The sequence below is a fragment of the Verrucomicrobiota bacterium genome (assembly GCA_016871675.1).
Lineage (GTDB): Bacteria > Verrucomicrobiota > Verrucomicrobiia > Limisphaerales > VHCN01 > VHCN01.
Genome location: VHCN01000018.1, coordinates 1 through 57,570 on the forward strand (window position 1 = coordinate 1; position 57,570 = coordinate 57,570).

At 66.1% G+C, this 57,570-nt stretch carries 47 protein-coding genes; 22 read left to right on the top strand and 25 right to left on the bottom strand.

Annotated features, from left to right (window positions below; genetic code table 11):
* The 3 genes from FJ386_05980 to FJ386_05990 form a co-directional block, all read right to left on the bottom strand.
* On the bottom strand, window positions 1–237 hold a 237-nt coding region (locus tag FJ386_05980), incomplete at its 3' end, for a type II secretion system protein (GenBank protein ID MBM3876252.1).
* Between the two features lie 36 nt (window positions 238–273).
* Entirely contained in the window at window positions 274–993 is a 720-nt protein-coding gene (rnc, locus tag FJ386_05985) for a ribonuclease III (protein ID MBM3876253.1), read from the bottom strand.
* A 35-nt stretch (window positions 994–1,028) separates the two neighbouring features.
* The gene (locus FJ386_05990; protein ID MBM3876254.1) at window positions 1,029–1,625 is read right to left on the bottom strand and encodes a hypothetical protein; all 597 of its coding nucleotides are present in this window, start codon (window positions 1,623–1,625) and stop codon (window positions 1,029–1,031) included.
* Between the two features lie 87 nt (window positions 1,626–1,712).
* On the opposite strand from FJ386_05990, the gene FJ386_05995 reads away from it, so the two are divergent.
* The gene (locus tag FJ386_05995; GenBank protein ID MBM3876255.1) at window positions 1,713–2,900 is read left to right on the top strand and encodes a M24 family metallopeptidase; all 1,188 of its coding nucleotides are present in this window, start codon (window positions 1,713–1,715) and stop codon (window positions 2,898–2,900) included.
* Window positions 2,901–2,924: 24 nt separating this feature from the next.
* Window positions 2,925–3,509, top strand: coding sequence for a hypothetical protein (locus tag FJ386_06000; protein ID MBM3876256.1), 585 nt, complete (start codon window positions 2,925–2,927; stop codon window positions 3,507–3,509).
* Between the two features lie 24 nt (window positions 3,510–3,533).
* On the opposite strand, the gene FJ386_06005 is transcribed toward FJ386_06000, so the two are convergent.
* Entirely contained in the window at window positions 3,534–4,040 is a 507-nt protein-coding gene (locus tag FJ386_06005) for a MarR family transcriptional regulator (protein MBM3876257.1), read from the bottom strand.
* A gap of 164 nt (window positions 4,041–4,204) precedes the next feature.
* On the opposite strand from FJ386_06005, the gene FJ386_06010 reads away from it, so the two are divergent.
* The 5 genes from FJ386_06010 to FJ386_06030 all read left to right on the top strand — a co-directional run bounded on the left by FJ386_06010 (window position 4,205) and on the right by FJ386_06030 (window position 12,370).
* The gene (locus tag FJ386_06010; GenBank protein MBM3876258.1) at window positions 4,205–6,532 is read left to right on the top strand and encodes a hypothetical protein; all 2,328 of its coding nucleotides are present in this window, start codon (window positions 4,205–4,207) and stop codon (window positions 6,530–6,532) included.
* A gap of 34 nt (window positions 6,533–6,566) precedes the next feature.
* On the top strand, window positions 6,567–8,189 hold the full coding sequence (locus FJ386_06015) for a pyrrolo-quinoline quinone (GenBank protein MBM3876259.1): 1,623 nt from the start codon (window positions 6,567–6,569) through the stop codon (window positions 8,187–8,189).
* Window positions 8,190–8,233: 44 nt separating this feature from the next.
* Window positions 8,234–9,313 carry an AMP-binding protein gene (locus FJ386_06020; GenBank protein ID MBM3876260.1) on the top strand — a complete coding sequence of 360 codons (1,080 nt, stop codon included), beginning with the start codon at window positions 8,234–8,236 and terminating at the stop codon, window positions 9,311–9,313.
* Window positions 9,314–9,664: 351 nt separating this feature from the next.
* Window positions 9,665–11,098 carry an aldehyde dehydrogenase gene (locus FJ386_06025; protein MBM3876261.1) on the top strand — a complete coding sequence of 478 codons (1,434 nt, stop codon included), beginning with the start codon at window positions 9,665–9,667 and terminating at the stop codon, window positions 11,096–11,098.
* Window positions 11,099–11,185: 87 nt separating this feature from the next.
* The gene (locus FJ386_06030; protein MBM3876262.1) at window positions 11,186–12,370 is read left to right on the top strand and encodes an iron-containing alcohol dehydrogenase; all 1,185 of its coding nucleotides are present in this window, start codon (window positions 11,186–11,188) and stop codon (window positions 12,368–12,370) included.
* 33 nt (window positions 12,371–12,403) lie between these two features.
* Here FJ386_06030 and FJ386_06035 read toward each other — a convergent pair whose 3' ends face one another.
* The 3 genes from FJ386_06035 to FJ386_06045 are packed head-to-tail and all read right to left on the bottom strand — an operon-like array spanning window position 12,404 to window position 14,957.
* Window positions 12,404–13,369 (bottom strand): glycosyltransferase family 2 protein, encoded by a 966-nt coding sequence (locus FJ386_06035; protein MBM3876263.1) that lies wholly within the window; start codon window positions 13,367–13,369, stop codon window positions 12,404–12,406.
* The gene (locus tag FJ386_06040; protein ID MBM3876264.1) at window positions 13,174–14,346 is read right to left on the bottom strand and encodes a glycosyltransferase family 4 protein; all 1,173 of its coding nucleotides are present in this window, start codon (window positions 14,344–14,346) and stop codon (window positions 13,174–13,176) included. Before FJ386_06040 ends, FJ386_06035 begins: the two co-directional genes overlap by 196 nt.
* Window positions 14,253–14,957, bottom strand: a complete 705-nt coding sequence (locus FJ386_06045) for a class I SAM-dependent methyltransferase (protein ID MBM3876265.1) — start codon at window positions 14,955–14,957, stop codon at window positions 14,253–14,255. The genes FJ386_06040 and FJ386_06045 overlap by 94 nt, the downstream gene beginning before the upstream one ends.
* 119 nt (window positions 14,958–15,076) lie before the next feature.
* Between FJ386_06045 and FJ386_06050 the strand changes: the two genes are divergently transcribed.
* Window positions 15,077–15,940, top strand: a complete 864-nt coding sequence (locus FJ386_06050) for a hypothetical protein (GenBank protein ID MBM3876266.1) — start codon at window positions 15,077–15,079, stop codon at window positions 15,938–15,940.
* Between the two features lie 15 nt (window positions 15,941–15,955).
* On the opposite strand, the gene FJ386_06055 is transcribed toward FJ386_06050, so the two are convergent.
* Both FJ386_06055 and FJ386_06060 read right to left on the bottom strand, forming a co-directional pair.
* Complete coding sequence (locus FJ386_06055; GenBank protein ID MBM3876267.1) at window positions 15,956–17,428, bottom strand: DUF1501 domain-containing protein; 1,473 nt, start codon at window positions 17,426–17,428, stop codon at window positions 15,956–15,958.
* Window positions 17,429–17,438: 10 nt separating this feature from the next.
* The gene (locus tag FJ386_06060; protein MBM3876268.1) at window positions 17,439–20,570 is read right to left on the bottom strand and encodes a DUF1553 domain-containing protein; all 3,132 of its coding nucleotides are present in this window, start codon (window positions 20,568–20,570) and stop codon (window positions 17,439–17,441) included.
* Between the two features lie 216 nt (window positions 20,571–20,786).
* Here FJ386_06060 and FJ386_06065 point away from each other — a divergent pair, with 216 nt between their 5' ends.
* Window positions 20,787–22,229: a serine protease gene (locus FJ386_06065; GenBank protein ID MBM3876269.1), complete on the top strand. Its 1,443-nt coding sequence runs from the start codon at window positions 20,787–20,789 to the stop codon at window positions 22,227–22,229.
* Window positions 22,230–22,276: 47 nt separating this feature from the next.
* Window positions 22,277–23,803 carry a hypothetical protein gene (locus FJ386_06070; protein MBM3876270.1) on the top strand — a complete coding sequence of 509 codons (1,527 nt, stop codon included), beginning with the start codon at window positions 22,277–22,279 and terminating at the stop codon, window positions 23,801–23,803.
* Between the two features lie 36 nt (window positions 23,804–23,839).
* On the opposite strand, the gene FJ386_06075 is transcribed toward FJ386_06070, so the two are convergent.
* From FJ386_06075 to FJ386_06090, 4 genes are all read right to left on the bottom strand, one after another.
* Window positions 23,840–27,115 carry an efflux RND transporter permease subunit gene (locus FJ386_06075; protein ID MBM3876271.1) on the bottom strand — a complete coding sequence of 1,092 codons (3,276 nt, stop codon included), beginning with the start codon at window positions 27,113–27,115 and terminating at the stop codon, window positions 23,840–23,842.
* A gap of 11 nt (window positions 27,116–27,126) precedes the next feature.
* The gene (locus FJ386_06080) at window positions 27,127–28,392 is read right to left on the bottom strand and encodes an efflux RND transporter periplasmic adaptor subunit (GenBank protein MBM3876272.1); all 1,266 of its coding nucleotides are present in this window, start codon (window positions 28,390–28,392) and stop codon (window positions 27,127–27,129) included.
* A 284-nt stretch (window positions 28,393–28,676) separates the two neighbouring features.
* Complete coding sequence (locus FJ386_06085; protein ID MBM3876273.1) at window positions 28,677–29,462, bottom strand: class I SAM-dependent methyltransferase; 786 nt, start codon at window positions 29,460–29,462, stop codon at window positions 28,677–28,679.
* Window positions 29,463–29,529: 67 nt separating this feature from the next.
* Window positions 29,530–30,753 (bottom strand): hybrid sensor histidine kinase/response regulator, encoded by a 1,224-nt coding sequence (locus FJ386_06090; protein ID MBM3876274.1) that lies wholly within the window; start codon window positions 30,751–30,753, stop codon window positions 29,530–29,532.
* On the opposite strand from FJ386_06090, the gene FJ386_06095 reads away from it, so the two are divergent.
* The 4 genes from FJ386_06095 (at window position 30,739) to FJ386_06110 (ending at window position 34,298) form a co-directional block, all read left to right on the top strand.
* Complete coding sequence (locus FJ386_06095) at window positions 30,739–31,698, top strand: formylglycine-generating enzyme family protein (GenBank protein ID MBM3876275.1); 960 nt, start codon at window positions 30,739–30,741, stop codon at window positions 31,696–31,698. The genes FJ386_06090 and FJ386_06095 overlap by 15 nt on opposite strands.
* A 26-nt stretch (window positions 31,699–31,724) precedes the next feature.
* A complete protein-coding gene (locus FJ386_06100) occupies window positions 31,725–32,324 on the top strand; it encodes a hypothetical protein (GenBank protein MBM3876276.1) in 600 nt (199 codons plus the stop codon).
* Window positions 32,321–33,412, top strand: a complete 1,092-nt coding sequence (locus tag FJ386_06105) for an ABC transporter ATP-binding protein (GenBank protein ID MBM3876277.1) — start codon at window positions 32,321–32,323, stop codon at window positions 33,410–33,412. Before FJ386_06100 ends, FJ386_06105 begins: the two co-directional genes overlap by 4 nt.
* Window positions 33,413–33,533: 121 nt before the next feature.
* Window positions 33,534–34,298, top strand: coding sequence for a type II secretion system protein (locus FJ386_06110; protein ID MBM3876278.1), 765 nt, complete (start codon window positions 33,534–33,536; stop codon window positions 34,296–34,298).
* A 391-nt stretch (window positions 34,299–34,689) separates the two neighbouring features.
* On the opposite strand, the gene FJ386_06115 is transcribed toward FJ386_06110, so the two are convergent.
* The 10 genes from FJ386_06115 to FJ386_06160 form a co-directional block, all read right to left on the bottom strand.
* Window positions 34,690–35,562: an aldehyde dehydrogenase gene (locus FJ386_06115; protein ID MBM3876279.1), complete on the bottom strand. Its 873-nt coding sequence runs from the start codon at window positions 35,560–35,562 to the stop codon at window positions 34,690–34,692.
* A gap of 71 nt (window positions 35,563–35,633) precedes the next feature.
* On the bottom strand, window positions 35,634–35,816 hold the full coding sequence (locus FJ386_06120; GenBank protein ID MBM3876280.1) for a hypothetical protein: 183 nt from the start codon (window positions 35,814–35,816) through the stop codon (window positions 35,634–35,636).
* A 154-nt stretch (window positions 35,817–35,970) separates the two neighbouring features.
* Window positions 35,971–37,836, bottom strand: coding sequence for a tetratricopeptide repeat protein (locus FJ386_06125; GenBank protein ID MBM3876281.1), 1,866 nt, complete (start codon window positions 37,834–37,836; stop codon window positions 35,971–35,973).
* A gap of 75 nt (window positions 37,837–37,911) precedes the next feature.
* Window positions 37,912–39,288, bottom strand: a complete 1,377-nt coding sequence (locus tag FJ386_06130; protein MBM3876282.1) for a 3-isopropylmalate dehydratase — start codon at window positions 39,286–39,288, stop codon at window positions 37,912–37,914.
* A 106-nt stretch (window positions 39,289–39,394) separates the two neighbouring features.
* A complete protein-coding gene (locus FJ386_06135; protein MBM3876283.1) occupies window positions 39,395–40,570 on the bottom strand; it encodes an aminotransferase class I/II-fold pyridoxal phosphate-dependent enzyme in 1,176 nt (391 codons plus the stop codon).
* Between the two features lie 65 nt (window positions 40,571–40,635).
* Entirely contained in the window at window positions 40,636–41,721 is a 1,086-nt protein-coding gene (locus FJ386_06140; GenBank protein ID MBM3876284.1) for a galactose mutarotase, read from the bottom strand.
* Between the two features lie 169 nt (window positions 41,722–41,890).
* On the bottom strand, window positions 41,891–42,889 hold the full coding sequence (locus FJ386_06145) for an ABC transporter permease (protein ID MBM3876285.1): 999 nt from the start codon (window positions 42,887–42,889) through the stop codon (window positions 41,891–41,893).
* 109 nt (window positions 42,890–42,998) lie between these two features.
* The gene (locus FJ386_06150; GenBank protein MBM3876286.1) at window positions 42,999–44,492 is read right to left on the bottom strand and encodes a sugar ABC transporter ATP-binding protein; all 1,494 of its coding nucleotides are present in this window, start codon (window positions 44,490–44,492) and stop codon (window positions 42,999–43,001) included.
* A gap of 1 nt (window position 44,493) precedes the next feature.
* The gene (locus tag FJ386_06155; GenBank protein ID MBM3876287.1) at window positions 44,494–45,552 is read right to left on the bottom strand and encodes a substrate-binding domain-containing protein; all 1,059 of its coding nucleotides are present in this window, start codon (window positions 45,550–45,552) and stop codon (window positions 44,494–44,496) included.
* Between the two features lie 68 nt (window positions 45,553–45,620).
* Window positions 45,621–46,391, bottom strand: coding sequence for a 3-oxoacyl-ACP reductase FabG (locus FJ386_06160; protein ID MBM3876288.1), 771 nt, complete (start codon window positions 46,389–46,391; stop codon window positions 45,621–45,623).
* Between the two features lie 116 nt (window positions 46,392–46,507).
* On the opposite strand from FJ386_06160, the gene FJ386_06165 reads away from it, so the two are divergent.
* Both FJ386_06165 and FJ386_06170 read left to right on the top strand, forming a co-directional pair.
* Window positions 46,508–48,019 (top strand): hypothetical protein, encoded by a 1,512-nt coding sequence (locus tag FJ386_06165; protein ID MBM3876289.1) that lies wholly within the window; start codon window positions 46,508–46,510, stop codon window positions 48,017–48,019.
* Between the two features lie 55 nt (window positions 48,020–48,074).
* Window positions 48,075–48,686 (top strand): hypothetical protein, encoded by a 612-nt coding sequence (locus FJ386_06170; GenBank protein MBM3876290.1) that lies wholly within the window; start codon window positions 48,075–48,077, stop codon window positions 48,684–48,686.
* A 6-nt stretch (window positions 48,687–48,692) separates the two neighbouring features.
* Here the strand turns inward: FJ386_06170 and guaA are convergent, their stop codons facing one another.
* Window positions 48,693–50,234, bottom strand: coding sequence for a glutamine-hydrolyzing GMP synthase (guaA, locus tag FJ386_06175; GenBank protein ID MBM3876291.1), 1,542 nt, complete (start codon window positions 50,232–50,234; stop codon window positions 48,693–48,695).
* Window positions 50,235–50,450: 216 nt separating this feature from the next.
* Here guaA and FJ386_06180 point away from each other — a divergent pair, with 216 nt between their 5' ends.
* From FJ386_06180 to FJ386_06200, 5 genes are all read left to right on the top strand, one after another.
* The gene (locus FJ386_06180; GenBank protein ID MBM3876292.1) at window positions 50,451–51,401 is read left to right on the top strand and encodes a thiamine pyrophosphate-dependent dehydrogenase E1 component subunit alpha; all 951 of its coding nucleotides are present in this window, start codon (window positions 50,451–50,453) and stop codon (window positions 51,399–51,401) included.
* A gap of 31 nt (window positions 51,402–51,432) precedes the next feature.
* Window positions 51,433–52,398 (top strand): alpha-ketoacid dehydrogenase subunit beta, encoded by a 966-nt coding sequence (locus FJ386_06185; GenBank protein MBM3876293.1) that lies wholly within the window; start codon window positions 51,433–51,435, stop codon window positions 52,396–52,398.
* A 103-nt stretch (window positions 52,399–52,501) separates the two neighbouring features.
* Window positions 52,502–53,677, top strand: coding sequence for a 2-oxo acid dehydrogenase subunit E2 (locus FJ386_06190; GenBank protein MBM3876294.1), 1,176 nt, complete (start codon window positions 52,502–52,504; stop codon window positions 53,675–53,677).
* Between the two features lie 74 nt (window positions 53,678–53,751).
* Window positions 53,752–54,135, top strand: a complete 384-nt coding sequence (locus FJ386_06195; GenBank protein MBM3876295.1) for a DUF3568 family protein — start codon at window positions 53,752–53,754, stop codon at window positions 54,133–54,135.
* Window positions 54,136–54,203: 68 nt separating this feature from the next.
* On the top strand, window positions 54,204–55,628 hold the full coding sequence (locus tag FJ386_06200) for a sulfatase (protein ID MBM3876296.1): 1,425 nt from the start codon (window positions 54,204–54,206) through the stop codon (window positions 55,626–55,628).
* Between the two features lie 54 nt (window positions 55,629–55,682).
* Here FJ386_06200 and FJ386_06205 read toward each other — a convergent pair whose 3' ends face one another.
* Window positions 55,683–57,062 carry a glycosyltransferase family 4 protein gene (locus FJ386_06205; protein MBM3876297.1) on the bottom strand — a complete coding sequence of 460 codons (1,380 nt, stop codon included), beginning with the start codon at window positions 57,060–57,062 and terminating at the stop codon, window positions 55,683–55,685.
* Window positions 57,063–57,212: 150 nt separating this feature from the next.
* Here FJ386_06205 and FJ386_06210 point away from each other — a divergent pair.
* The coding region (locus FJ386_06210) for an SDR family NAD(P)-dependent oxidoreductase (protein ID MBM3876298.1) at window positions 57,213–57,570 on the top strand (358 nt) is incomplete at its 3' end.

Consider the following 57,570-nt stretch of genomic DNA (forward strand, 5'->3'; position numbering starts at 1 on the left):
CGGGTCGCTGTTGGAGCCGACGCGCGCCATGCGGCCGGGGACGCTCACGCCGTCGTTGGCATCGGCGTAAAGATGCCCGGCGAGCGCGATTTGCCGCTGGTTGGACATGCACGTCGTGGCGCGCGCCGCGCGTTTGCCCTTGCCGAGCACAGGCAGCAACATCCCCGAAAGCGTGGCGATGATGGCGATCACCACAAGGAGTTCGATGAGCGTGAAGCCGTGGCGCGAAGGTCGCATCAGATGGCAGGGTTGATGGGCGCGGGCCGCCGGTGATCAATCGAGCACGGGGTCGTTCAGTCGTTCGGACCCGTCGCGAAGCGTCTTGAGCGCGTCGAGTGCGGCCGCCGTCTCGGCGAGTTTCTTGCTCCGGCCGCGGCCGCGGCCGAGTTGGATGCTTCGATGCCAGACACTGCACTCGAACACGCGGTCGTGGTCCGGCCCTTCGGCAGACTCGGTGCGATACACGGGCGGTTCGTGGGAGCCGGGCTGGAGGAGTTCCTGAAGTTCGCCCTTGGGGTTGTCGATGGTGGGCAAACCGCCGAGCTGGCCCCAACTGTCCTGCAATTGCTCCAACAGCACGTTCCGCGCAGTTTCGAAATCAGAGTCAAGATACACGGCGCCGATGAGCGCCTCGAAGGTGTCGGCGAGAATCCGCGGCCGGTCGCGGCCGCCGTTGGCGTCCTCGCTCCGGCCCAAAATCAGGTGTTGGCCGAGGCCGAGTAGCAGCGCGAGGCTCGCAAGGGAACGCTCGTTGACCATCTGCGCGCGGGCCTTGGTCAGCGGGCCTTCTTCGAGCCGCGGAAATTTCCGGTAAAGCTCCGACGTGAGCGCAAGGCCGATGACGGAGTCTCCGAGGAATTCAAGCCGCTGGTTGTGCGGGGAGGCGCCGTCGCGCTCGTGCGCGACCGAGGGATGCGTGAGCGCCAGCTTGAGCAACTCCTGGTCGCGGAAGTGATGGCCGAGGCTGGACTGAAGGGCTTCGAGGTCGGGCACGGGCGGGCGGGTGCGGGTGTTGGAGCGGCGTCGGTTCAGGCGGGCGAAACGGCCGCGGCGGGCGTGGCTTCGGGCGACTCGGGGACCGCCGCCGTCACCTCCGCGGGAACGGGCGCGGCCGGTTCGTCGCGCTGTGCCATGAGGCTTGCGACCTGGCGCTGGACGTCTTGCAACTGGTCGAGGTGAAGATTCGGATCGGGGATGGTGAACAAGTCGCCGGATTTCGGGTGCTCGTAGTGGAAGACGCGCTGTCCGTTTTCATGCGACTGGGCCGTGACTTTGAGCAGCCGCTTGCGCTCGAGCATGACGGCGAGAATGTAGCAGACGGCGCGGTGCTGCGGATCGTTTTGCGTGGTGAGTTTGCGCAACAGGGTCTCCGCAGTCTCGCGCCGGATCGGATCCGGCGCCGCGGCTGGCGGCGCCTCGTAGATGCCCTGCCAGTGGGAGATGAAGCCCTTGCGGTCGGCCGCGCCCTGGCTGAACTGCCGCGTCCAGCACGGCTCGCAAATGTCCTGCCGCCGATACTCGCTCTGCGCGTCGTAAAGCAGCGTGTGGTAAGGCTGGGCGTCGGCAAACGGCAGCTCGCAGGCCTGGCAGGCGTGGGCGCGGGCTTGGAGATTCCAGTCGTTCATCAGGCTTGTGTCGCGCGCGGACGCGCTTAGGATGCGGACATTATTGCGATCGGCCTCCCGCGCGCAATCCCATTCAGGCCCGTCCGGATGCGGCCAGCCATCCGACCGCTGCGGAGCCGGGACGTTCGAAGCTCGCGCCCGGCCGAGGTTCACGCGTCACAACCCGACGCCCCAACGATGAAGTCCGAACTCGCCCGCAAGCTCTCGCAAGTCCGCTCACTGCTGCGGCTTCATCGGGCTGGAGCCGCGCTGATCGGTTTGCAACCCAACTTCTCGTGGCTCGCGTGCGGCGGCGAGGCGCACATCCCGTTGAACAGCGACCGCTCGTTCGGCCAGTTGATCGTCACACCGCGCGGGTTTTTCGTCTTCGCGAACCGCATCGAGATGCAGTGCCTTCTCGACGAAGTCGTGGCCGGCCTCGGCGCAATGCCGCTGCTCGCGGAATGGCACGACAACGCGGGCGCACTCAAGTTGCTCCGAAGCGTGGCCGATCCGCGGGAAATGATCTCGGATTGCGGCGAGTGGGGCACGCGCGCGCGTCCGGAACTATTCGCGCCGCTGCGCTGGTCGTTGCAGGACGCGGAAGTGAAACGCTACCGTGCGGTCGGGCGCGACGCCGAGGCCGCGATGAACGAGGCATGCCGCGCCTTGCAGCCGGGCCGCACGGAGTTCCAAATCGCGGGCGAGTTCGCCGCGCGTTGCTGGGACCGGAGCCTCACGCCCATCGTCGTGCTCGTTGCGACTGACGAGCGCATCCGCATGTATCGCCATCCCCGGCCGACGGCGAAGCGGCTGCGGCGACACGCGATGTTGATTCTCTGCGCGCGCCGACACGGGCTGATCGTGGCGCTCACGCGCATCGTGCACTTCGGCCGGCTGCCGGCGGACCTGCGGCGGCGCCACGACGCGGTCTGCGCCGTCGATGCGGCGCTGCACCTCGCCACACGAGTGGGAGCGCACGTCCGCGAGGTTTTCCGGCGCGGAGTCGAGGCTTACGCGGAACAGGGCTTCGCAGACGAGTGGCACCTGCACCACCAGGGCGGACCGTGCGGTTACCAAGGGCGTGATTATCTCGGGGGGCCGTCGGTCACGGGTGAAGTGCTCGTCAACCAGCCTTTCGCCTGGAATCCCTCGATCACCGGCACGAAGAGCGAGGACACGATACTCGCGACCCCAAACGGGCCCGTGGTCGTCACAGCCGCGCAAGATTGGCCGATGGTCCCGGTCTCCACGGGCGGCAAGTCGTGGACGCGCCCGGACATCCTGGTGCGATAACGCATCGAACCTCCATCGACGCGGATGAGCCTCGCCAGTTTCATCTCGAAGATCACAGGGATCGTCTGCCTGCGCGACCGGCTGCCCCATCCGCGCGGCGCGATCACGCTTGAACTGAAGGGCTACTCGCAGGTGGATGACTTCAGTTGCGGTGCCGTGGCCGGCTGGACGGTCGTGGAGGCGTTTGATGCGAGGCGGAGTTTCCGCAAATTCTACGACGACGCGGCGCCGCACCCGAAGCGCGGCGTCTCCACGCCGCGGTTGGCGCGCGCGTTGCGCGAGCACGGGCTGGGCGTGATCCAGTTACGACACCGGATTTCGTTTGGACGGCTGCGGCGCGCGATTGATGCGGGCTTCCCGGTCGTGTGCTGCGTGGACCACGACAAGCGCGACGGCGACCAGCACTGGCTCGTGGCGTATGGCTACCAGTCGCGGCCGGCGCGGGTGTTTGTGGCGGGGAATGGCTGGCTTCACCTTCTTGGCTCAAGCCTCGTCGGCGAGCACGTGCTTTCACGCCGCCGCTTCGAGAGGATGCGCGTTACAGGCGCGCTCGTCTGCCACAGCTACGCCCGGGATGGCGCGGAGTTGGGCCTGCCTCAAACACGCTGACACCGCCCGCCACGCGGACGCGGATCAATTCCCCCGGCGCGGCGAACATATGGCGGCAACCCGGCAGGCGTCGGCCACGACCGCAAGGCGCGCGAGAAAACTCTCCCGTTCGGACACGGGCAGCACGGAAAGCACTTGAGCCTGCAACTCGATGGCGATGCTGCGGAGTTGCTCGTATTTTCTGCGGCCCGCGGGCTTGGCGCGGAGCCGGTAGGCGCGCTTGTCCGTCTCGTGCGGCTTGCGATCCACCCAGCCGGCCTGCTGCATGCGCGACACAAGCGACGCGATGGTGTTGGGGTCGCTGGACATCGCGCGCGTCAGGTCGCCCTGCGTCATGCCCTTGGCGTCGCCCTCGATGAGGCAGCGCAGCGCGGTGAACTGGTCAGGCGTGGCGCCGGTGTGGTGGATTCGGCGGCGGAAGGCCTGGTTGAGCCCATACCAGGCGCGGCGAAGCAGCGGCGGAATCCGCCGGCGTTCGGGTGAGTCGATGGGCAGGGCATCCACGGATGCTGAATAGTCGCGGTCAGGCATAAGTCAACAAGTGCAGGCGCGATGATACGTGTAGGTAGTAACTGGTTGCAATCCTTTTGCCGCGGCCTGATAGTCCGCCGCAGCCGGCCGGGAAAAAAGTTGTCAGCCTGCGGTGGTTTGGACAGCCTGCCGGTTCGCTGCGCCACCTACGAACCGAATCCCACATGAACAGGACCTTGCCGCCCGCCCTCGCCGCCGCTGGATTGATCATCGCCGGGGCCCTCGGCCCGGCCCGGTGCGAAGCGCAGGCCGCGCGAGGCTGGCTCGCATGGCGCGGGCCAAACCAGAACGGAACTTCCGCCGAGAAAAATCTCCCCGCCTCCATCGACCCGAAGAAGCCGCTGTGGACGGCGGACTTCCCCGGCCAGTCCGCGCCGGTCATCGCGAATGGCAGGCTCTACATCATGGGCTACCTCGGCGAGGGTGCCGAGTTGCAGGAGGGGGTCGCGTGCTTTGACGCGGAGACGGGACGGAAGCTGTGGGAGAAGCGGCACACGGACTTTCTCAGCGACACCATCTATCTCCGCTACGCGACGAGCAGCCCGGCGGTGGACCCGGAGACCGGCAATGTCTACTCGCTCGGCACGCAGGGGATACTCGCGGCGCACACGGCCGACGGCAGGGACCTGTGGAGCTACTCGATGATGGAGTCGTTCGGCCGGCTCACCTTTCCGAACAGCCGCACGGCGTCGCCGGTGATTGATCGCGACCTTGTCATCGTGCGCGGCATCACCTCGAACTGGGGCAATCAAGGCGCGGCGGGCGACCGGCTCTACGGCTTCGACAAAAAGACCGGCCAGGTCGTGTGGGCTTCGTGGTCCGGCGAGCGGCCGAAGGACAACTCCTTCTCGCACCCGTATCTCACATGGTTCCGCGGCAAGCGCGTTTATGTCACGGCCACGGGCGATGGAAACGTCTTCTGCGCCAACGCCCGCACCGGCGAGCCGCTGTGGCGCGTGCCGCTGTTCGCCTCGGGCATCAACGCCACGGTGCTGGTGCACAATGACGACAAGGTCGTGGCCATCTACGGCACGCCTTACGAACCCGGCCAGATGGTTTGCGTGAAGATTCCCGACGTCGAGCCGGCTTCCGCGACGAATGCGCCCGTGGTCGTCGAACGGCAGACCGTCCAGCTTTGGGCGACCGACAAGATCAGCACATCCACGAGTCACCCGATCCTCGTCGGCGACCGCATCTACGTGGTTGCGGAAAAGGGCGACCTCTTCTGCGTGGACGTGAACACGGGCAGGATTTTCTGGAGCCTCAAACTCGGCATCGAGCAACGCAACGCCGGGCTGGTTCACGCCGACGGAAAACTCTATGTGCCGATGCTTGACGACCCCGCGAGCAAGGCGGCGGGAGATTCCGAGGCGGGCACCACGGGCGCGTTCTACATCATCCAGCCGTCGGACAAGGAGGGGAAGATCCTCTCGCACGTGCCGCTCGACGGCCGGTGCTTCGGCACGCCGTCGGTCTTCAACGGCAAGATTTACATGCAGACGACGCGCAAACTTTACTGCTTCGGCAAGACGGGAAACAACCCCGGCCTCGCACCCGAGCCCCCGCCCGAGAAGTGGCCGGTTCCAGGCCCCGCCACGCAATTGCAGGCGGTTCCCGCCGAGGTCGTGTTGCATCCCGGTGAGACGGCGGCCTTTCGCGTCCGATCGCTCGACAGGAACGGCTTCGTTGTGCAGGACAACCTCGACCCGAAGTCCGTGAGCTGGACCAATTACATCCCGCCGACCGCGCGCGTGCGGTCACTGATGAAAGGTTCGTTCAACGCCGCAGGGCAACTCGTCGCCGGGAAAGATGTCACACCGAGCGCCGGCGCCTTCATGGGCACCCTGGGCAACCTCCACGGAACCATCCGCGGCCGCGTGCTGCCCGGGCTCCCGATCCGTGAGGACTTCGAGACGTTTGCCCTCATCGAAAAACACGAGACCGAGGAAGGCGTGAACTTCGCGTATCCACCGCTGCCGTGGATTGGACCGCGATTCAAGTTCGAGGTCCGGCAGGCCGGCGACACGAAGGCCCTCGTCAAGGCCATCGACAACAAGTTTTTCCAGCGTGCGACGGTCTTTCTCGGCGAGCCGACCATGAAGAACTACACCGTGCAGACCGAAGTGATGAGCGAAGGCCGGCCGCGCAAGATGTCGGAGGTCGGCCAGGTCAACCAGCGCTATCTCATTTTGCTCAAGGGCAACTCGCAGGAAATGGAGATCAACTCCAACCAGGAACGCCTCAAGGTCGCCACGTCCTTCGCGTGGAAACCGAACCAGTGGTATGTGCTCAAGTCGCGCGTGGACTTGAAGCCCGACGGTTCCGGCATCGTCCGCGCCAAGGCCTGGCCTCGCGGCGAGCCCGAGCCCGCGGCGTGGACGCTCGAAGTCCCGCACAAGATCGCGCACACCAGCGGCTGCCCCGGGCTCTACGGATTCGCACCGCAGGACATGCGCGTGTTCATCGACAACATCAGCGTCACCGCCAACTAGGTTCGGGGCGTCCACCACTCCGCATTCACCAGCCATGAAATCATCCGCACTCATCATCGCCACACTCGTGTTCGTCGCGGGAGCCAGCGCACAGGATTGGACCCAATGGGGCGGCTCGCAGCATCGCAACATGTATTCGCCCGCAAAGGGCCTGCCCGGAATCTTCGACCCCGGCAAGATGAAGAAGAACAGCGACGACGTGGACCTCGCCGGGGCGAAGAACGTCAAGTGGGTCGCCAAGCTCGGTTCGCAGACCTACGGCAACGTCACCGTCGCCAACGGCCGGGTTTACATCGGCACCAACAACGATTCGCCACGCGATCCGCGGCACCTCGGCGACCGGTCCGTCCTCTATTGCCTCGACGAGAAGACCGGCGCTCTCATCTGGCAACTCGTCTGCCCCAAGCTCAAGTCCGGCAAGGTCAACGACTGGGAACGCCTTGGCATTCTCTCTTCCTCCACCGTCGAGGGAGACCGCATCTACGTCGTCACCAGCCGGTGCGAAGTCCTCTGCCTCGACGTGCAGGGACTCGCCAACGGCAACGACGGCCCTTACAAGGACGAGGCGAAGTATGCGGTGCTCGACACCGTCGGCGCCGACGGCAAACCCCTCGCGCCCGTCGAACCCGGACCGAAGGACGCGGACATCATCTGGCGATACGACATGATGGATGACCTTGGCGTCTTCCCGCACAACGCCTCGAACTGCAACATCCTTATCATCGGGGACATCATTTACGTTTGCACTTCCAACGGTCAGGACTGGTCGCACGTCAACATCCCCGCGCCGCTCTCCCCAAGCTTCGTCGCGCTCAACAAGAAGACCGGTGAACTTGTCGGCGAAGACGACGCAGGCATCAGCAAGCGCATCTTCCACGGGCAATGGAGCTCGCCCTCGACCGGCAGGGTCAACGGCCGCGACCTCGTCTTCTACGGCGGCGGCGACGGCTGGTGCTACGCGTTCGATGCCAGGCCCGTGAAGCAGGGCGAAACAAGCTTCCTCAAGACCGTTTGGAAGTTCGACTGCAACCCCCCCGAATACAAGACCGACAAGGACGGCAAGCCGTGGAAGTATCCCGCCGCCGAGGGCCCGAGCGAGATCATCGCCACACCGGTCTTCTACAAGAACCGCGTCTACATCGCCACGGGGCAGGACCCGGAGCATGGCGAAGGCGTCGGCCACCTCGTCTGTCTGGACGCCACGCAGACCGGCGAAATCAAGAAGCCGGTCTGGAGCTTCAAGGGCATCAAGCGGAGCATGTCCTCTGTGTCCATCGATCCCGCCACGGGGTTGCTCTTCGTGGGCGACTTCTCCGGCTTCGTCTATTGCCTCGACGCGGAGACCGGCCAGCATCACTGGACCTACGACATGAAGGCCCATCTTTGGGGCAGCACGCTCGTGGCCGATGGCAAGGTTTACATCGGCGATGAAGACGGCGACTTCGTGGTGCTCGCCGCGAACAAGGGCGTGCCTGTGCCCGCAAAGTCCCAGAAGAAGGGCGGCCCAGCCATCATGGCTCAAGTCATCAGCCAGACCAACCTCCTCGCGCCCATTTACTCCACGCCCATCGTCGCGAACGGCGTCATTTACCTTTCGACCCAATCCCACTTGTTTGCCCTCCACGACTCCGCCAAGGCCAACGCGCCCAAGCCGTAGTCGCGCACCGCTGCCGCATTTCTCCAAACCCGCACTCGCACCTCATGGCAACAACCGACTCCAACAACCTCATCCACCAGGCCCAGGCCCAACTCGACTCCCACCTCCGCGACATCCTTGCATGGCATTTCAGCCCCGACACCGGTTGCCCCTACTGGCTCGACTGGGCGAAGAAGAACTTCGACCCCCGCCACGAAGTGAAGTGCATGGCCGACATGCTCAAGTTCCCGCACTTCCAGGACGAGGCACTGCGTGACCTCGAGCCCGAGGTGTGGGTGCCCGCAGCCTTCAAGGGCAAGCCTTACAACATTTTCGAAACCGGCGGCACCACCGGCATGCCCAAGCAGCGCATCGGCTGGAACGACTACAAGACCGACTACGAGGAATTCAGCGGGAAGGTCAACGACGAGCATTTCCCGCGCGGCAAGGCGTGGATCATGGTCGGCCCCACCGGCCCGCGCCGGCTTCGCCTCGCCATCGAGCACCTCGCCAACTTCCGCGGCAGCTCGTGCTACTTCGTGGACCTCGACCCGCGCTTCGTGAAGCTCGTGCTCGCGAACAAGCAGTTCGACGTCGCCAAGCAATACATGGCCCACGTCGTCAATCAGGCCGTCACCATCATGAAGCACCGCAAGATCAGCGGCCTCTTCACAACGCCCAAGCTCCTCGAGGCACTCGCCGAGCAGGTGAATCTCTTCGAGCTTGGCATCCGCGGTGTCTTCTGCGGCGGCACCTCCATGTCGCCGCAATACGTCCGCTTCCTCATCGAGGAAGTGCTCGAGAACAAGATCGGTTTCTACCCGACCTACGGCAACACGCTCATGGGCCTCGCCGCCAGCGTGCCCATCACGAAGGAGGACAACTACTCCGTCACCTACTACGCGCCGCAGCCGCGCGCTTCGCTGCGCATCGTGAATCCCAAGCAGACCGGCCAGACCGTCGGCTACGGCGAATGGGGACGCGTGGAGCTCACCACGCTCACGAAGGAGTTCTTCATGCCGCGCTTCCTCGAGCGCGACGAGGCCATCCGCCGCCAACCGCGCGCGCCGTATGCGTGGGACGGTGTCGGCGACGTGCGGCCCTTTGGCGCGATGGAGAAGACCATTGTTGAGGGCGTTTACTGAAATGCCCTTCCACATCAATCGACTCGCAAGACCTGAAGAACGACGCCGGCTACATCGACGTCGTGCTGGAAAACGACCAGCTCCTCCGCGACTACCTGCAATTCCTCGAAGTCAGGGCGTGCCCGCGCGTGCCCACAGGCTCTCCGATCCGGCCCATCCTTCCGACAGCGCCGGCGAGTTCCCCATCAACTTCGCCGAAATCTCCGCCATGACCATCCGCGCCGCGTAGAGCAACCCACGGCACACAGCCCGTCATCGCGACCTGCCCAGCGCGGGAGAACGGCCCAAGGGAGACCACCTCGGATTCAGCAACCCATTCCAAATCACGCACCAACAATCCGACAACAAATCATGACACCCGTCCCCCACATCCCCGCGCTCCGCTTCGGCCGCGCATACGAGAGCCTCGACAAGATCAACGTCCACGACCATCGCACCGGCGAGGTCAGGGCCACCGTCAGCCAGGTCAACAGCGGCATCGTCCGCAAGGACCTCGCGAAAACCCCCACCGCCCGCGCCGCGCTGAAGCGACTCACCACCGCCGAGTTGCTCGACATCTGCGCGCGCGCCGGCGAGCAATTCCTCGAATCCACGCTCCCCCTCGGCGACGGCCACACCCAATCGCCGCAGCAATACCTGGAGACGCTTTCCGCCACGAGCGGACTGACGCACGTCATGGTCCGGCGAAACATGCAGAAGATTTTCCATTCGCTCGCGAACATGAAGACCGTGCTCAACGGCCTCACGCGCGGGCTCGACCGGCACATCCTCGACCGGGGCCACGGCGAGCAGTCCGGCACGCCGTGCAGTTACTACGCCACCACGCAGGCGCTCGGCCTCGTGATGCCGAGCAACTCGCCCGCGGTCAACTCGCTCTGGCTTCCGAGCATCGCGCTCAAGATTCCCGTCGTCCTCAAGCCCGGCCGCGACGAGCCATGGACCCCCTTCCGCCTCCTTCAAGCGTTCATCACCGCCGGCGCGCCCGCGGCGGCGTTCGGCTTCTATCCCACCGACCACGAGGGAGCCGCGACAATCCTCAACGGTTGCGGCCGCGCCCTTGTCTTCGGCGACAAGACGACGATGGCGCATTACACGAACAACCCCGCCATCCAGCTCCACGGCCCCGGCTACAGCAAGATCCTCATCGGCGACGACCAGATCGAGCGCTGGCCCGAGTTCCTCGACGTGATCGTGACCAGCATCATGGAAAACGGCGGCCGCAGTTGCATCAACGCCTCCGCCATCCTCGTCCCAAGATACTCCGCCGAAATCGCCGACGCCCTCGCGCAACGCGTTGGCCCCATCGCCCCTTCCCGCGCCGACGACGAACACGCGCGCCTCTCCGCCTTCGCAAATCCCCGGATGGCCGATGCAATTGACGCGCAGGTCGAAGCCGACTTGAGAATCCCCGGTGCCACCGACGTGACCTCGAAGCACCGCAATGGCGCGCGCAAGGTCGAGTTCGAGGGCGGCACCTATCTGCGCCCGACGATCGTGCACTGCGACTCCTTCGCGCACCCGCTGGCGAACCGCGAGTTCATGTTCCCCTTTGCCAGCGTCACGCAAGTGCCACAATCCGAAATGCTCGCGCGCATCGGCCCGTCACTCTCCGTGAGCGCGATCACCAAGGATCCCGCGTTTACCGCGCAACTCCTCGACTCGCCGCACATCGAGCGGCTCAACCTCGGCCCCGTGTCGACGTTGAAAGTCTCGTGGGACCAGCCGCACGAGGGGAACATGTTCGAGTTCCTCTACAAGCGCCGCAGCATCGAGCGCGGGTGGTGAGAATCCCGCGGAGTGTCGCGCCACTTTCGCGCCGCTTGCGGGTTGAAACTTGAACAATTTAAACTCGCCGCCCGTCACTCAACGCGCATGACACCCTTCGACCACCAGCCGCGCACGCGCCTCATCTTCGGCACCGGCTGCGTGGATCGCGCCGGCGAACTGGCCCGCGAACTCGGTGCGCGCAAGGTCCTCCTCGTCACGGACAGCGGCCTGGTCGCCGCAGGCCACGCGGGCCACGTCCGGGGCGCGATCGAGAAAGCCGGCCTCGGTGTCGCGGTATTCGACAAGGCACTGGAAAACCCCACCGCCCGCTGCGTGGACCAGTGCGCGGCCGTCGCCAGGGACGCGGGCATCGACACGATCATCGGCCTCGGCGGCGGGAGCGCGATGGACACCGCGAAGGGCTGCAATTTCATCCTCACCAACGGCGGCCGGATGCACGACTACTGGGGCCACGGCAAGGCTTCGAAGCCGATGCTGCCGCTCATCGCCATCCCGACCACCGCAGGCACGGGCAGCGAGATGCAGTGTTACGCGCTCATCGCCGACGAGCACACGCACCAGAAGATGGCCTGTGGCGACCCGAAGGCCGCGGCGCGCATCGCCCTCCTCGACCCGTCGCTCACGGTGTCGATGCCCCGGCGCGTCACCGCGTGCACGGGCATCGACGCGATCGCGCACGCCGTCGAGACCGTCGTGACGACGAAACGCAACCCGCTCTCGCTCATGTACTCGCACGAGGCGTTCAAACTCTGCGCCAGCAGCTTTCCACGCGTGATGAAAAACCCAAGGGACATCGAGGCCCGCGGGCGCATGCTTCTCGGCGCCGCCTTCGCGGGCACGGCGATCGAGAATTCCATGCTCGGCATCGCTCACTCCCTCGCCAATCCGCTCACTGCGCACTTCGGCATCGTCCACGGGCAGGCCGTCGGGATGCTGCTTCCGCTCGTGGTGCGCTTCAACGCGAAGGAACCCGCCGCGCTCCATGCCTACGCCGAGCTCGCCTCCTCCGTGGAACTCGCACGCGTGTCCGATGGGCTCGCCTCCGCGCTCGAATCCCTCATCTCGCGCCTCGAATCCCTGCTCAATCTCGCCGGGATGCCGCGCTCGCTCGGCGATTGCGGCGTGGACGCTTCCAAGGTGAAACTCCTCGCCGCGGAGGCCCAGCGCCAGTGGACCGCGCAATTCAATCCCCGCGCGGCGACCCTCGAGGACTTTGTCGGCCTCTACGAGGCGGCGTTCGAGCGGAGAAGCGACGGCGACCTGGTGTAGCCTCGAGCCGGTGCCGACCAGTGCGGCGCGATTTCAGCGCGGGCCGTTGGTATCGCGGATTTCGGTCATTTCCCGCAGCAGCCGATACTTCAACGCCACTTCCGCCGCGGAAAACTTCGCGATGCGCCAGCCCTGCGCGCCGTCGAGAAATCCGCGCTTGAGCACGTAGCCGCGAAACCACCGGAACGCCGCGTGCGTTGACGACGCGAGCCGGCCGCACGACTTGCCGGCCTCGAACTGCGTCTCGGCCCACAGCCGCGCATACTTTTCGCAGCGCGCCCAATGGTCCGCGGCGTCGCGGAACGAGTGATGATACAAGTCGCCCGCGAGCGGGAGCGCCGGGCCGTCGAGTTCGAGGCGCTCGTGGACTTTCCCGCCGGCGAACCGCGCGCGGTCGCGGCGGAACAGCCGCACGAGCCGGTCCGGATACCAGTCGCCGTGGCGGATCCACCTGCCCTCATAAAGAACGCACCGCGGCATCTCATAGCCGCAGACGCCCGCCGGCGGTTCGTTGCGCCGGATGGCTCCGACCTCCTCGCGAAGCAGGGGCGAAAGCTCCTCGTCCGCGTCGATGCTGAACACCCACTCGTTCGCCGCGAGCGACAGCACCATGTTCTTCTGGCCGACATAGCCGAGCCACGCCTGCCGCTCGAACCGCGCGCCACACTCGCGCGCGATGCGCTCCGTGCCATCCGTGCTGCCCGAGTCGAGCACCACGATTTCATCCGCAAGGTCCGCGCAACTCCGCAGGCAGCGCGGGAGATTCTGCTCCTCGTTGAGCGTGATGAGGCAGAAGGAGACTTTCATGCGCGCTTCTCCCGAGTCGCGAGTTCGAGGATGGCAAGTGTTTCCGCGACGTTTCGATCGAGGCCGAGTGCGCCGACGTCCGGGCATGATGCCGGCGCATCCCGTCCGCTCCAATGCATGATGGCGCGCACCAGCGCGGGGATGTCGTCCGGCGTGGGCAGCACCGTGCCATTCACCCCCTCTCGGATCCATTCCGCCGCGCCATTTTGGGAGCAGGTGACAACGGGCAATCCAGCCGCGAGAGCCTCCGCGCAGACATTCGCTGATGGCTCGTAAACGGGCACGAACGCGAACAGATCCGCGGCTGCAAATGCGTGCTCCACGTCGGTCATCGAGCTGGCGAAAATGACGGTGGGCGGACTGCCCGCCGGCGGTGTTCCCTTGCCGACGACGAGGAGCCTTGTCGTGGCGGGCAATGACCGCATCGCCTCGATCAAGTAACGCAGTCCCTTCCGCTCCCACCCCGAGCCGACAAAGAGCAGCAGGAACTCGTCGTCATTCACGCCGAAGCGCGCGCGCGTTTCGGCGCGTTTGCCGCTGCGAAATCGCTCCACGTCCACGCCGTTCCGCACGAGGTGGATTCGTTCCGAGGGAAACTTGAAGTGCTCGAGTATCTCCCGTTTCACCATCTCGGAGTTGACGATGATGCGCCGGGTGTTGGCCGGGTCAAAGGTCTGCGCCTCGATTGCCATCATGTTTCGATGGAACGCGCCCCGGCCGATGAACGGCCGCTTCCACCACGGAGCAAACTGGCGCCGTCGCTCGAGCCACACGCGGTGCACGCCGTCGCCGGCGCGATACACGTCCTGCTTGAGCGTGCGTTCGAGGCTGAACACGCAGTCGAACGATTCGCGCGCCATGGCGTCCTCCACAGCATGGGCAAACCGCGCCGGCTTCTCCGCACGCGAACCGCTTACGGGCACCCGATGAAGCGTCACGCCCCCGGCCGCGCCGTCCCACGACTCGGCAAACAGGTGCGGCTCATGTCCCGCCGAGGCCAGCGCGGTCAGGAGGCGCTGCACATACAACTCCGCGCCGCCCGTCGCGGAAAACTGCCTCCGGATCAGCGCGAGCTTCATTCGTGGTTCTTCCCGGCGCCGGGCGTTCGGGGCGAGCAGTTCCAGATCAGATCGAGCGCGAACAGCGCGCGAATCCGGAAGGGCAGCCATGGAAACACCGGGATGCCCGTGCTGCCGCCGCCGAGCAGGTGGCCGGAGACGGGGTGAATCGCAATCCGGTCGAAGTGCGTCGCGAGCTCCTTGCGGAGCAGCGCGTGCGAATACGAGCGCAAATGTGACGGGTCGGTCTCGAAAGGACTGCCGAGCGCGAACTTAATCCGGTTGCGCAGCCGGAACGCGTTGGGCACCGATCCGATGTGCCGGCCGCCCGGACGCAGCACGCGCGCAATTTCCCCGAGCGCCTTCTGCGGAAATCGCACGTGCTCCATCACCTCGGAGAACACGACCACATCGAACGAAGCGTCCGCGAACGGCAGCGGTTCCACATCGACATCCACCCACCGGCCCTTGAGCCCGAGGCGCTGTTCGAACAACTCGAGCGCGTTCCGGTCCACGTCCACGCCCGTGACGCGATTCCCCGCGGCGAAGTGCTGGGTGAGATTGCCCGCGCGGCAGCCGACCTCGAGCACGTCGCCTCCCGTGCCGACCAGCCGCACAATCGTGTCACGCCGCGCCGCGCCGCCGTAGAAGTAATCGTATTTGCCGCGGCTCTGGTGCGCCTCGTAAAAGGCCGCGACCTGCTCCTTCGGGCTCTGCTGCATGGCGTGATGATTCAACAAGGACCGTGCCGAGGGAAGCCAAACGTCCGCGAAACGGGCCGGCGCGAAACCGCTTTGACCGCTGCCTCCGGTCTGCGATGGTTCGCGCGGTTCACGACGAAATGCCAGCCAGCATCGACCACGAAACGAAGTGGAACGCTGCCGCGTTCGTGGCCGCGATCCTGCCGCTGTTCGCTAGCGCCGCGCTCGCCCAGGGCCAGCCACCCCCGGCTCCCGGCGGCGTGCGCCCAAAGTTGTCGGACGGCGTGTTGTTCATCCCCGCGGGTTTCAAGCCCGGCAACGACGGCGGATTCGAACTCACGCTGCACCTGCACGGCGCCCCGGCCACGGTTGAGAAAAACTTCGTCGCGGCGAAGCGACCCGGTGTGCTCGCCAACGTGACGCTGCCCGGGCTCTCCTCGGTTTACACGGAGCGGTTCAAGGACACGAATGCGTTCTGGCGCGTATTGCGCGACACCGAGTCGGCCGTGAAATCGGCGGCGACAAACCCGGCGGCGCGCGTGGGCCACGTCACGGTCACTTCGTTCAGCGCCGGCTTCGGCGGCGTGCGCGAGATGTTGAAGGATCCCGCCATCTTCGCGCGCATCGATGCAATCGTGATGGCGGACTCGGTTTACGCCGGCTTCACCGGTGACGCCGCGGAGCGAAAGGTGAACCCGGCGAACATGGAGGGATTCGTCCGCTTCGCGCGCGACGCCGCGGAAGGGCGCAAGCAGCTCATCATCTCCCACACGCAACTGCACACGCCGACCTACGCAAGCACGGTCGAGACCGCCGACTACATCGTCGCGCAACTCGGTGGCAAGCGGGAGTTCCTCGATGGCGAAGACTGGCCGGGCGGGCTTCGGTTGCGGTCTCGGTTTGCAAAGGGGTGCCTGGAAATCCTCGGCTTCGCGGGTGACACGGGCGAACACCACATGCAACACCTGCGCCAGCTCGCGGTGTTCCTCGAACGGTTGAAGTGATCCGGCAACGGATCGTCACGCCAGCACGGGCTTCACGATTTGGGCCTCGTGTTCCACGCCGGTGAGGCGGTGATCGAGGCCTTGGAACTTGAACGTGAGCCGGCGATGGTCCACGCCCATCAGGTGCAGGATGGTGCCGTTGAGGTCGCGCAAGTGAACGGGGTTCTCGACGATGTTGTAGCTGAAGTCGTCCGTCTCGCCATAGACCACGCCGCCTTTCACGCCGCCGCCGGCCATCCACATGCAGAAGTTCCGCGGATGATGGTCGCGGCCGTATTGGTCTTTCTTGAGCGTGCCCTGCGAATACACGGTGCGCCCGAACTCGCCGCCCCACACGACGAGCGTGTCCTTCAACAGACCGCGCTCCTTCAAATCCGTGAGCAGCGCGTAGCACGGCTGGTCACTGTCGTTGCACTGGCTCTTGATGTCCTTCGGCAGGTTGCCGTGCTGGTCCCAGCCGCGGTGGAGGACCTGCACCACGCGAACGTCGCGCTCGGCAAGCCGCCGCGCGAGCAGCGCCGCGTGGGCAAAGGTGCCGGGTTTCGTCACCTCGGGGCCGTAGCGTTCGAGGATGGGCTTGGGCTCCTTCGAGAGGTCCACAAGCTCGGGCACGCTCGTCTGCATCCGGAAGGCCATCTCGTATTGCGCGATGCGCGTGAGCGTCTCGGGGTCGTTGTAGCGGTCGTGGTTCAACTGGTTGAGCTTGCCGAGGCCGTCGAGCAGCGCGCGGCGGTTCGCCGGTTCGACACCGGGCGGGTTTTGGACGAAGAGCACCGGGTCGCCGCCGCTGCGGAGCGCGACGCCGTTGTGGCGCGTGGGCAGGAAGCCGCTGTTCCACATGCGCGTGAAAAGCGCCTGCGCCGCCGCGCCGCTGGACCAGCTCGGCGTGAGCACGACGAAGCTGGGCAGGTCGTTGTTTTCGCTGCCGAGCCCGTAGCTGAGCCAAGAGCCGAGGCTCGCGCGGCCGGGCACCTCGCTGCCGGTCATCACGAAGGTGCACGCCGGGTCGTGGTTGATCGCCTCCGTGTGGATGCTGCGGAGGACAGCAAGATCGTCGGCGACCTTCGCCGTCCACGGGAGCAGCTCGCTGACCCACGTGCCGCATTGGCCATGTTGCGCGAACTTGAACATCGAGGGCGCGACCGGCAGGCGCGCCTGGCCGCTGGTCATCGTGGTGATGCGCTGGCCCATGCGGATCGAATCGGGCAAGTCCTTGTCGAAGTTCGCCTCGAGCTTGGGCTTGTAATCCCACATGTCGATCTGCGACGGCCCGCCGTTCATGTGCAGGTAAATCAACCGCCTGGCCTTCGGCGCAATGTGCGGCAAACCGGCGAGCGCGGGATGGACACGGGCGATGCCGTTCTTCTTCGTGGCTGCGGCGAGCGGTGATTCCATCGTCGCGAGCGCGATGGCGCCTGCGCTCAGTCCCGCGCTGCGGAAGAACTGACGGCGCGTGTGATGGGCGAGGTAGTCGTTGAGAGGGCTCATGGGAAAGTGTTCAGTTCTTTGTCACGGCTTCGTCCAGATTCAACAGCATGTTCGCCACGAGCGTGTAGGCGGCGAGCTCGGCGGGGTCGAGCGCCTCGTCGGGCTTGGAGTCGCCGAAGGTGATGAGCTTCTTCGCCGCGTCGGGGCTTGCCTTGTAGCTCGCAAGCTGGCCGAAAAAGGTGTCGTAGAGCACGGCGAGCTCGGCCTTCGTCGGCGCGCGCGAGGTCGCGAAACGGAACGCCCACGCGATGCGGTCGCCCGTGGTCGCGCCGCCTTCCTTCATCATCCGCTGGCCGAACGCCCGCGCAGCCTCGACGTATTGGATGTCGTTCAGCAAGTTCAGGGCCTGAAGCGGCGTGTTGCTGCGCTCGCGTCGCACACAGAACTGCTCGCGGCTCGGCGCGTCGAAGGTCGTCATCGCCGGCGGCGGCGCGGTGCGCTTGTAGAAGGTGTAGAGGCTGCGGCGATACAAGGCGTCGCCCGTGTCGCGTTTGTAGGTCTTGGTGTTGCTGCCCGAGTAGGCGACGGGCTCCCAGATGTTGTCGGGCTGATAGGGGCGCACGCCCTTGCCGCCCATCGTGGGCACGAGCAGGCCGCTCACGTAGAGCGCGGTGTCGCGGATGACCTCGGCGTCGAGGCGGAAGCGCGGGCCGCGTCCGTAGAGCAGGTTCTCCGGGTCGGCGGCGAGCAGCTTTGGCGTGGCTTTCGAATCCTGCCGGTAAGTCGCGGACATCACGAGCATCTTCACGAAGCGCTTCGTGTCCCACGACTGCTCTCGGAACGTCACCGCAAGCCAGTCAAGCAGTTCCGGATGGGACGGCGGCATGCCCTGCGCGCCGAAGTCGTTCGCGGTTTTCACGAGGCCCGTGCCGAAAAACTGCTGCCAGACGCGGTTCACGGTCACGCGCGCGGTCAGCGGATGCTCCGGCGACACGAGCCACCTGGCGAAGGCGAGGCGGTTCGTCGTGTCAGCCTTCGGCAGCGGCGGCAGGAAGGCCGGCGTGTTTGGAACCACGCGCTCGCCGGGCTTGTTGTATTGGCCGCGAACCATGATGAAACTCTCGCGCGGCTTTTCGAGGTCCTTCCAGATGAAGGTTGCGGGGATGGCCTTGTCGAACTCCTCGCGCGCCTTGGCGACGGGATCCTTCTCCTTGTGCAGCGTGGCAAAGGCGGGCTTCGTCGCGTTGCAGACGAACTCGAAATAATAGTCGCGAAGGCGCTGATTCTCCGCGGGCTTCCGGTCCTCGGGCTTTACGGAGCGGAAGAGCCGCTTCACGTCATCGGGCACGTTGTTGAGCGCCTTGCCCTGGTTTTCCTTCAGCCACACGGCGAGCGACTCGGTCGGGTCCTTGCGCGGGTCGGTCTCGGCCACGACGCCGAGCTTGTCCCACGTGACCGTGCCGCCGAACTGGGTGAACGCGACGCCGTCAATCTTCGTGCCCGCCGCGAGCGAGAGTTTCGACGCGGGGAATTCGAGGCGCACCCACTCGCCTGACTTAGGCAATGCGCCGAGCGGTTGCTTCTCGGGCGTGCCTTTCCTGCCGTATTCGATCGCGTCCGGGTCGCCCCACACGACGCGGTGCGACCACGTGGTCGTGTGGAACTGCACCATGATCGCCTTCGGCGGATTCGCCGGATCGAGGAATGCGTGCACGTAGAACGTGCCGCCCGCGGGCACGCTGAACGGCGCCGTGATGCCATTGAAGAAATCCTGCGCGAGCCCGGTCGCGGTGCGCTGGATGGCGCGGTTCCCGGCGAAAACCCTGGCGTCTTTCCCCGTCACCCACGTCAGCGCGGGCGTATCGGGATTGAGGCCCGGCTTCGCGCCGGCGGGGAAGTCGTCGTCCACCCACACCGCCTCGATGCGCTTCACCGGCGTGGCGGACGTGACGGACGCGGGGTCGGTGTAAGTGACCTTTGCGAGCGCGGCCTTGATGCGTTGGTCGATTGCGCCGAGCTGCGCGTCGAAGTCGTCGAGCTTCTTCTGCTGCTCGGGTGACGTGAGCTTGAGGATCGGCGCGGTGAGCAGGATGTTGCCGTCCATCGCGGGATCCGCGCTGCTGTGGAAGAACGAGTAGAGGGAGTAAAAGTCGCGCGAGGTGATGGGGTCGAACTTGTGGTCGTGGCAGACGGCGCAGCCCGCGGTCAGGCCCATCCACACCGCGGCGGTGGTCTCGGCGCGGTCCACGGCGTATCGGAAGATGAACTCCTCATTGATGCTGCCGCCCTCGCTGGTGGTGACATTGCACCGGTTGAAGCCCGTGGCGACGAGCTGCTCCTGCGTGGGATTCGGCAGCAAGTCGCCCGCAAGCTGCCAGACCGTGAACTGGTCGAACGGCAGGTTGTCGTTGAAGGCTTTCACCACCCAGTCGCGATACGGCCAGATGGATCGTTCGTTGTCGAGGTGCAGCCCGTGCGTGTCGCCGTAGCGCGCGGCGTCGAGCCAGTAACGCGCCATGTGCTCGCCGTAGCGTGGCGACTTGAGCAGGCGGTCCACGACGCGCTCGTAGGCGTCGGGTGATTTGTCGGCGAGGAACGCGTCCACCTCGGCGGGCGTGGGCGGAAAGCCTGTGAGATCGAACGTCACGCGGCGGATGAGAATCTCGCGGCTGGCCTCGGGCGAATTGCCGGGGCCTTTCTCGGCGAGCTTGGCGGCGATGAAGTTGTCGATCGGGCTTTGAACCTTGAACTTTGCACTTTGCACTTTCGGCACCGCCGGCATCACCGGCGCGGTGAACGACCAGTGGCCTTTGAAAGTCGCGCCCTCCTCGATCCACTGCTTGAGCAACGCGATTTGGTGCGGCGAGAGTTTCTTGTGCGACTCGGCGGGCGGCATCAGGTCGTCCGGGTCCTTCGTCGTGATGCGGTGCCAGAGCCCGGACTGCTTGAGATTCCGCGGCGTGATCGCGGGCTTGACGTCGCGATTGGCGAGCGCGCTGTCCTGCGTGTCGAGGCGGAGCTTGGCCTTCCGCTTCTTCTCATCCGGGCCGTGGCAGGCGTAGCAGTTGTCCGACAGGATGGGGCGGATGTCGCGGTTGTAGTCCACCTTGCGCGCCGCGGCAGCCGGGGCGCGGGTGGAGCCGGGTGCGGCCAGCAGCACGAGCAGGACGACGCGGACGATTCGAGTCTCAAGTCTCGTCATAAAGGCAACCACTTTGACCCCGCGGATTCTCGCGTCATTCAAGACGACGCCATTCCGGCGAACGAACGGAGTGCGGTCGCCTCGAACCGTAGCCGCACCGTCGATTCTTCCGCAAGCGCGAGGTGATGCCCGGACGAGTCCCAGCTTCCGGCCAAAGTGCTTGACCCTCGCAAACCGCACCCACATCTTCGCCGCGTGAATTTCATTTCCCGATGCGTGTCCGCCTTCGTTGTCGCGCTGTTGCCCGGCGTCCACCCGCTCGCGGCCGAGGAACCGGAGCGGTCGGTCGTGCAGATCATCACCTTCAGCCAGACGCCGTCGTGGGATGCGCCGTGGCGCTTCGACAGCGTGCGGCGCGGGACGGGGACGGGCTTCGTGATCCGCGGCCGGCGCATCGTGACCAACGCGCACGTGGTGAGCTGGGCGCGGCAGATTCTCATCCGCAAGCATCAGGACCCGCGGCCGTATCTCGCGCGAGTGGCGTTCATCGGGCATGATTGCGACCTCGCGGTGCTCGAGGTGGACGGCGCGGATTTCTTCAGCGGACTCGAGGCGCTGGAAGTCGGCGAGTTGCCCAAGGTCCGCTCAACGGTGGTCACCTATGGCTACCCGGCCGGCGGCGAGCAAATCTCCTACACACGCGGCGTGGTGTCGCGCATCGAGGTGCAGCCTTACGTGCACGGGGGCAACCGCTCGTTCCTCGCCGTGCAAACCGACGCCGCGATCAACCCCGGCAACAGCGGCGGCCCGGTGATTCAAGAGGACAAGGTCGTCGGCGTCGCGTTCCAAGGCACGCCCGGACTCGAAAACGCCGGCTTCTTCATCCCGCCGCCGGTGATCCAGCATTTCCTCAAGGACATCGAGGACGGCAAGTATCACGGGTTTCCGTCCACGGGCGCGCGCTTCGTTCCGATGCAGAACCCGGCGTATCGCCGCTTCCTCAAACTTCCGGACAACGCCGTGGGCGCGCGCGTGGACAACCTCTTCGACACGACCGACGCGGCGAAGGCGTTGCGGCTCGACGACGTGGTGCTGCAAGTCGGCGGCTACACCATCGGCAGCGACAGCACGGTGCTCTACCAGGGAAATCGCGTGCAGATGGCCGTGGCGTTCCAGGGTGCGCAGCACGGCGACGCCGTGCCGGTGAAAGTCTGGCGCGCCGGAAGCGAACTCACGCTGTCGGTGCCGATGCAAGTCAGCACGAACGACACGCGCACCGGCAACCAACACGACACGCCGCCGCGCTACTTCGTCTACGGCGGGCTTGTCTTCACGCCGCTGAGCCTCGACTACCTGAAAACCTTCGGCCGCAATTGGAGCGACGCCGCAAGCTCCGAGTTGATCTATAACCTGATGTATCGCCGCTTCGAATCGCCCGGCTCCTCGCGGCCCGAGCCCATCGTGCTCACCCAAGTCCTCCAGCATCCGGCCAACGCCAACTTCCGCGTGCCCGGCCGCGCGCTCGTGGACCGCATCAACGGCATCCAGGTCGACCGGCTCGAGGACGTCATCCGCGCGCTCGAGTCCGCGAAGGGCACCCAGCACGTGTTCGAGTTCATGCCCAAGAACACGCTCGAGTGCCTCAGCCGCGAGGAGGCCGAGAAAGCCAACGCCGACATCCTCAAGACCTACAGCATCATGAAGGACCGGAGGTTGTGAACGACGACCGCTCGTCGAGAAACCCCGCGACGCATTTGAAACGAGAAATGAACACCCCATGCCCAGCTTCGAAAGTCCGGGCCGGAAGCCGCCGCGCCTTCCTCGCCATCGCGTCTTGGGCCCTCGCCGCTCACGGGTCACTGGTTGCAGGCCATTCCCAATCCGCGCCGAAGTGGGACGCCAGCCTCGTCACGCTCGAAGCCACGCACCAGCAACACGACCACTTCCAGCCGTGGCAGCGCCGCTCGCGCACCGTCCAGAAGTCCGCGCTCGTCGTCGGCCCCCGCGAGTTGCTCACCACCGCCGAGGAACTCAACGACCTCACCGTGCTGCGCCTCCAAAAGAACGGCCGCGGCAAATGGGTCGCCGGCAAGCTCGAGTGGATTGATTACCACGCCAACCTCGCCGTGCTCTCGTGCGACGACGCCGGCTTCTGGCAGGGCCTCAAGCCCGCCGAGCTCGCGCCCAAGCCCGTGCGCGAAAACCTCCAGCTCATCCGCTGGAAAAACGGCACGCTTGAAACTCGAAAGGCCGAGTTCAACCAGTTCAACGTGGACGACGGCCGGCTCACCTTCATCAACCACCTGCAGATGGACGTCGGCACGGAAATGAACGCCGTCGGCTGGGCCGAGCCGCTCGTTTCCGGCCGCAAGGTCACCGGCATCGCCAGCGCGCAGACCGGCAACAACGTGCGCGTCATTCCCGCGAGCTTCATCGCGCCCATCCTCGACGCGCGGCGCAAAGGCGGCTTCCGTGGCCTGGGCTACTTCCCGTTCGTGTGGCAGCCGACCGAGAACCCCGAGGTTCACAAACACCTCAAGCTCGACGGCGAGTCCCGCGGCGTGGTCGTCATCGAGGTGCCGCCCGTCGCCGGCGACGAACCCGTGCTGCAACCGCGCGACCTCATCCTGCAAGTCGAGGGGTTCGACGTGGACTTGCAGGGCTTCTACGTGGACCCCGACTGCGGCCCGCTGATGATCGAGAACCTCGCAACCCGGCGGAAGTTCGCCGGCGACGAGGTCCGCATGAAAATCTGGCGCGACGGCAAACTGCTCGACGTGAAGTATCGCCTCCCGCGCGTCGAGTATTCGCACAAGCTCCTGCCCGAACACCTCTTCGACCAGGCGCCCGAGTATCTCATCGCCGGCGGGCTCGTGTTCCAGCCGCTCTCAAACGCCTACCTCCGCGGCTTCGGCGCGGACTGGAAACGCGTCGCGCCATTTCGCCTGAACTACTTCAACAAGGAAAACCCGACCAAGGAGCGCCCCTCACTCGTGTTCCTCTCGCTCGTGCTGCCCGACCCCTACAACCTCGGCTACACCGACGGCCGCTTCCTCGTGGTGGACACCGTGAACGCCCGGAAAGTGAGCAAAGTCGCCGACGTGCAGGAGGCGCTCAAGTTCCCGCAGGACGGCTATCACGTGATCGAGTTCATGCGGAGCGACGGTCTGCGCCGCATGGTGCTCGACGCCGCCGGGATGAAAGCCGCCACCGACCGCGTGCTCCGGCTCTACCAGATTCCCGCCGCCGAGAGCATCCTCAAGCCCGCGGGCAGCGTGGCGCTGGCGCGGTAGTGGCCGGTCACGGGAAGAATCGGAAGCAGATCAAGCTCAAGGCGTGCTTGTCGCCGCGCCGCTTCCCAAGTCCGCCTGGCGCTTCACCACGGGTTCCAGCCGCTCCGGGACGGCGGGCGCGGGTTCGTGCCTGGCGCGCGGTTCCGCGCCGCCTTCACCGTGGCCGCTGGCTTTGCGCGCGAGTTTCTTCCATTGAAACAATCCGCCGATGTCGTCGAGCAGCGAGTAGGCGACGGGTGTGACGAGCAGCGTGAGCAGCAGGCAGAGGGACTGTCCACCGATCACCACCACGGCGACCGCGCGGCGTTCCTCGGCGCCGGGACCCGTGCCGACGGCGAGCGGAAGCATGCCGGCCACGAGCGTGAGCGTGGTCATCAGGATGGGCCGCAGCCGGTCGCGATTGGCGAGCAGGATGGCTTGCAATCGCTCCATGCCCTGCCGGCGGAGGTTGTTCATGTGGTCGATCTGGAGGATGGCGTTCTTCTTCACCACGCCGAAGAGCACGAGCAGGCCGAGCGCAGAGTAGAGGTTGAGCGAGTTGTCGCTGATCCACAGCGAGAAGAGCGCGAACGGCAGCGACAGCGGCAGCGAGAGCAGGATGGTGAACGGGTGGACGAGGCTCTCGTATTGCGACGCGAGGATCATATACATGAAGATGACCGAGAGCAGGAATGCCCACAGGAATTCGCGGAAGGTGTTCTCGAGCTCGCGCCCGCGGCCGGAGACTTTCGTCGTGTAAGTCGGCGGCAGGTTCATCTCATGGAAGGTCTTGTTGAGCGCGTCGAGGCGGTCGCGCAAGGCGTAGCCCGGCGCGATGCCCGCGCGCAGGCTCACCTGCCGCTGGCGGTCGAGGCGGTCGATGCGCGACGCGGTCGTGCCGGGCACGATGCGCACGAGGTTGTCGAGCCGCGCAAGTCCGCCATCGTGGCGGGGAACGTAGAGGCGTGAGATCGTGCTGGCGTCGTTGCGGCCGCCGTCCTTCACGCGCAGTTGCACGTCGTAATCGTCGCCCACGCTCAGGTCGCGGAAGCGCGACACGCGGTCGTCGCCGCCGACCATGATGCGCAGCGCGCTCGCGATGTCCTGCACGTCCACGCCGAGCGCCGCGGCGCGTGCGCGGTCGATCTCCACGCGCAGTTCGGGCTTGTCGAGCTTGAGCGTGGTGTCGGCGTCCACGATGCCGAGGTCCGCGGACTTCTTGCGCAGTTCCTCCGCGTAGACGGCGAGGGATTCGAGCTCGGGGCCGAGGATGTTGAAGTCAATCTCGTAGCTCGGCCCGCCGAGGCTGATCGAGCTGGAGCCGGCGCGGACGGAAATGCGCACGCCGGGAATCGCCCGGAGCCGCTTGCGCGCTTCCTGCGCCACGTCGCGCTGCGAGTAGTTGCCCTTGAAGGCATCCATCGGGCTGGACGAAAACAGCCGGCGCCAGTGGAACGTGCGCTCCTTGTGCGGCACGAGGCGGCAGTAGAGGCGGGCGTAATTCGGCCCGCCCATGCGGCTGGAGCCGGTGCTCGCGAGGACGAGCTTGATTTGCGGCATCTGGCTCACGATGGCCTCGGCGGCGCGCGTGACCTCGTCCATCGCGGCGAGACTCGTGCCTTCCCGGGCGGTGAAGCTGATCTCGAGTTCCCCTTCGTCGGTGTTGCCCGGCGTGAATTCCTGCTTGAGCACCTTGTAGAGCGGGAAGCTCGTCGCCATCACGCCCGCGGCGAGCACGACGACGATCCAGCGTTGCCGCATGGAGAAGCCCAGCACCGCCATGTAGGCGCGATCAATCCATGAGTAGAAGCCGCCCCGCGACTTCGGCCCGCCGTGCCGGCCCGCCTTCACCCTGCCGAGGCTGAACAGCCGCGCGCTCATCGTGGGCGTGAGCGTGAAGCTCACCAGCAGGCTCACAAGAACCGCCACCGCCGCCGTGATGCCGAACTGGAACAGGAACCGCCCCGCGATGCTGGACATGAACGACACCGGCACGAAAATCACCACGAGGCTCAGCGTCGTCGCGAGCACCGCGAGCCCGATTTCCTTGGTTGCCTCGCGCGCGGCGGTGAAGGAGTCCATCCCCTTCTCCTCGACGAAGCGGAAGATGTTCTCGAGCACGACGATGGCGTCATCAATGACGATGCCGACCATGAGCACCAGCGCGAGCATCGTCACGCTGTTGAGCGTGAAGTTCATCGCCCACATCATGCCGAAGGTCGAGATGACCGACGCCGGGATGGCGATGGCGGCGATGATCGTCGCGCGCCAGCTTCGCATGAACGCAAACACCACGAGGCTCGCGAGCAGGCTGCCGAGGATCAAGTGCGCCTTGATCTCGTGCAGCGCCTCGTAAATGTAGCGCGACTGGTCCTCGATCACCTCGAAGCGCACGTCGGCCGGCAGTTGCGACGCCACGTAGGGCAGCTTTGTCTTCACGCCCTCGATCACGTTCACGGCGTTCGCGTCGGACTGGCGTCGGATCTCGAGCGAGACGGATTCCTGCCCGTTGAGGCGCGACATGGAACGCTGCTCCTTGGTGCCGTCCTCCGCCCAGCCGACGTCGCGCACGCGGACGGGCGAACCGTTGCGCGTGGCGATGACGATGTCGTTGAACTCCGCCGGGTCGGTGACGCGGCCGACGGTGCGGAGCGTCTGCTCGCGCACGGGGTCGGTGACGTTGCCGCCGGGGATGTTGACGTTCTGGCGCGCGATGGCGTTCCGGACGTCGGTGACCGGTATCTGGTAGGCCGCGAGCCGGTCGGCATCGATCCACACGCTGATGGCCCGGTGCAATCCGCCTCGGACCTCGACTTCACCGACGCCGAGCACGCGCTCGAGATGGACTTTTGCAATCTTCTCCGCGAGCTCCGTGAGTTCGCGGCGCGAGCGCGGGCCGGTGAGCGCGAGCGACATCACCGGCGAGCGGTCGGAGTCAAACTTCGACACCATCGGCGGGTCAACGTCGCGCGGGAGTTCGTCGCCGAGCAGCGCGATGCGATTGCGGACGTCCTCCGTGGCTTCGGCGACTTTGCGGCGCAGGTCGAAGTTGATGATGATGAAGGCGGTCCCGACCGACGAAATGCTGCGAAGCTCCGTGATGCCCTCGACTGTGTTGACCTGTTCCTCGATGGGCTGCGCGACCAGCGTCTCCATTTCCGTCGGCGACGCGCCGGGCACGCGCATCGCAATCCACACCGTCGGGATGTCCACCGGCGGCGTGCGGTCCACGCCGAGATGGAAGTAGCCCGCCACGCCGACGACGACGAGCGCCATCACGATCATCGTCGCGAAGACGGGCCGCTTGATGCAGATCTCGGCGAGTTTTTGCATGGACTAACGCTTCACGGGCCGGCGGTCTTCTTCTCCCGGCCCGGTCCGGATGGCGGAGCCCCGGAGTCGGGCGTCACGGCTGCGCCGTTCTGCAGGTTGCCCGGGTCGAGCACGACCAGGTCGCCGGGCTTCAATCCGCCCGGCACCTCGATGAACTCGCCGTTCCTCCGGCCGGTGAGGATGTTCTTCTCCGCGGCCTTGCCGTCCTTGATGAGGAAGACCTTCTCGATGCCGGCGAACACGACCAGCGCGTTGCGCGGGATGGTGACGGCGGGGGATTTCTCCTCGACGACGATCTCGACGCGCGCGAACGCGCCCGGCCGGAGCCGCCCGAGGCTCGGCACGTCCGCCTCGGCGAGCAACATGCGGCTTTGCTCGACGATGGACGGGCTCAAGCGCTTGAGCACGCCGGAGTAAAGGTTTGTGTCGCCGTCCACCGTGAGGCGGACGGGTTGCCCGGCGCGCACGCGCGGGGCCTCCCGCTCGGGCACCTCGATGCGGAGCCGGAGCGGATCCATCCGCACGAGAGTCGCCACCGGCGAACCGGCGTTGAGGAATTCGCCGACGCTCGCGCGGCGTTCCTTCACCACGCCGTCGAACGGCGCGGTGAGCGTCGCGTCGGCGTGTTGCTGCCGCGCGATCTCGACCTCGACGCGCCGCTGCCGAAGCTGCGCGACGCGGGTGCGGATTTCCTCGCGCGCATCCTGCAACCGCGTCGCGGCGATCTCGTAGGCGGACATCGCCGCTTCCAAGTCCTGCTCCGGGAGAATCTTCGCCTTGAAAAGTCCGTCCGCGCGGTCGCGGGACTTGCGGGCGTCCTCGACGGCGGCGCGGTTCTGCTTCACGAGGCTGGTTTGCTCGGCGTCCACGCGGTCGTCGTCGCCGTCGAGCGGGAGCCCAAGCCGCGCGCGCGCCTGGGCGAGCAGCGAATCGGCCTGCTTGAGCCGAAGCTCGTAGTCGCGCGGGTCAATGCGGGCGATGATGTCGCCCTGCTTCACGGTGCTGCCCAGGTCGACGGTGAGGCTCTGCACGACGCCGGGCACTTTCACGCTCAGCGTGGCCTGGTCCTGCGCGGCGAGCGTGGCGACGACGGACACGACGCGTTCCATCGGGTGCATGCCGACGAGGGCCGTCTTCACAGCCCGGGCAGGCGCGGGCGGGGCGGTGACGACCTCGGGTGACTTCTGCTTCCCTTGCGCGAACGCGGCGCGCTCGCACCCCGCGAGCAGCGAGGCGCAAAGCGCGAGAGCGCAGAGCCCGGCAACCGGCGGAACCACCGGGCTTCGCCGGCGCCGGCGCGTTGCAGGATCGGTCGGATGGGATGTTGCGTTGATGCACTTCACTGTGCAAGGGATGTGCGGTGGAGACAACCGAATTCATCCCCGCGCGGCTGCCCGCGCCGGCTCACGGGAATTCGAATCCTGCGGCAGCGGCGCGGTTGGGTCGGTCTCACGGCAGGCGGCGCGCGTGAAACTCATCGAGGCGCGAATCACGCTGCTGTGTGGTGAGGGAGCAACGCACGCACTGCCGGGGCGACGGTAGCCGGGTGCGTCGGTGGCTGCTACTTCTTCCGAAAGACGATCACGTGCTGCCACGGGAGCGACTTGTTGGTCTCGACCCATTCGAGCGGGTGCACGGCCATCTCCTTGCGGACCTGCGCCTCGCTCATCTTGTGGACGAGCTTGATCGGCACGTCGGGATCCTCGAGCCGGAATTCCACGAAGACGATGCGGCCGCCGGGTTTGAGCGACTTGATGAGGGCCTGCGTCATCTCGAACGGGTGATCGAATTCGTGATACACGTCCACCATCAACGCCACGTCCACGCTCGCAGGCGGCAACTTGGGGTCGGTCGTGGTGCCGAGGTGGCCGGAGACGTTGGTGACCTTGCGCTCGGCCATCTTCTTCGCGAGCAGGTCGAGCATCTCCTGCTGGATTTCCACGCCGATGACTTTTCCCCTGGGTCCGACCTTTTCCGCCGCGCGCCAGCTGTAATAGCCGGTGCCGCAGCCGATGTCGGCGACGACGTCGCCGGGCTTGAGCGCGAGCGCGGTCATGAGCAGGTCGGGGCGCTCCTCCTTCTCGCGCTCGGGGCGCTCGAGCCACTCGGCGCCGTGGTGGGTCATGAAGTGCGCAATTTCCCGGCCGAGGAAATACTTGCCGATGCCGTCGCGTGTGCGGCGTCCGGTGACGTAGCCGGGATGACCGGGCGGAAGCGGGGCGGCGGCGGCGGGCTCGGCGGCGGGCTTGGCTGGTTGCGTCTGCGCGAAGGGGGTCGTGGCAAGCAACGCCGCAACGAAGGTGTGCACGACGCGGGCGCGAGCCCTGCAGAGGAAGTCGGTGAGCATCGGGGAGAGGATGTCCGCGCCGCGCCGCTTGTTCAAGACTTCCGCGCCCTCCCCGGTCACGCCGGATTCAAACCGCGGCGACTGAACTCTCCTCGCCCTCGGGAATCAGCGGCGCGGCGAGCTTGGTGGACATGTTCGACGGCAGGTTGATGCTGAACAGGGCACCCCAATCGCCCGAGGGCGATTCGAGGTCGATGGTTCCGTTCGCTGCGCGCACGATGGCACTGGCAAGGTAGAGCCCGGCGCCGGTGTGCGGCGGCCCCTTGGTGGTGAAGAAGGACTCGTAAATGCGCGGCTTGAGGTCCTCCGGGACGCCGGGCCCGTTGTCGGCGATGCGGATAAACTGCCGTTCTTCGCTCTGCTCGACTCGGATCAGGACGTGGGCCTTTTCGAGGTCGGACGGCGCTTCGAGCGCATTGTTGAGCAGGTAGAGGAAGGCTTTGCCCAGCTCACTGGGCATGCCGCGCCACTGGCATGTGGGGTCGAATTCCGTCGTAATGAGCACGTTGTATCGGCGCAGTTGAGACGCCATCAGGTGGATGAGGTCCTGCACAAACTCCGCGAGGTAGATCACGCGCGGCGTGCGACTCGGCGCGCCGACGAGCATGAGCCGCCGGAGCTTTTCGTTCACGCGGCGGAAGTCCGCGTCCACGAGGCTCAACCGGTCGCGCACTTCCTCGGGCACGCGTTCGATCACGGAAATCCGCTGCACGCCGAGGATCGCGCCGGTCAACGGCGGCTGCACTTCCTGAAGCAGTTCGCCCGCGAGCCGGCCGAAGTGGGAGTGCCAGTGCGACGCGAGGATGCCCGGCTGCGAATCGGCGATGCGCTGCCGCAGGGCGGCGGCTTCGGCTTCGAGTTGCGCGGGCGCGGCCTGCGCGATCGCGAGGGTGTTCTGGAGTTGCGCGATGGTGAGCGCGACGCGCAGCCGCACGTTGAATTCGCCGTGGTCCAGCGGCTTGGTCACGTAGTCGAGTCCGCCGACCTCGATGCCGCGCGCGCGGTCTTCCTGCTGCACGTTGGCCGTGAGGAACAGCACCGGGATGTGCTTGGTGCGGTCCTGAAACTTCACCTGCCGGCACAGCTCGTAGCCGTCCATGCCCGGCATCGTGACGTCGGAGATGATCACGTCCACCAGTTCGCGGTTCAGGAAGTCGATCGCCGCCTGGCCGGTCTGCGCGGTGAAGGCGTCCATGCCGGCGTTGCGCAGCGCCAGGCGCAGGTGCTTGAGCGCGTCGGGCGTGTCGTCCACGGCGAGCACGCGCGGCTTGTTGGAATGCGCTTGGGCCATCGGAAGTGTGCCGGGAGTTTAAGACGGGTTGCGCGAAACGCAAGCACGCCGCAGTTTTCACTCGCCGCCCCGCCCGCGGTTCGCAAACTTCAGCCGATGGCCAGCCTGTCCTCCTTCCGGCCGGTGTTCGCCGCGCTCATGCTCGCGGCTTCGCCCGTCGCGTGCAAACGCTCCGGCGGCGACTCGAAGGCCACCGCGCCGGAAGCGAAGCCATCGACGTCGAAGCCCGCCGCATCCGGCTTCAAGGCCACCAAGGCACAGCCCTTCGTCAACACGCTCGGGATGAAGTTCGTCCCTGTCGCCGGCACGTCGGTGCTCGTGAGCATCTGGGAAACGCGCGTGCAGGACTACATGGCTTTCGTCGAGAGCAAGGGCCCGCGCGACTGGTCGGGCACGGGCTGGCTCGCGCGCACGAATCACCCGGCCACCAACGTGTCGTGGGAGGAAGCCGCGGCCTTCTGCCGATGGCTCACCGAGAAGGAACGCAAGGACGGCCGCATCGGCGCGAAGGACCGCTACCGGCTCACGTCCGACAAGGAGTGGGACGCCGCGATCGGGCCGGACCGTTTCCCGTGGGGAAAGTCGTGGCCGAAGCGCGCCGACTTGAAGTCGCTGCCCGGCTACAAACCCGAGACCGGCGACAACACCGCGCCCGTCGGGAGCTTCGCCGAAAACGCGCACGGCCTGCACGACCTCGGCGGCAACGCCTTCGAGTGGGTGCAGGATTGGTATGTGAAGGACATGAACCCGAAGGAAATCCGGATGGAAGACAAGCGCCTCAACGAGGACGGCGGCGGCCGCAAATACAAGGTGCTGCGCGGCGCGCCGTGGGTTTTCTGGGACACCACGAGCCTGCTTTCGGCGAACCGCTTTCCCAACGTCCCCGACGCGCGAGGCGGGCTTTACGGTTTCCGCTGTGTGCTGGCACCCGGCGAAGGGAAGTGAGAGACTTCGCGTGAACGGCATCACTCATGAGCGCACCCTTGAATGGCCGATGTGATCAATGCGGCGGCAACATCGAGTTCGATGCGCCAGACACCGGCGCCATCGCCGCGTGCCCGCTTTGCGGGAAGGACACCTTCCTCCAACCAGCCGAACCCGCCGGCACGAGCGACGCAGACGAGCCTCCTTCCTCCACCACCGCACCCCGCAAGTCCCGCCGCGCACGAGTCCTTGCCGTGGTCGTCATCGCGCTCATTGCCATCGGCGGAACCGCGGCCGCGTTCTTCGCGAAACGCGCGAAGCACTCCGCGGGCACGGAAGATCCGCCCGCCGGGAAACCAGTCCGCTCGAATCCGGCGGGTTCCGCTTCGAAGCCAGATGACGACCCGCCGAAGGACGTGACACCCGTCGTGGCGAACTTCCAAGCCGGACTGAGCGCGAAGTCCATCCAACGCGGGCGCGAGGTCTTCCTGAGCAGTTGCACCGAGTGCCACCGGCTCTACGACCCCGCGTTTTACAGCGCGACCGCGTGGGCCAACACGCTCGGCAGCATGCGCGGCAAGGCCAAGCTCAACGGCGCGCAATACGACGACTTGCAGACGTTCGTGAAAACCCTCCGCAGCCCGTGAACCCGGACGCGCCCGCGGTCTGCGCCGTCTCCCTCGTCCGGCGATTTCAGTCCGTCACCGCCCTCGACGGCGTCTCGCTCGAAGTCCGGCGCGGCGAGTTCTTCGCGCTGCTCGGCCCGTCGGGCTGCGGCAAGACCACGCTCCTGCGCATCATCGCCGGCCTCGACCAGCCCGACTCCGGCTCGCTGCAGATTGCCGGAGCCGAGGCGCTCCAACTCCCGGCACACCGCCGGCCCGTCAACACCGTCTTCCAAAGTTACGCACTCTTCCCGCACCTGAACGTGCGCGACAACATCGCCTTCGGCCTCCGAATGAAAAAAGTCGCGCGCCCCGAACTGGACCGGCGTGTTCGCGACGTGATGGACCTCGCGCAAGTCGCCGAACTTGCCGCGCGGAAGCCGTCGCAGCTTTCCGGCGGACAAAAGCAGCGCGTCGCGCTCGCCCGCGCCCTGGTTAACGAGCCGCAAGTGCTGCTCCTCGACGAACCGCTCGGCGCGCTCGACCTCAAGCTCCGCCGCGAGCTGCAGGCCGACCTCCGCGCCCTTCACCGGCGGCTTGGCATCACGTTCATCCACGTCACACACGACCAGGAGGAGGCGCTCGCGCTCAGCGACCGCATCGCCGTCATGAACGCAGGCCGCATCGCCCAGACGGGCCCGGGCGCGGACATTTACGAGCGTCCGCGGACGCGCTTCGTCGCGCAATTCCTCGGCGCGTGCAATCTCATCGAGGGCACCGTCGAGTGCGTCACCCGGTCCACTCTCACGCTCGCGACTCCCCTCGGGGCACTCGCGATTTCAACCCCCGAACCGTGCACGCGGCCCGCCGGCTCCCGTCTCACAGCCGCCGTGCGTCCCGAGCGCATCCTCCTCGGTGAAACGGGCGCCGTGCCTGCACTCAATCGAATCGAGGTGCGCGTTGAGCAACTCGTCTTCAGCGGCGCGACGACGGATTTGGTGCTGCGCGCGGGAACCGTGCGATTCCGCGCCCAGCGGTTGAACGCGAACGCTTCCGCCGCCGCGTTCCAGCCCGGCGCCACGCTCACCGCGGGGTTGCCCGCGGAGGCCCTGGTCCCGCTTGACGACTGAAGCTCCGTGGCGCGAGGCGATTGGAACTCGCCCCGATTGGAACTCATCGAAACAATCAGTTTGACTGAAACTGCAAGCCGGGCAAACGTCGCTGCGTCTGAACCCAATCGCTTTCCGACCTATGAGCAGGAATCAAAACCGCGGCTTCACCCTGATTGAACTCCTCGTTGTGATCGCAATCATCGCGATTCTGGCTGGGATGCTTCTTCCCGCGCTCGCCAAGGCGAAGAACAAGGCGCATCAGGCCGGGTGCGTGAACAACCTCAAGCAAGTCCTCACGGCGGTCCACCTCTACGCGACCGACGCCGATGACGTGATCCCGTTCCCGAACTGGGGTCCCGTGGTGAACCGCGGAAACCCACCCGTGAACATCGCGGGATGGCTTTACACGAACAACTCGGTGGGAGACGTTTATTCGACCTCGCCTCCAAGCACGAACATCTACCGGCTGACCGGAAGCCTCTTGTGGTCAACCTTGCTGAGTTCGAACATCTATCGTTGCCCCTTTGACTTCAAGTTTGCGCCCAAGCCGGGAGAAGCAGCGTGGTGGACACGGCCGAACCAGATTTCCAGTTACGGCATGAATGGCGCAGTGTGTTCCTTTGGAAACGGGAACTTTATGCCCTTGAACCGTTCGCACCGGTTCTCCGCGTTCAAAGCGACCGACATTCTCTTTTGGGAGACCGGCGACCAGAACGCCTTCTGGTTCAATGACGGCTCCAACTTCCCCAGCGAAGGCATCAGCGCCCGGCATTTGTCCGGCGCGCAACTCGGTCAAATGGGCGGAAGCGTGAGTTTCATCAAACTTGCCGATTACAACGCCATGCAAGCGGATCCGAACAAGAACGAGCTTTGGTGCAATCCGATTACGATCAACGGGCGTTGAACTCGCACCCCGCGGACGGTCCGCGAACACTTTCATCCACGCCCGGCGCGAGCTCCCGGCGCGAGCCTCAGTGAGGGCGAGGTTCATGCCCTCCCCGGTATGGTGAGCGTAAACGGTGCTCACGCTCCCGCCGTGCTCGATGAGCAGTTCGAACAGCACGTCGAGCGGCTCAGGCGGCGGCGTGCGCGATGCGCGGCGGCTGGCGATGACCGCGTCCTTCGTCTGGCCTTTGAACGCGATGTTCGCGCATGACGAGCATGCGGCTCCAGTCGCCGCCGACCACCGTGTAGTGGTTAGACCAGCCGGGCAGGCCGTGGGTGGTGTCCTGCTTCAAGCGCGGGCGCAGTCCGGGATCCTTCAGCCGGGGCGATTCACGCTCATCCGACCCGTGTCACAATCCGATCGGGTGCCACGCCGTCTTGAATTCCACGGTGTCGAGAATCCAATACGGGTCCTCGGCCTGAGTGGTGAACCAGTCGCCTTCGGCGAGCGGGCGGTGGATGTAGCGTTTGAGGTTCGTCCCGACGCCCGCGCGAAGCTGCGCGCTGAGTTCCGGCACGCCCGCGCCGTCCACGACGGCGTTCACATCCATGTGGCTTGCGATGTGCGGGACGAGTTCCTTGCGCGGGCCGGCGAGAATGTTCACGACGCCCGCGGGCAAGTCGCTCGTGGCGAGAATCTCCGCGAAAGTGAGCGCGGGCAGGGGCGCCTTTTCGGACGCGAGCACGACGGCGGTGTTGCCGCTGAGGATGACCGGGGCGAGCAGGGACACGAGCGGGAGCATGACGGGGATGTCCGGCGCGAGCACGACCACCACCCCCATCGGCTCGGGCGTGGTGAAGTTGAAGTGCGGCGTCGCAACGGGATTCACGCTGCCGAAGACTTGCTGATACTTGTCGGTCCAGCCGGCGTGATGAACGAGGCGGTCGATGACGGTCGCGACGCCGGTGCGAGCCTTCGACATCGGCACACCGTGCGAGCGGGAGACTTCGCGGGCGAGGTCCTCGCGCCGGCCCTCGAGCATCTCGGCGGCGCGATAGAGAATCTGCCCGCGGTTGTAGGCGGTGGCCTTGGACCAGCCATCCAATGCCGCGCGCGCTGCGGTCACGGCGTCGCGGAAATCCTTGCGCGAAGCCCAGCAGTAGTTGTCGAGGCGCGCGCCGTCGGGACCGTGCGCCGGCAGGGACTTGCCGCTTTCGCTGCGGGCGAACTTGCCGCCGATGTAGAGCTTGTAGGTCTTGCGGACGTCGAGGCGCGTGGACATGCGTGGGAGCGTGTTGAGTGAGCGGAGCGTATCAACGGCCGCCGGACGAAGCAACGACGGCCGCTCGCGGCTCAGGCCGGCGGCGCGGCACCGGGTTCCTTGAGCTTGTATTCGAAGCGGCGTTTCAACCCGATGAGCGCCGCCTCGAAGAACTTCCGCAAAGCCGCCGCGAGGGCGGTGGCTGCGAGCCCAAGAAGTGTTCCCGTGAGGAACCGCCATCCGAGCGTGTCGGGCACATCGAGCTTCGGATGCACGATGCGGAGCAGCGGCAGAAGATAGGGGTAGATGCCGCAGGAAATCCGGCCAGGATGCGCGGCAATGCCGCGGCAGCCATCGAACTCACGGGAATGCAGGAAAGCCTGTCCAGCCGGGTGTCTGCGGGCCGCGACGCCGCTGAGCCCGGCGGACTCACTTCTGTTCCTCCTTCAACCGTTGCCGCGCGATTTCGAGATACGAAGCCGCCACGGGATTGTTATTCCACTCGAGGGCGAGAGAGCGCTCGAAATGGCGTATGGCCTTTGCCCATTCGCCGGCTTGCGCCTCGTGCCAGCCGAGGTGGGCGATGATGAAGTAGTTGTTCGGAGCAAGAGCCGCCGCGCGCTCGAACCACGTCGCCGCCTCGTCGTGCCTCCCGAGCCAGTCGAGGCACATGCCGGTGCGGAAGAGAGGATACGGGTCCCACTTGTTGAGCGCGGAGGCTTTCGCGAACCACCGCATCGCATCATCCGCGAGCAACTCGTAGCCTTCGCCGCCGGTGAAGCTCAGCGTGCGGAACGCCTCGCCGAGCTGGTAGGCCGTGTCGGCGTTCCTCGGATTCGTCTCGTGCGCCTGTTGGTGCCACGAGATGTAGGCATTGGAAGCCTCGCGGACTTTCGTCGCCCGGCGAAGCAGCGAATCCTCCGTGAGCCGCTGCATGGACTGGTTGAGCAGCAGCAGCGCCCCCGCGAGGAACAGGATTCCGAGGGCCGCGCGCGCGGCGGGCTTGAGCGCCATCCACGCGCCTTCCGGCACGTAGCGCCAGTGCCCTGCGATGAGCGCCATGAGGGTGACGGCCACGAGCGCGTTGGCTGGGATGTGGAAGTTGAAGTCCACCATCGAATGCACCAGCAACGTCGCGAGCGAAACCACCGCGCCGAGCAGGAATGCCGAGCGATTCCCCTGGCTCCCGCCGAGGTCGCCCTGCGAACGCGTCACGTATTTCCACGACTTCAACGCCCCGGCGAAGAGCAGCGCGAACGCTGCGGCCACAAGTCCCGCGCCGACCACGCCCCAGTCCGCGAGGGTGTTGAGGTAATCGTTGTGAGCGCGCACCGGCCTGCGCTGCATCGACTCGGGCCGGTATTGCGCGAACCGCGCGTCGAAGTGGCCCGGGCCGACGCCGGTCCACGGGTGGTCGAGCCACATCTTTGCGGCGGGTTTCCAAATGTGGAACCGGGTATCGTCAAACTTGCCGGACTGGAAGAGCCCCTTGAAACGATCCTTGGAATACTGCGCGGTGCTGACAAACCAGATCGAACCCAGCGTCACCAGCATCAGGAACGCAAGCGCGGGAAGGCGCACGCTCCTTCGTCGCGAGTAGAGCGCGCCGAAAAGCACCAAGCCGGAGATGGTCGCCACCCAGCCGCCGCGCGACAGCGTGACGCCGATGCCCGCGACCATCATCAGTGCGGAGTAGCCGAGCATGATTTTCTTGGTGTGCGGCAGGCGGCCGGAGAGCGTCCACGCCAGCGCGAGGGGCAGCACCATCTCGAGAAAACCCGCGAGATGATTCGGGCAGACGTAAGTGCCGGAGGCGCGGTTCGCATACACTTCCGGCTTGAGAAGCTTGAGCACGAATTCCGAACGCGTCATGAACTGAAACACGGCGTAAATGGAGAGCGCGAGCCCGATGAACACGAGGGCAAAGACGACGCCCTGCACCGCCTCCTGGCGGTTCAGGTTGTTCACCACGGCGAAGAAAAACACGGCGTAAACCAGGACGCGGAGCACTTCGAGCCGGGAGACGTATTCGACGTCGGCGTTGCTGTGCCGCCACGCCGCGTAAAGGACGAACAGGAGGACGGCGTTGCACACCGGGGGCCAGAGGAGGCGGAAGTCGGGCTTGAGCCACACCCTCGCCGCCCAGAGCAATAGCACGGACGCCGCGATCAACTGCAGCACCACCATGTCCACCGCCCGCACCGCGCCAATCGCGAGCGGCGCGTAACCGAGCGCGCCGAGCACGAGCAGGAGGATTCCCTTCTCGCACAAGGCGTCCATCCGCTCGCGATGCATGGACAAAGGCTAGGCGAGGCGCAGGGAGGGGTCACGCCTTTTGAAACACCCCGGCGCGACGCCGTCCTCCGGGGATCAGCCCGGCAAATACTCCCGCGGGTCCGCGACTTTCCCGGCGATGGCGCTGGCTGCGACCGTCGCGGGCGAGGCGAGGAACACCTGCGATTCCTTGTGGCCCATGCGGCCGGGGAAGTTCCGGTTCGTCGCGCTGATGCACTTGAGCCCGGGCTGGTTGATGCGGCCAAACGTGTCCACCGGTCCGCCCAGGCACGCGGCGCAACCGGCGTTCTCCGTCATGCGCACGCCGGCGTCCTCCAGAATCTGCCAGATCGTCCGGTCGCCCCAGCGCGTGGACTGCAAGTCGTGCACGATCTCGGGAGTCGCGGGAACGCCAAACGTGTCGATCGCGACGCGGCGGCCCCGAAGCACGCGCGCGAACTCGATGAAGTCGCTCGTCTTGCCGCCCGTGCAGGAGCCCACGTAGGCGCGGTCGAGCTTCACATCGCCCATGTCCTTCGCCTTCTTGCGTTGCCCGGGGTCGGGATGGCACGCGACGGTCGGCTCCAGCTTGTCCAGGTCCACCACAAGGTCGTAGCAGAACGACTCGGCCGCGTCGCGCTCGACGGGTTCGTAGGTGGACTTGGTTCCGTTGAGCCTGGTGCGCGCGTCCACCATCTCGGCCGTGCGTGCGTCGAACTCAAAGATGCCGTTCTTGCCGCCGGCCTCGATCGCCATGTTCGCGATCGTCATGCGGTCATCCATCGAGAGGCTCGCGACACCGGGGCCGTCGAACTGCATCGCGCGATACGTCGCGCCGTCGAAGCCGATCTCCCCGATGCAATGGAGGATGATGTCCTTGGCCATCACGCCGGGCAGCAGCTTGCCTTCGAGGCGGAAATGCATCGTCTCCGGCACCTTCAGCAGCAGCTTGCCCGTGCCCATCACGAAGCCCGCGTCCGTGTTGCCGATGCCGGTGGCGAATTCGTTGAACGCACCCGCCATGCACGTGTGCGAGTCGGTGCCGAAGAGCACCTCGCCGGGGCGCGTGTGGCCCTTCTGCGGGAGCGCGGCGTGGCAGACGCCGGCGTAGTGGGAACCGTATTGCCGCTTCAGGTTGCCGCGCGACGCGTCGAACTTCCACGAGCCCGCCGGGTCGTCGATCACGTCGTAGAAGTGCGGAATGTCCTGCTCGCGCACGAACTCGCGGAGGATGTCCACATTGCGGTTCGACAGGGAGTCGGCCGTGAAGATGTAGTGATCCGGGATGATCACGACGCGGTGGCGGTCCCACACTTTCGCCTGCTGGCCGAACTCGCGCTTGAAGACGCCGATGGTGCCGGGGCCGCAGACGTCGTGCGTCATGAGCACGTCGGCCTTCACCCACACATTGTCGCCGGCCTGCACGCGCGCCCTGCCGGACGCGCGGGCCAGGAGTTTTTCAGTCAGGGTCATCGTTGGTGCCTTGCAGCGGGTTCGCCGGAAAAACCGAAACCCTGCCACGGCAACGGAAGTTAGCCCTCGGGCCGACGGTGGTGCAACTGCGTAAATCCGCGTGCGGCTAGGCCCGGGCCCGGTTCACAAACCGGCCCATCCGTTCGCACGCTGCCTCGATCTGATCGAGCGCCGTGGCGAAGCAGCAGCGCAGGTAGCCTTCGCCGGTCGGGCCGAACGCGCCGCCGGGCACGCATGCGACCTTCTCCTCCTTCAACAGCCGCGTCGCGAAATCCTTCGAGGTGAGCCCGGTGCTCTGGATGCACGGGAACGCGTAAAAGCTGCCGCGCGGGAGGTGGCACGCAAGGCCCATCGCGTTGAACGCATTCACGATCAGGTTGCGGCGGGCGCGGTATTGCTCGCGCATCTCCGCCGTATCGGTCTCGCCGTGCTTGAGCGCCTCGAGCGCGGCTTCCTGGCTGATGATGCTGGCGCAGAGCATCGAGTATTGGTGGATGCGCATCATCGCCTCGATCAGCTCCGCCGGGCCGCAGGCGTAGCCGATGCGGAAGCCCGTCATCGCGTACGCCTTGCTGAAGCCGTGCAGGAAGATCGTGCGCTCGCGCATCCCCGGCAGGCTCGCGAGGCTCACGTGCTCGCCCTCGAACGTCAGCTCGCTGTAAATCTCGTCCGTGATGACGAGCAGGTTGTGCTTGAGCACGACCTCGGAAATCTTCAGCAACTCGCCTCGCGTCATCGTGCCGCCGGTGGGGTTGGTGGGGAAGTTGAGCAGCAACGCCTTGCTCCGCGGTGTGATGGCGCGCTCGATGGCCTCGGCGCGCACGGCGAAGTGGTCCTCGGGCCGGCAGCTCACGGCCACGGGCACGCCATGCGTCATCGCGATGCCCGGCGAGTAGCTCACGTAACACGGCTCGTGATAGAGCACCTCGTCGCCAGGGTTGATGATGGCCCGCAGCGCGATGTCGAGCGCCTCGCTCACGCCGACGGCGACGAGGATTTGCCGCTGCGGGTCGTAGCTGACGTTGAACTTGCGCTCGACGTAATGGGCGATGGCTTCGCGCAGCTTGAGCAGGCCGAGGTTCGAGGTGTAGCTCGTGCGCCCGCGTTCCAGCGCGTAGATGGCCGCCTCGCGAATGTGCCACGGCGTGACGAAGTCCGGCTCGCCGACCCCGAGCGAGATGATGTCGCGCTGCCCCTGCACAAGGTCGAAGAACTCACGGATGCCCGAGCGCGGGATGTCGCGCACGGTGCGGGCGATGAACTGGCCTGCCTCGAAGTTCACGGGCGGGCATTGAAGCGCAACCCGGCGAAATGGGAATGAAAAAGAATGCCGTGGGCGGTTCGCGGCTATCGCGCCGAGAACTTGTGGACGGTGGTGTGCGTGTAGGTCTTTCCCGGGCGCAACACCACGGATGGGAAACTGGGCCGGTTCGGGGAATCGGGATAGTGCTGCGTCTCGAGGCAGAGCGCGGCGTTCTTCGCGTAAGTTTTCCCGCCTTTGCCCTTCACCGAGCCGTCGAGGTAGTTTCCGGTGTAGAGTTGGACGCCCGGTTCGGTGGTTGAGACACGCATCACGCGGCCGCTCTTCGGGTCGCGCAGTTCGGCCGCGAGCGTGAGTTCGCCGGGGCGCGCCTGGTTGATCACGTAGTTGTGGTCATACCCGCCGGGTGCGCCGGTCATCGCGGCGAAGTCCCTGGAAATCGGTTTCGCCTTCGTGAAGTCCATCGGCCCGCCCGCGACGGGTTTCAACTCGCCGAGCGGGATGCTCGTCCCGTCCACGGGCGTGAAGCGGCTCGCATTGATCAACAGCTCGTGCGCGAGGATGTCGCCCTCGCCGGCGCCGGCCAGGTTCCAATACGCGTGATTCGTCAGGTTCACGACGGTCGCCTTGTCGGTCTTCGCCTCGTAGTCGATGCGCAACTCGTCGTCATCCGTGAGCGTGTAGATGACAATGCACGTGAGCGTGCCCGGGTAGCCTTCCTCGCCGTCGGGGCTGACGTAGGTGAACACCACGGACAGCTCGCGGGCCTTCTCGAACGGACCCGCGTGCCAGACCTGTTTGTCAAAGCCCTTGATCCCGCCGTGAAGGTGATTCGGCCCGTTGTTCTTCGCCAACGTGTAGGTCTTGCCGTCGAGTTTGAACTCCCCCTTGGCGATGCGGTTCGCGTAACGGCCCGTGGTGCATCCGAAAAAAGGATGGCCCTTGAGATACGCCTCGAGGTTGTCGAAGCCGAGCGTCACATCGGCGAACGTGCCGCCGCGGTCCGGCGTGTGCATCTCGGTGAGCGTCGCGCCGTAGGTCGTGAGTTTCGCCGTGAGGCCGTTCTTGTTCACCACCGTGTAGAGGTCAACGGCCTTGCCGTCCGCGGTCTTGCCGAACGGCGTCCTGGTGATGCCGCGCTTGGCGGGTGCGGCGGCGGGTGCGGCGTTCATGGCAAAGGCGAGTGTGAGGCAGAATGCGATGGCGCGCAGTCGGGTGGTCATGGCCGGTGATGGGTCCGTGGGTTTGACGGTAGTGGGTGCGATTTCAGCCCGTCAACGGGATTCCCGCGGGTTGCAGGCATCCGCGGCATGGCGGGCGGCGGCACATGCTCTCCGGGAATCACGGCCCGCGGGCGTGCTCGGCTGACTCCCTCGCGAGGCGGCGCTTCGCGGCGAATCGCTTCACCAGTTCATCCGCGATCACGCCGGTGAGGATCACCGCGCCGATGATCGCAAACTCGATGTTGTTCCGCGTCGTCGCGAGCGTGATCATGTTCCGCAACACCTGCATCAGCGCCGCGCCGAGGATGACGCCGAGGATGGAGCCTTCCCCGCCGCGCAGGCTGCACCCGCCGAGCACCGCGGCCGCGATGGCGTAAAGCTCGTAGAAGTTCCCGAAGTCCACCGGCTGGGCCGAGTTGACATCCAGCACGAACAACACGCCGCCGAGTCCCGCGAGCGACGAGCTGATGACGTAGGCGAGCACGACCATGCGGTCGGTGTTGATGCCGCTGTAGCGCGCCGCGTCCTCGTTGCGGCCGAGCGCGAGCAGGTGGCGGCCGAACACGGTGCGATTCAGAAACACCGCCGCGAGCACCGCGACAACGAGCAGGAAGATCACCGGCGCGGGAATCTCGAACCCGTGGATGAACGGAATGGGAATCTTGCCCGTCGCGAGCGTGCGGAGCCCCTTGAAATCCGCGCCGAAACCGACGGTCTGGTCCGCCGTGAAGCCGCGCGCGAGCCCGCGATACAGCAGCAGGCCGCAGAGCGTCACCACGAACGGCTGGATGCGCAGCTTGGTGATGAGCAGCCCGTGTGCGAACCCGATGCCCGCCGACACCAGCGCGACGGTCAGCAGCGCGGCCGGCAGCGGCCACTCGTGCGTGGTGAGCAGCCACGGCAGCCCGCAGCCGACAAGGCAGATCACCGAGCCGATGGAGAGGTCAATGCCGCCCGTCACGATGACGAACGCCACGCCGATGCTGATGATGCCGAACAGCGCCGTGCGCCGGACGAGGTTTTCCAGGTTGTAGCCGCTCAGGAAGCTGTCGCTCGCGAACGCCGTGACGACGCACACGACCACCAGCAGGCTGAAGATGCCGAGGAGCTTTTTCATGCCGCCGCAGGAGCCAGACCCCAAAGACACAAAGGACACCGAGACCTCCGGACAACAGGCGCAGTCTGCCCACGCTTCACCGCCTTCGTGATCTTTGTGCCTTCGTGGTTCAATTCAGCCCTCCTGTCGCCAGTTGCATCACCGCTTCTTCGGTCGCCGCGGCGCGCGGGAGTTCGCCGGCGAGGCGGCCTTCGTGCATGACGATCACGCGGTCGCTCATGCCGAGCACTTCCTCCATCTCGCTCGACACGAACAGCACCGCCACGCCCTTGCGCGCGAGTTCTTCCATGAGCTTGTAAATCTCCTGCTTCGCGCCGACATCAATGCCGCGCGTCGGCTCGTCGAGCAGCAGCACGCGCGGCTGGACGGCAAGCCACTTCGCCAGCACGACCTTCTGCTGGTTGCCGCCCGAGAGGAACTGCGCCACTTGCAGGTCCGTGGGCGTCTTGATGCGCAGCGCGCCGATCATCTCGCGGCTCAACTCCGCCTCGCGGCGGCGGTCGAGGAATCCGCCCCGCTGATCGTGCCGCACGCTCACCAGGCTGATGTTCTCGCGCACAGCCATCTGCAGGATGACGCCCTGCCGCTTGCGGTCCTCGGGCACGAGCGCAAGCCCGGCTTCGATGGCTTCGAGCGGCGAACGTGGCGAAACTTCACGGCCCGCCACGCGAATGATCCCGTCAAGCGCGGGCGTTGCCCCGAACAACGCAAGCAGCAACTCCGTCCGCCCCGCGCCCACGAGTCCCGCCATCCCGACAATCTCGCCGGCGCGCACGGCGAGGCTGACTTCGTGCGCGGGATGGGCGGGCGTGCGCACGCGCAAGACTTCAAGCGCGGCATCGCCGGGCGGATGCGGTTCGTGCGCGTAAAACTGTGAGAGGTCACGCCCGACCATCAGCTTCACCATGGCGGCGTGACCGACCTGGTCGCGCGCAAGTTCGCCGGCATTCTCGCCGTCGCGAAGCACGGTCACGCGGTCGGCGAGGGCGTTCACTTCGCCAAGCCGGTGCGAGATGTAGACGATGCTCACCCCGCGCGCGCGCAAGTCGCCGATCACTTTGAAGAGGTTCTCCGCCTCGCGCGAGGACAGGCTGGACGTGGGCTCGTCCATGATCAGCACGCGGGCGTTGGTCGAGAGCGCCTTCGCGATTTCCACGAGCTGCTGCTGGCCGATTGCGAGCGAGCCGACCAGCGCATCGGGCGAAGTGTCAAGCCCGACGGCGTCCAGGAACTTCCGGGCCTCGCGGCGCATGCGCGCGTGATCGAGCAAGCCAAAACGCAACGGCTCGCGCCCGAGGAAGATGTTCGCCGCCACGTCGAGGTTGTCGGCGAGGTTGAGTTCCTGATGGATGAGCGCGATGCCTCGGGAGAGCGCGTCGTGAACGCTGCGGATGGCGGCAGGCTGGCCGTCGAGCAGGATTTCGCCGGAGTCGGCCGTCTGCACGCCGGCGAGGATCTTCATGAGCGTGCTCTTGCCCGCGCCGTTCTCGCCGATGACTGCGAGCACTTCGCCGCGCTGCACGGACAGGCTCACGCCCTTGAGCGCGCGCACGCCGGGGAAGGACTTGGTGAGGGAGCGGGCCTCGAGTAGCGGAGCTGCCATGTCATTTCCCGCCGCCAACCTTCGTCTTCAAGTCGGCCCAGAACTCGTCCACGTTGTTCTTGCGGATCTGCCGCGCGGGGATGTCCATGAACTTGCCCGCCGGCACGACGCCGGTGTTGCCCTTGAGGATTTCGTTCAGCACTTCGACGGACTTGTAGCCATACATGTAGGGGTTCTGCACGACGGTGCCGTGGACGCTGCCCTTCTGGATGCCCGCGAGCGTGGCGTCGTCCTCGTCGAAGGCGACGACCCTGACCTTGCCGAGCTTGCCGGACTGCGCGAGCGCCTCGAGCATGAGCGGCGGATTGTAGGCGAAGAGGCCGACCATGCAGCCGAGGTCGGGATACTTCGCGAGCGCGTCCTCGGCATTGGCCTTGCCCTTCGCGCGGTCAAACTGGTCCGTGAGCGTGCCGAGAATCTTGTAGCCGCCGCCCTCGAGTTGCGCCGAGGGCGGGTCGAAGTTGTTCGGGTTCTCCGGGCGGCCGAGGATGGCGTCAATCGTGCCCTGCCGGCGGCGCTTGGCATTGTCCTGTTCGAGCCGGCCGATGAAGATCATCACCGTGCCGCCGTTGGGCATCGCCTCGCGCACGAGGTCGCCGCAGAGGCGGCCGGCCTTGTAGTTGTCCATGCCGATGTAAACGAGACGGTCGGCGTTGGGCGCGTCGGAGTCGTGCGTGATGAGCTTCGCGCGCTTGGCGGCGGTGTTGAGCAACTCGGTCTGGTTCGCGGGATCGATCGGGCTGACGGCGATGCCGTCCACGCCGCGTGTGAGCAGGTCCTCGATGATGCGCTTCTGGTCGCTGATGCCCTCGGCGGGCATGAGCGATTGCGCATCCACGCCGAGCTTCTCGCCGGCGTGCTTCACGCCGACCGCGGCGATGTTCCAGAACGACGCGACGCCGTTGGAGACGAACGCGACCTTGAACTTCTTTGCGGGCTTGGCGGCGTTTGGCTGTGCCGCGGGCGGCGCCCCGGGCGCGGGCGCAGGCTCCTGTTTGCAGGCGGTGACGGCGAGCGCGACGGACAACAAGGCGGCGGGCAACAGTCTCGGGAGGTTCATGGCGAAATTGGCTCTGTTTGACTCCGCGGTGTCAAGCGTGCGGTGCGCGGCCTCTGCAACGCCCGCTTCTAAAACACCGTCATCCCGCCGTTCACGTGGAGGTTCTGCCCGGTGACGAATGACGCGGCATCGCTCGCGAGGAAAACCACCGCGCCATCGAGGTCCGCCGGCACGCCCCACCGCTTCGCGGGGATGAGCGCGCGGTATCCGTCCTTTGCGGATTGCGGGTCCTTCTCGTGGCGCTCCACGGGAATCCACCCCGGCGCGATCATGTTCACCGTGATGCCGTGCGGCGCGAGCTCGCCCGCGAGGCTGCGGTGGAAGCCGTTCTGCCCGCCCTTGGCCGCGACGTAGGCGGTGAAGTCCGGCACGCCGCGCGCCACGACCTCCGAGCCGATGTTGATGATGCGGCCCCATCGCTGCGACTTCATGTGCGGCAGGCATGCGCGCGTGAGCAGGAACGGGCTCTTGATGAAGAAGTCCACCATCCTCTGAAAAAACGCCCAGTCGTAGAGTTCGATGGGCTTCTGCGGCTGGTCACACGTGGCATTGAGGACGAGGATGTCCACCGGGCCGAGCTGCCGCGCGATGTCCGCGTGCATCCGGGCCACGTCGTCCTCGCTCGTCACGTCGGCCTGAAACAACGCACCTTGCAACCCGAGCGACTTGAACTCGCCGAGGCTTTTCTCCGCGCGCGCGGAATTGTTGGCGTAATTGAGCGCGACCTTCGCGCCGGCCCTGCCCAGCGCGATGGCCATGGCCTTGCCGAGTCCGGTGCTGCTGCCGGTCACGAGCGCCACGCGGCCGGCGAGGGAGAACGGGTTGGTTGCGTTGGGCATGGAAGGTGATGGGTTTGTGAGCAGGCGCGGTGAGTGTGAGCGAGCGCCCTCACGTCCGTCAACGCAACGCCACGGTTGCCAAACCGCGCGCCCGTCCGCACCCTCATGCGCGTTCCATGAGCCACTTCAACGCCGCCGACTGGTTCGTCATCGTCGCTTATCTGCTCGGCATCATCGCGCTGGGCGTGTGGTTCGGGAAGGACCAGCACACGACCAAGGATTACTTCCTCGGCAGCCGGAACATCCCGTGGTGGGGCGTGGGCTTGTCCATCGTGGCCACGGAGACGAGCGCGCTCACGTTCATCGCCGTGCCGGCGATGGCTTACGGCGGCGACAACCTCACCTTCATCCAGATCATCACGGGCTACGTCATCGCCCGCATCATCCTCGCGGTTGTGATGGTGCCGCACTATTTCAAGGGCGAGATTTATTCGCCCTACCAGATGTTCGGCGCGGCGTTCGGGCCGGCGGCGCGGCGGACGGCGGGCGGCTTCTTCCTCATCGCGGGGACGCTCGCGGCGGGCGTGCGCGTGTATGTCACGTGCATCCCGCTCCAGCTCATGCTCGGCTATTCGGAGCGCGAAATCGGCCTGATCATCGTGCTCTTCGTGGTGCTTTCGCTCATCTACACCTACATCGGCGGCGTGAAGGCGGTCATCTGGACCGATGCCGTGCAGTTCATCCTCTTCATGGCGGGCGGGCTGTTCACGCTGTGCTACATCCCGACCCTGGTGGAAGGCGGGTGGGGCGGCGCCATGGCGAAGGCCGCCGACGCCGGCAAGCTGCACTGGTTCAACGGCGAATTCACGTTGGCGAAGCCCTTCAACATCTGGATGGGCGTCATCGGCGCGACCTTTCTCGTGTTGTCCTCGCACGGAGCGGACCAGCTCATCGTGCAGCGTGTGCTCACGTGCAAATCCGTCGCCGACGGCCGCAAGGCGCTCGTGCTCTCGGCCGTGATCATCTTCCCGCTGTTCCTCGTCTTCCTGCTCACGGGCACGATGCTGTGGGTGTATTACCAGCAGTTCCCCGACATGCCCATCGCCGTGCCCGAGGCGCGGCCGGGCGTCGGCAAGAACGACTACATCTACCCCATCTTCATCATGACCGTGATTCCGCACGTGCTGAAGGGCTTCCTCATCGTGGCGATCCTTTCGGCAGCGATGTCGTCGGTCAGCTCCGCCCTCTCGGCGCTCGCGTCGGTCTCGACGATGGACTTTGTGAGAGGCCTCGCGAAATCGGAGCGCGACGAGGCGTTCTATTTGAAGCTCAGCAAGCACTCGACGGTCTTCTGGGCGGCAATGCTCGTCGTGGTGGCGTTCGCGACGCAACAGGTCGAGTCCGTGCTCAACGTGGCCTTCTCACTGAGCGGCCTGACCAACGGCGCAATGCTCGGCGGCCTGCTGCTCGTGATCGGATGGAAACGAGGCCACGCCCTGCCCATCGTCGCGGGGATGCTCGCGTCGCTGGCAACGATGCTCGTCATCCACGCGAAGTGGAAGGCGGTGATCGCGTGGCCGTGGTTCACGCTCATCGGCTGCACAGTGACCATCGGGGTGGCGCTTGTAGTGCGCGCGACAATGACCCCACGCAAAGGCCTCGACCAGCCCTCGGCCCGCGTCCCCTGACAAACAATTTACAATCCCGCTCGACGCGATGCCGTCCTCCGACGTCCAATGCGTCATGAAATCCCTGCTCCTGTCAGCGTCGGTGCTGCTTCTCACGCTGCACCTTCACGCCGCCAACGCCTTCGACGAACGCTGGCAGTTCATCTACTCCGCCACGATCGAGGGTGCCTTTGCCGACGGGCTGACCAACGACGACGTTGACAGAATCCTCCGCAAGTCGGGCGACGGCGTCTACGAGCACTTCGTCTACGCGTGCCCGTTGTGCATGCCCGTCATCAACGCGCTGCGGGCCTATCGCGAGCGGCCGCCGCTGTTCGGCTACAAGCTCTCCGAACATCAGGACCGCCACCGCACCCTCGGCGACGGACTGGACGCCGCCCTCCGCGCGAAGCTGGCCAGCGACCGTGTCGAGCCGCGGTTGGAAGCCGTAAACGCGCTGGTGCAGCGCTGGGTGGATCGCCGGCTCAAACTGATGAACCTCACGCCCGACCAGCGCAAGACGTGGAACACGCGCCTCGAGGAAGGCCGCAAGGAAGGGATGAAGATGCTGGAGAAATTCCGCGCCGACGGGAGCCTGAAAGTGTTTGCGCCGGGCTTCGCGAACCTGAAGGAATGCGCCGTGTGCAACGCCGCCACCGGCCGCCCCGCGATGGGGGGAGCGAAGTGACGCGGCTCACTCCCACTCGATCGTCCCCGGCGGTTTGCTCGTGAGGTCGAAGACGATGCGGTTGAGGCCCTTCACTTCGTTCGTGATGCGGAGAGAGACTCTTTCCAGCAACTCGAACGGCAGCTTCACCCAGTCGGCGGTCATGCCGTCCTGCGAGTCCACGGCGCGGATGGCGAGGGTCCAGTCGTAGGTGCGTTCGTCGCCCTGCACGCCAACGCTGCGCACGGGCAACAGCACGGCGAAGCTCTGCCAGATCTTGTAGTAAAGCCCGCTGGCTTTCATCTCCTCAACGACGATCGCATCGGCGCGGCGCAGTATCTTCAGCTTCTCGGGCGTGATGTCGCCGAGGCATCGCACGGCGAGCCCCGGTCCGGGGAAAGGCTGGCGATGGACAATCTCCTTCGGCAGTCCCAGTTCGGTGCCGAGCACGCGCACTTCGTCCTTGAACAGGCACCGGAGCGGTTCGACGAGCTTGAACTTCATCCGCTTGGGCAGACCACCCACGTTGTGGTGGCTCTTGATGAGCGCGGCGGGGTTGCCCGCGATGGGCACGGATTCGATGACGTCGGGATACAGCGTGCCTTGGGCGAGGAACTTTGCCCTGCCCGCGCGCTTGGTTGCGGCGTCGAAAACCTCGATGAAGGTGCGGCCGATGATCTTGCGCTTGCGCTCGGGGTCGGTCACGCCGCGCAGCCGCCGCAGGAAGAGCGCGCTCGCGTCCTCGTATTGGAGCTTGATCTTGAAGTTGCGGCCGAAGACCTCCTGCACGACCTCGGCCTCGCGCGCGCGAAGCAGGCCGTTGTTCACGAAGATGCACGTGAGCTGGTCGCCGATGGCCTTGTGCAGCAGCGCCGCGGCGACGCTTGAATCCACGCCGCCCGACAGGCCGAGGATGACGCGCTCCTTGCCGACCTGCGCGCGGATTTCGTCCACCGCCTGGTCGAGGTAGCTGCGCATGGTCCAGTTCTTCCCGCAGCGGCAGATGCCGTGGACGAAGTTGGAGATCACTTCGCGCCCGCGCGGGGTGTGCACGACCTCCGGATGGAACTGGATGCCGAAAAGCCTCCGATGCGGATGCTCGATGGCCGCGTAGTCGGAGTTGTCGGTGGTGCCGACGACGACGAAGTCCTTCGGGATGCGTGTGAGTTTGTCGCCGTGCGAGTTCCAGACCTGGAGCGTCGAGGGCAGGCGCTCGAAGAGCGCGCACGAGCGGTCGGCGATGGTGAGCGTGCCCTTGCCGTATTCGCGCTTCTGGCCTTTCTCGACCTTCCCGCCGAGGAACTGCGCGAAGAGCTGCACGCCGTAACAGATGCCGAGCACGGGCACGCCGAGCTTGAAGATGCCGCGGTCGGGCAGCGGCGCGTCTCCGGCATACACGCTGGAAGGGCCGCCGCTGAGGATCAGGCCGCTCGGTTTCATCGCGGCGATCCGCGCGGCGGGGGTGTCGTGGCGGACGATGGTGGAATACACGTTGCACTCACGGATGCGGCGCGCGATGACCTGCGTGTATTGGGACCCGAAATCCAGGATGACGATCTGCTCGTTCATTGAAAGGGGGTGTCTTTGCCCCCCGCGTATGGCTTTGGCGAGGAAAAAATCCGGGGAGGGAAGCGGGAAAGAAACATTGCCGCTGCGAGGATGCGGGCGTAAAAGACAGGCATGGTTCAGTCCATCGCGACGGCCATGCCATCCATCACCGGCAGCGCCACGGCAGCGGGCGCGAGGGAGTCCTTCCGTGAACTCTACACGCGGACATTCCGTTGGATGGTCCTGGCGCGGCAGCTCGACGACAAGCTCGCCAGCTTGTATCGCGGCGGCAAGATTTACGGGGGCGTGTTCCTCGGTCGCGGGCAGGAGGCGTTGAGCGCGGCGGTGGGCGTCCACCTGCGGCCGGGCGACGTGTTCGCGCCGCTGATTCGCGACTGCGCAGGCCGGCTGGCCTTCGGCGAAACCGTGCTCGACATCATCCGCACCCACCTCGGGTCCATCCGCGGCCCGATGCGCGGGCGCGACGGCAATGTGCATCGCGGCCGGCCGCGCGCGGGGATGCTCCCGATGATCTCGCACCTCGGCGCGATGATTTCCGTGGTGAACGGCGCGTTGATGGCGCGGCGCTTTCGCGGCGAGCACGGGCACGTGGGCGCCGCCAGCATCGGCGACGGCGGCACTTCGACCGGGTCGTTCCACGAGGGCTTCAACCAGACTGCGGTCGAGAAACTGCCGCTCGTGCTCGTGGTGGCCGACAACCAATTCGCCTACTCGACTCCCAACTCCCGGCAGTTCGCCTGCCGCGACCTCGAGGACAGGGCCGCGGGCTACGGCGTCACAGGACATTCCGCAGATGGCACGGACCTCCAGTCCTGCCTCGAAGTGCTCGGCCGCGCGTTCGCGCTTGCCCGGGACGGAGGCGGCCCGCAGATGGTCGTGGCGAAGCTGCTTCGTCTCTGCGGCCACGGCGAGCACGACGACGGGAGTTACGTGGAATCCAAACTAAAGCTCGCCGCGACGGGGCGCGATTGCATGCGGGTCGCCGAGGCGCGGGTCATCCGCGAGGGCTGGGCCGACGCGAGAGCCGTGGATGGCTGGCGCGCGGAATCCGTGAAGCAAATCGAGGACGCCGTGGCCACCGCGCAACGCGAACCCGGCCCGGACCCGTCGGCCGAGGATTGGCGCGCGCTCTCGGAGCGGCGCCTCACGGAGACGCACGAGTCGTGAACCGTCTCGCGCGCGGGCCATCATCCCCCCGATGAGCATCACCTACCTGGAGGCCATCCGCGCCGCACAGGCCAAGGCGCTTGCCGACGATCCGCGCGTGTTCATCTACGGGCAGGACGTCGGCGACTTCGGCGGCGCGTTCAAGGCCACGAAGCACCTCGCGAAGGAATTCCAGGGCCGCGTGCTCGATTCGCCGATCAGCGAGGATGCCATCGTCGGCATGGCCATCGGCGCGGCGATGGAGGGCATGCGGCCGATCGTCGAAATGCAGTTTGCGGATTTTTCCAGCGCAGCCTTCACGCAGATCGTGAACCAGGCGGCGACGCTTTGGTGGCGCACCGAGGTCCCGTGCCCGATCACCATCCGGCTGCCGAGCGGCGGCACGCAAGGCAGCGGGCCGTTCCACAGCCAGAGCCTCGAGGTGCTCTACGCGCACTTCCCGGGACTCGTGGTGATGACCCCCGCCACGGTCGAGGACGCCTACAGCATGCTGCTCGAAGCCGTCGCCATCGACGACCCTGTCGTCTTTTGCGAGCACAAGCTGCTCTATTACCACCTCAAGGCCGAGCGGTTGCCGTCCGAGGCGCTGCCCGCGGGCAAGGCGCGCATCGCCCGCGCGGGACGCGACCTGACGATCGTCGCCTACAGCGCGATGCTGCACGAGGCGCTTGCCGTCGCCGAGGAACTCGCGCCGCTCGGGCACGAAGTCGAGGTGGTGGACTTGCGGACGGTGAAGCCGCTCGACACGGACACCGTGATGGCGTCGGTCGCGCGCACGGGGCGGTTGCTCTGCGTCGGCGAATCGTGGCCGTGGGGCGGCGTGACGGCGGAAGTCATTGCGCGCGTCGCAAGCGAAGGCTTCGGGTTGCTCGACGCGCCGCCGCAACGTCTCAACGCGAAAGACACACCCGTGCCGTATCACCCCAACCTCTGGGCCGCGCACCGGCCGACGGCGAGGACGATTTCCGACGCCGCGCGAAGACTGCTGAAACTCTGAGCCGATGAACGACCTTTCCAAACACGGCGACGCGCCCGGCCGCGATTTCGGCGCGTTGCATTCCGCATTCCACATGCCGCGCTCCGCACTCTAAACTCCGCCGATGCCCCGCATCCCGATCATCATGCCGCAACTCGGCGAGTCCATCGCCGAGGCAACGGTCGTCAACTGCTTCATCACCGCGGGCGACCCGGTCAACGCCGACCAGGACATCCTCGAAGTCGAGACGAGCAAGGCCACGATGACCGTGACTTCGCCCGGCAACGGCCGCGTCGCGCAGGTGCTCGCCCAGCCGCACGAGAGTTACGCCGTCGGTGCGGTGCTGGGTTTCGTGGAAGTCTCCGACGCTGAAGCCGCGCGCCTCGGCGTCGACGGGCATCCCACCACCCCGCCCACGCGCGCGCCGCATCCCGCGCCGAAGTCCACCGTCGAGCCGACCGTCCGAGGCCTTCCCGTGCCGGCGCACGCCGGGGCGGTGAGTTTCATTTCGCCGCGCATGAAGGCGCGGATGAACGAACTGGGCTTGAACGCGGGCGACCTTGCGGGCATCGCGGGCAGCGGCGCGGGCGGCCGCGTGACGATCGAGGATTTCGAGAAGTTCCTCGCGGGGCTCGAGTCGAAGAAACTGACGCCCGCGTCGAGCATGCGCGTGGCCGTGGCCGATGCCATGAGACGCAGTTGGACCCGCCCGCTCGCGACCGTCGGCCTGCCCGTCGCGCTGGACGCCTTGCTCGCGCAACGCAACGAGTGCAAGCCGAAGCCCGGCATCACGCTGTATCTCGTGCGCGCGCTCGGCATCGCGCTCGCCGAGAACAGCGCGCCCGCCGGCCGGCTGGTCGGCCAACGCGTCGTGCATCCGACGGCGACGGACATCGGATTCGCGGTCGAGGCGGAGGACGGCGTGCTCGTGCCGGTGCTGCGCAACGTCGGCTCGCACCGGCTGGCGGAATTGCTGCCGCGCTACAACGAACTGCTTGAATTCGCGCGCCAGCGGCGGTTGCCTGCCGAGGCGACGGGCGGTTCGATCGCGACGGTGACAAACTTCGGCACATTCGGCCTCAAGTGGGCCACGCCGATCCCGTTGCCGGAGCAGACGCTCGTGCTCGGCATGGGAGCGGCGCGCAAAGTGCCGTCGTGGGATGAGGTGAAAGGCCAGTTCGTGCCGGTGATGGAGGCGGAGGTGACACTGAGCTTCGACCACCGCGTGCTCGACGGCGGCGCCGCGGGAAGGTTTCTCACGCGAATCCGCGAGCTGCTCGTGCGCCCTGCCGACCTGTAAGCGAGTGACGGGTGGACATTGCGCTGCGACCCGATACACTCGGGCGTTTCAACGAACTCAACCTTTCCAAACCCATGAAGAAACAACTCGCCCTTCTCTCGCTTGTCTCGGTCTGCGCCCTCTTGATGCAAGGCTGCGCCGCGCTGGTGGTCGGCGCCGCCGTGGGCACGGGCGTCGCCTACTTCGGCGCCGAACTCAAGAGCAACGAGCCCGTGTCGCTGGACAAGGCATGGTCCGCCACCGAGAAGGCCGTCACCGCGCTTCAGTTCACACCCGTCCAACGCAAGAAGGACGCCCTCGCCGCATACTATGAGGGCATCGGTGCAGCCGACAAGCGCATCACCATCAAGCTCAAGAACACCGGCGAGAAGGTCACCGAGGTCCGCGTGCGCGTGGGGACTTTGGGCGACGAGAATCTGTCGCGGACGATCCTCAACAAGATTCAGTCGGGCTATTAGGCTTGGGCCGTGATTTCAGGACGGATGAAACCTCGGCGCGGGTCCGTGCCATCTGCACCATTGCACCCATGAGGAACACACTACTCCCGCTCGTCTGGCTGCTGGCTGCAACGGCGTTTGCCGCGGACCGCAAGCCCAACATCATCTTCATCCTCGCCGACGATCTCGGCTACACGGACGTCGCGTGCTTCGGCAGCAAATACTACGAGACGCCGAACATCGACCGGCTCGCGGCGCAGGGCACGCGGCTCACGCGATACCACGTGAGCCAGAACTGCCAGCCCACGCGCGCCGCGCTGATGACCGGCCAATATGCGGCGCGCACGGGTGTTTACACGGTCGGCGGCATTGACCGCTTCAACTGGCAATCGCGCCCGCTCCGGCCCGCGGACAACGTCACCGAACTTCCGCTCGACCGCACGACAGTCGCGCAGACGCTCAAGGGCGCGGGTTACGCCACGGCCATGTTCGGCAAATGGCACCTCGGCCAGCAGGGGAAATTTCATCCGGGCCAGCGCGGCTTCGACGAGGCAATCACTACGATGGGCGCGCACTTCGACTTCGTCACCCAGCCGCCGACCACGGTCCCGTCCGGCGTGTATCTCGCGGACTGGCTCACGGACCAGGCGGTGGATTTCATCACGCGGAAAAAGGACCAGCCGTTCTTTCTCTACCTCCCGCACTTCGGCGTGCACTCGCCCCATCACGCGCGGCCGCCGCTCGTGGAAAAATTCAAGTCGAAGCCCGGCGCGGGCGGGCACAACAGCCCGGTTTACGCCGCGATGATTTACAGCGTGGACGAGAGCGTCGGCCGCATCATGAAGCTGCTCGACGACCTGAAGCTCGCCGACAACACGCTCATCGTGTTCAGCAGCGACAACGGCGGCGTGGGCGGCTACGTGCGCGAGGGCGTGAAACAGGCGGGCGACATCACCGACAACGCGCCACTGCGCAGCGGCAAGGGAAGCCTCTACGAAGGCGGCACGCGCGTGCCGCTCATCGTGCGCTGGCCGGGCGTGGCGAAGCCCGGGTCCGCGAGCGACGTGCCCGCCATTCATGTGGACATTCTGCCCACGTTCGCGGAAGTCGCCGGCGCGAAGCTTCCCGCGCAACCGCTCGACGGCGAGAGCCTCGTGCCGCTGCTGCGCGACTCAGGCGCGAAGCTCAAGCGTGACGCGATTTTCCAGCACTTCCCCGGCTATCTTGGCGCGGGTTCCGGTTCGTGGCGGACGACCCCGGTCGGGTTGATCGAGGTCGGCGACTGGAAGCTCATGGAATTCTTCGAGACCGGCAAACTCGAGCTCTACAACCTGCGGGAAGACATCGGTGAATCGCGCAACCTCGCACCGGAGCAACCGGACAAGGCGAAGGAACTCCACGCCCGCCTCGTCGCGTGGCGCAAGGAGGTCAACGCGCCGATGCCCACGCCCAACAAGCCGGCTGCCGACACCCACACGACGCCCGTGAAGAAAAAGGGGAAGAAGCAGCAGTAACCACGGCGTGTCGGGAAGCCGTGGAGTCTTCGCTCCACCGAGCGTCGTCGTTTCTCACACCTTCGTCTCCATCAGCGAGGCAGCGCGGAGAAACTTCTCGATGCGATCGATGACGCCCGACTCGTCGAACTGCGCCGCCACCGACAACCGGCCCGCCTCGGCGAGCACGGCGCGGATTTGCGTGTCCCGCTCCATGCGCAGGATGCACCCGGCGAGTTCCTCGGCGGAGCCCGCCGAGTAGGTGAGCGCGGTTTCCCCGTGGCTGAAGACGTCTGACGCCGCGCCCGCGGTCGAGGCGATCACGGGCAGTCCGCACGCCATCGCCTGCAGCGCGACGGAGATGTAGGGCTCGTCCCACTCGCTCGTGTGCAGGAAAATGTCGTGCTCGCGAAAGACGGGGAGCAGGTCGCGGCTCAAGTCGGGCACCGAGGCGAATTCGACGGGGAGCTTCGCGGCGATGACCTTGGACCGGAGCTGCGAGATGTAATCCGACGAGCCGCGGCCCACGATCGTGAGCACGCACTCGGAGCCCTGCTGGCGCGCGAGGTCGAGCGCATCGAGCGCGGTCAGCGCGCCGCACTCCCTTGTGAGTTCCGCGGCGAGCACCAGCCGGCACTTGCGGTTCCCGGAGGGTTTCACTTCCCCCGTGAAGTAATCAGTCCGCACACCGGGATGAATGACGACCGCGTCCTTGATCGCAAAGCCCGCCGCCTCGGCCGCGGCGCGCACGCTGTGGCTGCAAAAACAAACGCTGCCGGGCGGGATGCCCTGGACAACGCGGGCGGTCTCCGCGGAGCCGGAAGCGTCGCGATCAAAGACCTCCGGCAGGCGGTCAACGCCGGCTCGAAGCCGTGTCGGAGCCTCGCGGTCGATGCGATTGCGCTGGCCGCTCAGCTCCAATCCGCATCGCACGACGGTGTCCGTGATCGAGACGCGCTCGGAATTCCAAAACCGCAGCCACGGGTCGTGGCGCAGCCCGGTGTCGAGCCAGTGATCGGCGATGTCGAAGACGAGCGCGCAATTCGCGTCGGAAAGCGAGGTGAGGATGGACTTGCCGATGCCGTGCAAACTCCAGACGTAGACGAGTTCCGGCTTCCAGCGCTGGATGAGTTCGCGGAGGACCGTGTGGTTGTGCGCTTCCATGGCCTGCAATTCGCCGCGCGCGGTGACGAGGTTTTGCCCGAAGACACCGTTGAGCCGGAGGCGCCGCTCGACGCCGGCGGAGCGCTGGCCTTCCTTCATGCCATAACTGCTGGTGAGCACGAGCGCCTCGTGCCCGCGCTCCACAAGGCGGTTCACCACGGTTTCGCAACGCACGTCAAACGTGCCCGCGTGCAGCGGTGGATAGAGATTGGTGATAACGAGGAGTTTCATCCCGATTCCGAACCGGGCTAGGCTACGCGGCTGCGGTTGGAGGCGCGAGACGGATTTCATCGTCAGGCCGCGGGGAGGTCGGGGCGATGGCGTCACCGCGCATGGGGCCGGGCGTTCACGCACACCGGGTGTTTCTACAGGTGGAAGGCGGTTTCGTTTCAAGTTTGCTCTTCACCGCGCCCGCGGGCTTGCGCACACTCCGCACACGTTATGAGCTTGTTTGATCTGCATGGCGAAGTCGCGGTCGTCATCGGCGGCACAGGCGTCCTCGGCGGCGCGCTGGCCGACGGACTTGCGGAAGCCGGTGCACAAGTCGCCGTGCTGGGCCGCAACGCCGGGCGCGGCGAGGCGCGCGTGAAGTCCATTCAAGCCAAGGGCGGCACGGCGGCATTCTTCAACTGCGATGCCATCTCCCGCGGCTCGCTCGCCGAGGCCCACGAACAAATCGAAGCCAAGCTCGGCGCGCCGGCCATTCTCGTGAACGCCGCGGGCGGCAACGCGCCGCAAGTCACGGTCACGGCGGAGCGCGCGTTCGAGCAAATCCAGTTCGCCGACTGGCAGGCGAACT

Bases quoted from the DNA above. Each gene is read 5' to 3' on its own strand.
- FJ386_05995 (MBM3876255.1), top strand. From the start codon at position 1,713: ATGCGGCCAGCCATCCGACCGCTGCGGAGCCGGGACGTTCGAAGCTCG.
- FJ386_06205 (MBM3876297.1), bottom strand. From the start codon at position 57,062: ATGAAATCCGTCTCGCGCCTCCAACCGCAGCCGCGTAGCCTAGCCCGG.
- FJ386_06085 (MBM3876273.1), bottom strand. From the start codon at position 29,462: ATGCTCACCGACTTCCTCTGCAGGGCTCGCGCCCGCGTCGTGCACACC.
- FJ386_06200 (MBM3876296.1), top strand. From the start codon at position 54,204: ATGAGGAACACACTACTCCCGCTCGTCTGGCTGCTGGCTGCAACGGCG.
- FJ386_06150 (MBM3876286.1), bottom strand. From the start codon at position 44,492: ATGGCAGCTCCGCTACTCGAGGCCCGCTCCCTCACCAAGTCCTTCCCC.
- FJ386_06190 (MBM3876294.1), top strand. From the start codon at position 52,502: ATGCCCCGCATCCCGATCATCATGCCGCAACTCGGCGAGTCCATCGCC.
- FJ386_06155 (MBM3876287.1), bottom strand. From the start codon at position 45,552: ATGAACCTCCCGAGACTGTTGCCCGCCGCCTTGTTGTCCGTCGCGCTC.
- FJ386_06125 (MBM3876281.1), bottom strand. From the start codon at position 37,836: ATGCATCGCGAGCGGATGGACGCCTTGTGCGAGAAGGGAATCCTCCTG.
- FJ386_06110 (MBM3876278.1), top strand. From the start codon at position 33,534: ATGAGCAGGAATCAAAACCGCGGCTTCACCCTGATTGAACTCCTCGTT.
- FJ386_06145 (MBM3876285.1), bottom strand. From the start codon at position 42,889: ATGAAAAAGCTCCTCGGCATCTTCAGCCTGCTGGTGGTCGTGTGCGTC.
- FJ386_06060 (MBM3876268.1), bottom strand. From the start codon at position 20,570: ATGACGAGACTTGAGACTCGAATCGTCCGCGTCGTCCTGCTCGTGCTG.
- FJ386_06040 (MBM3876264.1), bottom strand. From the start codon at position 14,346: ATGGCTGCCCTTCCGGATTCGCGCGCTGTTCGCGCTCGATCTGATCTG.
- FJ386_06170 (MBM3876290.1), top strand. From the start codon at position 48,075: ATGAAATCCCTGCTCCTGTCAGCGTCGGTGCTGCTTCTCACGCTGCAC.
- guaA (MBM3876291.1), bottom strand. From the start codon at position 50,234: ATGAACGAGCAGATCGTCATCCTGGATTTCGGGTCCCAATACACGCAG.
- FJ386_06160 (MBM3876288.1), bottom strand. From the start codon at position 46,391: ATGCCCAACGCAACCAACCCGTTCTCCCTCGCCGGCCGCGTGGCGCTC.
- FJ386_06045 (MBM3876265.1), bottom strand. From the start codon at position 14,957: ATGCAGCAGAGCCCGAAGGAGCAGGTCGCGGCCTTTTACGAGGCGCAC.
- FJ386_06185 (MBM3876293.1), top strand. From the start codon at position 51,433: ATGAGCATCACCTACCTGGAGGCCATCCGCGCCGCACAGGCCAAGGCG.
- FJ386_06095 (MBM3876275.1), top strand. From the start codon at position 30,739: ATGCGCTTGGGCCATCGGAAGTGTGCCGGGAGTTTAAGACGGGTTGCG.
- FJ386_05990 (MBM3876254.1), bottom strand. From the start codon at position 1,625: ATGAACGACTGGAATCTCCAAGCCCGCGCCCACGCCTGCCAGGCCTGC.
- FJ386_06020 (MBM3876260.1), top strand. From the start codon at position 8,234: ATGGCAACAACCGACTCCAACAACCTCATCCACCAGGCCCAGGCCCAA.
- FJ386_06030 (MBM3876262.1), top strand. From the start codon at position 11,186: ATGACACCCTTCGACCACCAGCCGCGCACGCGCCTCATCTTCGGCACC.
- FJ386_06075 (MBM3876271.1), bottom strand. From the start codon at position 27,115: ATGCAAAAACTCGCCGAGATCTGCATCAAGCGGCCCGTCTTCGCGACG.
- FJ386_06005 (MBM3876257.1), bottom strand. From the start codon at position 4,040: ATGCCTGACCGCGACTATTCAGCATCCGTGGATGCCCTGCCCATCGAC.
- FJ386_06035 (MBM3876263.1), bottom strand. From the start codon at position 13,369: ATGGATCCGAGAGGGGGTGAATGGCACGGTGCTGCCCACGCCGGACGA.
- FJ386_06165 (MBM3876289.1), top strand. From the start codon at position 46,508: ATGAGCCACTTCAACGCCGCCGACTGGTTCGTCATCGTCGCTTATCTG.
- FJ386_06180 (MBM3876292.1), top strand. From the start codon at position 50,451: ATGGTCCTGGCGCGGCAGCTCGACGACAAGCTCGCCAGCTTGTATCGC.
- FJ386_06010 (MBM3876258.1), top strand. From the start codon at position 4,205: ATGAACAGGACCTTGCCGCCCGCCCTCGCCGCCGCTGGATTGATCATC.
- FJ386_06055 (MBM3876267.1), bottom strand. From the start codon at position 17,428: ATGAGCCCTCTCAACGACTACCTCGCCCATCACACGCGCCGTCAGTTC.
- FJ386_06090 (MBM3876274.1), bottom strand. From the start codon at position 30,753: ATGGCCCAAGCGCATTCCAACAAGCCGCGCGTGCTCGCCGTGGACGAC.
- FJ386_06115 (MBM3876279.1), bottom strand. From the start codon at position 35,562: ATGTCCACGCGCCTCGACGTCCGCAAGACCTACAAGCTCTACATCGGC.
- FJ386_06195 (MBM3876295.1), top strand. From the start codon at position 53,752: ATGAAGAAACAACTCGCCCTTCTCTCGCTTGTCTCGGTCTGCGCCCTC.
- FJ386_06130 (MBM3876282.1), bottom strand. From the start codon at position 39,288: ATGACCCTGACTGAAAAACTCCTGGCCCGCGCGTCCGGCAGGGCGCGC.
- FJ386_06025 (MBM3876261.1), top strand. From the start codon at position 9,665: ATGACACCCGTCCCCCACATCCCCGCGCTCCGCTTCGGCCGCGCATAC.
- FJ386_06015 (MBM3876259.1), top strand. From the start codon at position 6,567: ATGAAATCATCCGCACTCATCATCGCCACACTCGTGTTCGTCGCGGGA.
- FJ386_06050 (MBM3876266.1), top strand. From the start codon at position 15,077: ATGCCAGCCAGCATCGACCACGAAACGAAGTGGAACGCTGCCGCGTTC.
- FJ386_06100 (MBM3876276.1), top strand. From the start codon at position 31,725: ATGAGCGCACCCTTGAATGGCCGATGTGATCAATGCGGCGGCAACATC.
- FJ386_06140 (MBM3876284.1), bottom strand. From the start codon at position 41,721: ATGAACGCCGCACCCGCCGCCGCACCCGCCAAGCGCGGCATCACCAGG.
- FJ386_06000 (MBM3876256.1), top strand. From the start codon at position 2,925: ATGAGCCTCGCCAGTTTCATCTCGAAGATCACAGGGATCGTCTGCCTG.
- FJ386_06070 (MBM3876270.1), top strand. From the start codon at position 22,277: ATGAACACCCCATGCCCAGCTTCGAAAGTCCGGGCCGGAAGCCGCCGC.